Source organism: Ruegeria sp. YTSA219 (genome assembly GCF_059609985.1).
The window spans coordinates 164,760-221,695 of record NZ_JBXWMT010000003.1 but is presented as its reverse complement, the minus strand read 5'-3'; the positions used below and the strand labels follow the sequence as shown (position 1 = coordinate 221,695).

55 protein-coding genes (2 of these 55 cut by a window edge) are annotated in these 56,936 nt (G+C 58.0%); 31 read left to right on the top strand and 24 right to left on the bottom strand.

The genetic code is table 11. The features are described from left to right. From AC2FFB_RS06615 to AC2FFB_RS06605, 3 genes are all read right to left on the bottom strand, one after another. On the bottom strand, positions 1-1,165 hold the 5' portion of the coding sequence (locus AC2FFB_RS06615) for an NAD(P)/FAD-dependent oxidoreductase (RefSeq protein WP_281995372.1). It extends 164 nt beyond the left edge of the window; 1,165 of the gene's 1,329 nt are visible here — the first part of the coding sequence; the start codon lies at positions 1,163-1,165; its stop codon lies beyond the left edge, outside the window. 154 nt (positions 1,166-1,319) lie between these two features. After that, the gene (locus AC2FFB_RS06610; protein ID WP_281972510.1) at positions 1,320-1,571 is read right to left on the bottom strand and encodes a hypothetical protein; all 252 of its coding nucleotides are present in this window, start codon (positions 1,569-1,571) and stop codon (positions 1,320-1,322) included. 288 nt (positions 1,572-1,859) lie between these two features. Further along, complete coding sequence (locus tag AC2FFB_RS06605; protein ID WP_281995373.1) at positions 1,860-3,518, bottom strand: NAD+ synthase; 1,659 nt, start codon at positions 3,516-3,518, stop codon at positions 1,860-1,862. A gap of 146 nt (positions 3,519-3,664) precedes the next feature. Between AC2FFB_RS06605 and AC2FFB_RS06600 the strand changes: the two genes are divergently transcribed. Beyond that, a complete protein-coding gene (locus AC2FFB_RS06600) occupies positions 3,665-5,134 on the top strand; it encodes an MORN repeat-containing protein (RefSeq protein ID WP_142635608.1) in 1,470 nt (489 codons plus the stop codon). Between the two features lie 6 nt (positions 5,135-5,140). Here AC2FFB_RS06600 and AC2FFB_RS06595 read toward each other — a convergent pair whose 3' ends face one another. Then, entirely contained in the window at positions 5,141-5,806 is a 666-nt protein-coding gene (locus AC2FFB_RS06595) for an SDR family NAD(P)-dependent oxidoreductase (protein WP_142635605.1), read from the bottom strand. A 283-nt stretch (positions 5,807-6,089) separates the two neighbouring features. Between AC2FFB_RS06595 and AC2FFB_RS06590 the strand changes: the two genes are divergently transcribed. After that, positions 6,090-7,661, top strand: a complete 1,572-nt coding sequence (locus tag AC2FFB_RS06590; protein ID WP_496688927.1) for a 2-isopropylmalate synthase — start codon at positions 6,090-6,092, stop codon at positions 7,659-7,661. A gap of 187 nt (positions 7,662-7,848) precedes the next feature. On the opposite strand, the gene rlmJ is transcribed toward AC2FFB_RS06590, so the two are convergent. Next, positions 7,849-8,634: a 23S rRNA (adenine(2030)-N(6))-methyltransferase RlmJ gene (gene rlmJ / locus AC2FFB_RS06585; RefSeq protein ID WP_496688929.1), complete on the bottom strand. Its 786-nt coding sequence runs from the start codon at positions 8,632-8,634 to the stop codon at positions 7,849-7,851. Positions 8,635-8,788: 154 nt separating this feature from the next. Between rlmJ and AC2FFB_RS06580 the strand changes: the two genes are divergently transcribed. From AC2FFB_RS06580 to AC2FFB_RS06555, 6 genes are read left to right on the top strand one after another with little or no spacing between them, the layout of a single operon-like run. Next, positions 8,789-9,835, top strand: coding sequence for a rod shape-determining protein (locus AC2FFB_RS06580; RefSeq protein WP_142635599.1), 1,047 nt, complete (start codon positions 8,789-8,791; stop codon positions 9,833-9,835). A 55-nt stretch (positions 9,836-9,890) separates the two neighbouring features. After that, positions 9,891-10,793, top strand: coding sequence for a rod shape-determining protein MreC (gene mreC / locus AC2FFB_RS06575; protein WP_496688931.1), 903 nt, complete (start codon positions 9,891-9,893; stop codon positions 10,791-10,793). Continuing rightward, entirely contained in the window at positions 10,786-11,319 is a 534-nt protein-coding gene (locus tag AC2FFB_RS06570; RefSeq protein ID WP_496712119.1) for a rod shape-determining protein MreD, read from the top strand. Before mreC ends, AC2FFB_RS06570 begins: the two co-directional genes overlap by 8 nt. Next, positions 11,319-13,268, top strand: a complete 1,950-nt coding sequence (gene mrdA, locus AC2FFB_RS06565; protein ID WP_271948353.1) for a penicillin-binding protein 2 — start codon at positions 11,319-11,321, stop codon at positions 13,266-13,268. Before AC2FFB_RS06570 ends, mrdA begins: the two co-directional genes overlap by 1 nt. Continuing rightward, positions 13,265-14,404 (top strand): rod shape-determining protein RodA, encoded by a 1,140-nt coding sequence (gene rodA / locus AC2FFB_RS06560; RefSeq protein ID WP_142635590.1) that lies wholly within the window; start codon positions 13,265-13,267, stop codon positions 14,402-14,404. Before mrdA ends, rodA begins: the two co-directional genes overlap by 4 nt. Positions 14,405-14,419: 15 nt before the next feature. Then, complete coding sequence (locus AC2FFB_RS06555; protein WP_281995379.1) at positions 14,420-15,352, top strand: 2-hydroxyacid dehydrogenase; 933 nt, start codon at positions 14,420-14,422, stop codon at positions 15,350-15,352. On the opposite strand, the gene AC2FFB_RS06550 is transcribed toward AC2FFB_RS06555, so the two are convergent. From AC2FFB_RS06550 to AC2FFB_RS06525, 6 genes are all read right to left on the bottom strand, one after another. Next, the gene (locus tag AC2FFB_RS06550; RefSeq protein ID WP_496874679.1) at positions 15,349-17,364 is read right to left on the bottom strand and encodes a M3 family metallopeptidase; all 2,016 of its coding nucleotides are present in this window, start codon (positions 17,362-17,364) and stop codon (positions 15,349-15,351) included. The genes AC2FFB_RS06555 and AC2FFB_RS06550 overlap by 4 nt on opposite strands. Positions 17,365-17,423: 59 nt before the next feature. Next, entirely contained in the window at positions 17,424-18,467 is a 1,044-nt protein-coding gene (locus AC2FFB_RS06545) for a HesA/MoeB/ThiF family protein (RefSeq protein ID WP_281972520.1), read from the bottom strand. Continuing rightward, positions 18,467-18,922, bottom strand: coding sequence for a dUTP diphosphatase (dut, locus tag AC2FFB_RS06540; RefSeq protein ID WP_496688939.1), 456 nt, complete (start codon positions 18,920-18,922; stop codon positions 18,467-18,469). Before dut ends, AC2FFB_RS06545 begins: the two co-directional genes overlap by 1 nt. 15 nt (positions 18,923-18,937) lie before the next feature. Further along, positions 18,938-20,134, bottom strand: coding sequence for a bifunctional phosphopantothenoylcysteine decarboxylase/phosphopantothenate--cysteine ligase CoaBC (gene coaBC, locus AC2FFB_RS06535; protein WP_496688941.1), 1,197 nt, complete (start codon positions 20,132-20,134; stop codon positions 18,938-18,940). A gap of 63 nt (positions 20,135-20,197) precedes the next feature. Then, complete coding sequence (locus AC2FFB_RS06530; protein WP_496874678.1) at positions 20,198-21,013, bottom strand: ChaN family lipoprotein; 816 nt, start codon at positions 21,011-21,013, stop codon at positions 20,198-20,200. After that, entirely contained in the window at positions 21,010-21,888 is an 879-nt protein-coding gene (locus tag AC2FFB_RS06525; protein WP_496874677.1) for an RNA polymerase factor sigma-32, read from the bottom strand. Before AC2FFB_RS06525 ends, AC2FFB_RS06530 begins: the two co-directional genes overlap by 4 nt. 100 nt (positions 21,889-21,988) lie before the next feature. Between AC2FFB_RS06525 and cobU the strand changes: the two genes are divergently transcribed. The 4 genes from cobU to AC2FFB_RS06505 are packed head-to-tail and all read left to right on the top strand — an operon-like array spanning position 21,989 to position 25,585. After that, a complete protein-coding gene (gene cobU / locus AC2FFB_RS06520) occupies positions 21,989-22,510 on the top strand; it encodes a bifunctional adenosylcobinamide kinase/adenosylcobinamide-phosphate guanylyltransferase (protein ID WP_496688945.1) in 522 nt (173 codons plus the stop codon). Then, positions 22,507-23,085, top strand: a complete 579-nt coding sequence (locus AC2FFB_RS06515) for a histidine phosphatase family protein (protein ID WP_496688947.1) — start codon at positions 22,507-22,509, stop codon at positions 23,083-23,085. Before cobU ends, AC2FFB_RS06515 begins: the two co-directional genes overlap by 4 nt. A gap of 58 nt (positions 23,086-23,143) precedes the next feature. Beyond that, entirely contained in the window at positions 23,144-24,028 is an 885-nt protein-coding gene (locus AC2FFB_RS06510) for a glutathione S-transferase N-terminal domain-containing protein (RefSeq protein WP_496874676.1), read from the top strand. Positions 24,029-24,073: 45 nt separating this feature from the next. Further along, on the top strand, positions 24,074-25,585 hold the full coding sequence (locus AC2FFB_RS06505; RefSeq protein WP_282021625.1) for a YifB family Mg chelatase-like AAA ATPase: 1,512 nt from the start codon (positions 24,074-24,076) through the stop codon (positions 25,583-25,585). Here the strand turns inward: AC2FFB_RS06505 and gshB are convergent. The 3 genes from gshB to rsmI are packed head-to-tail and all read right to left on the bottom strand — an operon-like array spanning position 25,582 to position 27,808. Continuing rightward, positions 25,582-26,514: a glutathione synthase gene (gshB, locus tag AC2FFB_RS06500; protein WP_496874675.1), complete on the bottom strand. Its 933-nt coding sequence runs from the start codon at positions 26,512-26,514 to the stop codon at positions 25,582-25,584. The genes AC2FFB_RS06505 and gshB overlap by 4 nt on opposite strands. A gap of 60 nt (positions 26,515-26,574) precedes the next feature. Beyond that, on the bottom strand, positions 26,575-26,949 hold the full coding sequence (locus AC2FFB_RS06495; protein ID WP_142635564.1) for a YraN family protein: 375 nt from the start codon (positions 26,947-26,949) through the stop codon (positions 26,575-26,577). Position 26,950: 1 nt separating this feature from the next. After that, a complete protein-coding gene (rsmI, locus tag AC2FFB_RS06490) occupies positions 26,951-27,808 on the bottom strand; it encodes a 16S rRNA (cytidine(1402)-2'-O)-methyltransferase (RefSeq protein ID WP_496693592.1) in 858 nt (285 codons plus the stop codon). 87 nt (positions 27,809-27,895) lie between these two features. Between rsmI and AC2FFB_RS06485 the strand changes: the two genes are divergently transcribed. The 3 genes from AC2FFB_RS06485 to murJ are packed head-to-tail and all read left to right on the top strand — an operon-like array spanning position 27,896 to position 33,385. Continuing rightward, positions 27,896-29,068, top strand: a complete 1,173-nt coding sequence (locus tag AC2FFB_RS06485) for a penicillin-binding protein activator (RefSeq protein WP_142635560.1) — start codon at positions 27,896-27,898, stop codon at positions 29,066-29,068. Next, complete coding sequence (locus AC2FFB_RS06480; RefSeq protein WP_496874674.1) at positions 29,028-31,847, top strand: [protein-PII] uridylyltransferase; 2,820 nt, start codon at positions 29,028-29,030, stop codon at positions 31,845-31,847. Before AC2FFB_RS06485 ends, AC2FFB_RS06480 begins: the two co-directional genes overlap by 41 nt. Beyond that, the gene (gene murJ, locus AC2FFB_RS06475; protein ID WP_496874673.1) at positions 31,844-33,385 is read left to right on the top strand and encodes a murein biosynthesis integral membrane protein MurJ; all 1,542 of its coding nucleotides are present in this window, start codon (positions 31,844-31,846) and stop codon (positions 33,383-33,385) included. The genes AC2FFB_RS06480 and murJ overlap by 4 nt, the downstream gene beginning before the upstream one ends. Here murJ and AC2FFB_RS06470 read toward each other — a convergent pair whose 3' ends face one another. After that, the gene (locus tag AC2FFB_RS06470) at positions 33,386-34,072 is read right to left on the bottom strand and encodes a rhomboid family intramembrane serine protease (RefSeq protein ID WP_142635554.1); all 687 of its coding nucleotides are present in this window, start codon (positions 34,070-34,072) and stop codon (positions 33,386-33,388) included. Between the two features lie 86 nt (positions 34,073-34,158). Between AC2FFB_RS06470 and trpS the strand changes: the two genes are divergently transcribed. From trpS to AC2FFB_RS06405, 13 genes are all read left to right on the top strand, one after another. Further along, complete coding sequence (gene trpS / locus AC2FFB_RS06465) at positions 34,159-35,187, top strand: tryptophan--tRNA ligase (RefSeq protein WP_281995207.1); 1,029 nt, start codon at positions 34,159-34,161, stop codon at positions 35,185-35,187. A gap of 60 nt (positions 35,188-35,247) precedes the next feature. Further along, positions 35,248-36,111 (top strand): branched-chain amino acid aminotransferase, encoded by an 864-nt coding sequence (locus AC2FFB_RS06460; RefSeq protein WP_496693589.1) that lies wholly within the window; start codon positions 35,248-35,250, stop codon positions 36,109-36,111. Positions 36,112-36,171: 60 nt separating this feature from the next. Continuing rightward, positions 36,172-36,627, top strand: a complete 456-nt coding sequence (locus tag AC2FFB_RS06455) for a universal stress protein (RefSeq protein ID WP_142635548.1) — start codon at positions 36,172-36,174, stop codon at positions 36,625-36,627. Positions 36,628-36,637: 10 nt separating this feature from the next. Next, on the top strand, positions 36,638-37,225 hold the full coding sequence (locus AC2FFB_RS06450; protein WP_496688959.1) for a 2-hydroxychromene-2-carboxylate isomerase: 588 nt from the start codon (positions 36,638-36,640) through the stop codon (positions 37,223-37,225). A 75-nt stretch (positions 37,226-37,300) separates the two neighbouring features. Then, the gene (locus AC2FFB_RS06445) at positions 37,301-37,864 is read left to right on the top strand and encodes a NifU family protein (protein ID WP_496688961.1); all 564 of its coding nucleotides are present in this window, start codon (positions 37,301-37,303) and stop codon (positions 37,862-37,864) included. Further along, positions 37,854-38,441 carry a tRNA (adenosine(37)-N6)-threonylcarbamoyltransferase complex dimerization subunit type 1 TsaB gene (gene tsaB, locus AC2FFB_RS06440; RefSeq protein WP_496693588.1) on the top strand — a complete coding sequence of 196 codons (588 nt, stop codon included), beginning with the start codon at positions 37,854-37,856 and terminating at the stop codon, positions 38,439-38,441. The genes AC2FFB_RS06445 and tsaB overlap by 11 nt, the downstream gene beginning before the upstream one ends. Next, positions 38,438-38,851, top strand: coding sequence for a GNAT family N-acetyltransferase (locus tag AC2FFB_RS06435; protein ID WP_496688963.1), 414 nt, complete (start codon positions 38,438-38,440; stop codon positions 38,849-38,851). Before tsaB ends, AC2FFB_RS06435 begins: the two co-directional genes overlap by 4 nt. Before the next feature lie 158 nt (positions 38,852-39,009). Then, positions 39,010-40,008 (top strand): BMP family lipoprotein, encoded by a 999-nt coding sequence (locus AC2FFB_RS06430; protein WP_142635539.1) that lies wholly within the window; start codon positions 39,010-39,012, stop codon positions 40,006-40,008. 92 nt (positions 40,009-40,100) lie between these two features. Further along, positions 40,101-41,630, top strand: coding sequence for an ABC transporter ATP-binding protein (locus AC2FFB_RS06425; RefSeq protein WP_496688964.1), 1,530 nt, complete (start codon positions 40,101-40,103; stop codon positions 41,628-41,630). A 1-nt stretch (position 41,631) separates the two neighbouring features. Then, entirely contained in the window at positions 41,632-42,723 is a 1,092-nt protein-coding gene (locus tag AC2FFB_RS06420; RefSeq protein WP_142635535.1) for an ABC transporter permease, read from the top strand. A 3-nt stretch (positions 42,724-42,726) separates the two neighbouring features. After that, positions 42,727-43,695, top strand: a complete 969-nt coding sequence (locus tag AC2FFB_RS06415; RefSeq protein WP_142635533.1) for an ABC transporter permease — start codon at positions 42,727-42,729, stop codon at positions 43,693-43,695. 356 nt (positions 43,696-44,051) lie between these two features. After that, on the top strand, positions 44,052-44,972 hold the full coding sequence (locus tag AC2FFB_RS06410; protein ID WP_142635531.1) for a sulfite exporter TauE/SafE family protein: 921 nt from the start codon (positions 44,052-44,054) through the stop codon (positions 44,970-44,972). Positions 44,973-44,974: 2 nt separating this feature from the next. Next, positions 44,975-45,742, top strand: a complete 768-nt coding sequence (locus AC2FFB_RS06405; RefSeq protein WP_496712137.1) for a TIGR02186 family protein — start codon at positions 44,975-44,977, stop codon at positions 45,740-45,742. Between the two features lie 4 nt (positions 45,743-45,746). Here AC2FFB_RS06405 and AC2FFB_RS06400 read toward each other — a convergent pair whose 3' ends face one another. The 6 genes from AC2FFB_RS06400 to AC2FFB_RS06375 all read right to left on the bottom strand — a co-directional run bounded on the left by AC2FFB_RS06400 (position 45,747) and on the right by AC2FFB_RS06375 (position 52,657). Continuing rightward, positions 45,747-46,475 carry an SDR family oxidoreductase gene (locus AC2FFB_RS06400; RefSeq protein WP_496751735.1) on the bottom strand — a complete coding sequence of 243 codons (729 nt, stop codon included), beginning with the start codon at positions 46,473-46,475 and terminating at the stop codon, positions 45,747-45,749. Beyond that, complete coding sequence (locus tag AC2FFB_RS06395; protein ID WP_496712139.1) at positions 46,472-48,004, bottom strand: ATP-dependent DNA helicase; 1,533 nt, start codon at positions 48,002-48,004, stop codon at positions 46,472-46,474. The genes AC2FFB_RS06400 and AC2FFB_RS06395 overlap by 4 nt, the downstream gene beginning before the upstream one ends. 61 nt (positions 48,005-48,065) lie before the next feature. Continuing rightward, positions 48,066-48,704: an acyl-homoserine-lactone synthase gene (locus AC2FFB_RS06390; protein ID WP_142635523.1), complete on the bottom strand. Its 639-nt coding sequence runs from the start codon at positions 48,702-48,704 to the stop codon at positions 48,066-48,068. A gap of 82 nt (positions 48,705-48,786) precedes the next feature. After that, a complete protein-coding gene (locus AC2FFB_RS06385; protein ID WP_496874672.1) occupies positions 48,787-49,506 on the bottom strand; it encodes a helix-turn-helix transcriptional regulator in 720 nt (239 codons plus the stop codon). Between the two features lie 363 nt (positions 49,507-49,869). Continuing rightward, positions 49,870-51,156 (bottom strand): crotonyl-CoA carboxylase/reductase, encoded by a 1,287-nt coding sequence (gene ccrA / locus AC2FFB_RS06380; RefSeq protein ID WP_142635517.1) that lies wholly within the window; start codon positions 51,154-51,156, stop codon positions 49,870-49,872. Positions 51,157-51,271: 115 nt separating this feature from the next. Beyond that, positions 51,272-52,657, bottom strand: a complete 1,386-nt coding sequence (locus AC2FFB_RS06375; protein WP_142635515.1) for a 1-acyl-sn-glycerol-3-phosphate acyltransferase — start codon at positions 52,655-52,657, stop codon at positions 51,272-51,274. Positions 52,658-52,786: 129 nt separating this feature from the next. Between AC2FFB_RS06375 and AC2FFB_RS06370 the strand changes: the two genes are divergently transcribed. The 3 genes from AC2FFB_RS06370 (at position 52,787) to deoD (ending at position 55,940) form a co-directional block, all read left to right on the top strand. Beyond that, complete coding sequence (locus AC2FFB_RS06370) at positions 52,787-54,769, top strand: protein meaA (RefSeq protein WP_281995289.1); 1,983 nt, start codon at positions 52,787-52,789, stop codon at positions 54,767-54,769. A gap of 125 nt (positions 54,770-54,894) precedes the next feature. After that, the gene (locus AC2FFB_RS06365; protein ID WP_281995213.1) at positions 54,895-55,212 is read left to right on the top strand and encodes an H-NS histone family protein; all 318 of its coding nucleotides are present in this window, start codon (positions 54,895-54,897) and stop codon (positions 55,210-55,212) included. A 17-nt stretch (positions 55,213-55,229) separates the two neighbouring features. After that, the gene (gene deoD, locus AC2FFB_RS06360) at positions 55,230-55,940 is read left to right on the top strand and encodes a purine-nucleoside phosphorylase (RefSeq protein WP_496693583.1); all 711 of its coding nucleotides are present in this window, start codon (positions 55,230-55,232) and stop codon (positions 55,938-55,940) included. Between the two features lie 39 nt (positions 55,941-55,979). Here deoD and AC2FFB_RS06355 read toward each other — a convergent pair whose 3' ends face one another. The 3 genes from AC2FFB_RS06355 to AC2FFB_RS06345 all read right to left on the bottom strand — a co-directional run. Then, entirely contained in the window at positions 55,980-56,177 is a 198-nt protein-coding gene (locus AC2FFB_RS06355) for a hypothetical protein (RefSeq protein WP_496693582.1), read from the bottom strand. Positions 56,178-56,227: 50 nt separating this feature from the next. Beyond that, positions 56,228-56,368, bottom strand: coding sequence for a hypothetical protein (locus tag AC2FFB_RS06350; protein ID WP_496693581.1), 141 nt, complete (start codon positions 56,366-56,368; stop codon positions 56,228-56,230). Positions 56,369-56,504: 136 nt separating this feature from the next. Next, positions 56,505-56,936: the 3' portion of a succinate dehydrogenase iron-sulfur subunit gene (locus AC2FFB_RS06345; protein WP_496693580.1), read on the bottom strand. The gene runs 348 nt beyond the window's last position; only the last 432 of its 780 coding nucleotides appear in the window; its start codon lies beyond the right edge, outside the window; its stop codon occupies positions 56,505-56,507.

Below are 56,936 nucleotides of genomic sequence, written 5' to 3'. Positions count from 1 at the left end.
ACAAGCCGGGCCTGTGGTCCACGTGCGAGATGATCGGGATCGCATCCGGCGTTACATCAATCATCCCTGCCCAGCTTTGAACGATTTCAACCTGCTTTAGCGCGGGAATACCACTGATTGCGCTTTTCCAAGCCCGCCGCAACACCCGGAGCGATGGTTCGGGATCCAGAGTGCGGCAAAGTTCGAACGGTGTCACATCCGTGGGCAACCACCTCCGATCTTGTCGCGCCTCTTCGGCCCACCGCTTCGACACCCGAAACCGCAGCGACCGCCACTCCTGGCGAAACGCAGGAAGAAATTGCCACGCCAGACGAAGGCTATCCGGCACGATATCAACGGTGTTTTCGTGCCCGGACGCAATCGTATACCCTCCGTCGTCCCGCTTGCGTATTGCAAAATTGTCCGACCACAAGGCAGCCTCAGGACCGGAAACCGGAGAGGTTCGGAATACGGTATTCAGCACCTTCAGTTGTGGAAAATCAACTCCAGCATTCCCTGCAAACAAGCGCGACCACGCACCGCCCGCCAGTACGACATTGCCGCAGGCCACGCGACCGCGTTCTGTGAAGACACCGACGACACGGTCCGCCTCTGTATCCAGACAGCGCACTGCACAGTTGGTCATCAACAGGGCCCCCCGGTCACGCGCAGCTTCGGCGATTGCGGGTGCAGCCCATTGCGGTTCCGCCCTACCGTCTTGCGGCATAAACAATGCGCAATCCAACCCCGTCTGATGGTCTGGCATAAGTTCCGCCAACAGAGCCCCGGACACCATCCTTGCCCCAGTATTCAACCCCTCCACATGGCGAAGCCAGCGTTCAAGATTGCTCTGTTCCCGCTTGCCTGAGGCGCCGAACAGGATACCGGCCTGTGTGAAACCTGTCTTGCGCCCGGTGCGTTGATCGAGCTGCGCCCAGATACGCTGTGATTCCTGCATCAGCGGGATTTCCCGAGGATCGCGCATACCCAAACGCACCCATCCCCAGTTCCGTGAACTCTGCTCAGAGGCAATTTGTCCCTTTTCGCACAGAAGGACAGACATTCCCCGCTCTGACAGTTCGAGGGCGGTTGATGCCCCAATAATTCCTCCACCAATGACAACAACATCAACGGCTTTTGGCAGCTTTAGATCGGGTTCAACAGCATTAGGCTTGGGGCCAGGCATCAACCGCTCATAACTCATTGCACGGACCGCAATGAAGGCGCGGGATCAGGACAGACGCAACAGAAGAAACTTCGCTTCAATGACTATTGCTCAGGCCTGTGACCATTCGGCCAACGTGGCAAGCCAGCGCATCTAATTCAGGATTTTGAAAACTTCAGGCCGCGCCGCACAATTCAGCCAGTTTCTGACGCAAAGAGGTAGCGATACTGCCTTCCGGCACCTTGGCTTCTGTTTCCAGAAACTGCGCGCCGGGGCCCACCGTCGTGGATTCCTCTTTGGGCACCTCTTCATTCAACAAATTGGCAATGGCAGCATCTACCTTTGCCTCATCCAGAGACCGACCTTCGGATTGCATAGACCGCCATTTTGGCGGTGAATGAAGCGGTTTATCGTATTCATCGTACATAATGGCACCAAATCGTTAACTCAGACATCCAATTTCGGACGCGTCGCTAAAGACCGAAGGGAAAGCTCATAAACACCTATTTCCCACAATGCGTCGCATCCGCCCCACATAGGGCAACAATCAAGCTAAAATGTGGCAAAAAAAAGACCGAGCATCAAGTGGGGCTCGGATACGCCCAAGAAAATCTAAGCCGCTGCATTCAAAAACAAAAACAGTTCCAGAAGCAGGCGACTATTGCCCATAAATTGGAAACAGTTTTCGCGTCAGAATGGTGATTCCTGTAAGGCGTCAGGTCCTGTCGCGCCAACGATTCACGATAGGATACCTACGATCCAGCCAGAATGCCCGCTTGGTCAAACGTGTCCCCGGGGCGGACTGAAACCGTTTGTATTCGCTGATATAGACCAAATGTTCGATCCGGCGCGCAACGGCTTCTTCGAACCCGGCGGCTACGCAATCCGCGATCGACCCATCCTGATCAACCAATATATCCAGAATGGCGTCCAGAACCGGATAATCCGGCAGGCTGTCACTGTCCTTCTGGTCTTCGCGCAACTCGGCACTAGGAGGTTTGTCGATGACCGAGGGTCGGATGACTTCACCCTCAGGGCCTTTCATCCAGCCGCGATGATTGGCATTGCGCCAGCGGCAGGTCTCGAACACGCGGGTTTTGTACAGGTCTTTGATCGGATTATAACCACCGTTCATATCCCCATAGATCGTGGCATATCCAACGGCGACTTCGGATTTGTTGCCTGTGGTCAGCAGCATCTCGCCGAACTTGTTCGACAGGGCCATCAGCAACAGCCCCCGCAGGCGGGACTGGATGTTTTCTTCGGTCAGATCTTCGTCTCGCCCGGCAAACAATGGGGCAAGCGTATCCGTGATCGCCGCGCGCCCCTGTGCAATAGGGACGAAATCATAGTGAACACCCAACGACTTAGCCACCGCTTCGGCATCATCCAAAGAATCCTGGCTGGTATATTCCGACGGCAACATCACGCAGCGAACATTTTCAGCGCCAATCGCATCCACCGCTATTGCCGCGACAAGGGCTGAATCAACGCCGCCAGAGAGACCCAGAACACCCTTTTTGAACCCGGTTTTGGCCATGTAATCACGCAGAGACTGGACCATCGCGCGATAGTCCTGCTCCCACGCATCTGGCTGCGGCACAATCTCGTCCGGAATTATGCGCCAACCTGCATCGCCGCGTTCAAGATCCACATGCGCTATCGCTTCGTCGAACACAGGCATTCGGAATGCCAGTTCTCCGCCTGGATTCAACCCGAAGGTCGCCCCGTCAAAGACCTGATCGTCCTGCCCTCCGACCATGTTCAGGTAAATCAGCGGCAATCCGGTCTCAACCACGCGCGCCACCATATGGTTCAGGCGCACATCATATTTGTTTCGGAAATAAGGCGAGCCGTTGGGGATCAGCAGAAACTCGGCTCCTGTCTCCTCCAGCGTCTCGGCAACATCCGGATGCCAGCTGTCTTCGCAGATCGGGCTGCCGATCCGAGAGTTGCCAACCGAATAGGGACCGCCCAGCGGGCCGGAATCATATAGGCGCACTTCGTCAAAGACTGTCTCATTCGGCAGGTGATGTTTCAGCACTTTACTGCTGATCCTGCCGTTCTTGAGGATGAGATAGGCGTTATACAGCCGGTCATCTTCGAACCACGGCCCACCGATCGCAATCGCAGGTCCATCGGCGCAACGTTCCGCAAGCGCCTCAACAGCTTTCATTGCGGCTTTGTGGAACGCGGGCTTGATCACAAGGTCCTGCGTATTATAGCCGGTGATGAACATCTCGGGGAAAGCAACAAGTTGGGCACCGGCCTCGCGCGCCTGTTCCCACGCAGAAAAAGCCTTGGCCGCATTGCCTTCCAAATCCCCGACAATGGGATTGAGTTGCGCCAGAGTGATACGGAAACGGTCGGCCATACTGCCCTCTTGCCCTCGTCTGTCCTATTGCCATTTACCAGATCGCACCGCGAGTGAAAGACCAATAAGGCAAAAGCCGTTGCCCTGCCTGCGTCGGTATCCTAGTTTTGCGCAAAAGCACGATGCTCGCGCAGACAGGACCAAACATGAACGTTTTTCGCACTTCAATCGCCGCAGTTGCATTGACCCTGTCAGCGCTGACCGCCTTCGCGCAGAACGATCAGGTAGTCGTGGCCGATGACGAAGTGGGCGGCGTATACGAAGGCACGTTCCTAAATGGCCTGCGGCACGGAACCGGCACCTACCAGTTGCCGGATGGTTTCGAATACGAAGGCGAATGGATCGAAGGCGAAATTCAGGGTCAGGGTATCGCGCGCTATGCTAACGGGTCGATCTATCAGGGCGCCTTTGCCAACGGTCAACCCGAAGGGTTCGGAACGATCATCTATGCTGATGGTGGCAGCTATGAAGGGGAATGGGCCGATGGCTCGTTCAACGGCCAAGGAGTCGCCGTCTATGCCAACGGAGCGAAATACGAAGGTGGGTTCAAGAATGCCCGGCACCACGGCAAAGGCACTCTGACCGACCCGACCGGAGAGGTCTACGAGGGCGACTGGGTCGACGGGGTCAAGCAGGGCAAAGGCAAGATCACCTCAGCCAAAGGCAACGTGTATGAGGGCGACATCAAAGACGGCAAGCGTCATGGCACAGGTAGCCTGACACGGCCGGAAGGTATGAGTTATACGGGTGACTGGTCCGAAAATCGCATGACCGGAAAAGGCCGTCTACTGCAAGCCAATGGCGATTTGTATGAAGGCGACTTTTTTGATGGGCGCCGACAAGGCAAGGGCAAGGCAACCTATGCCAGTGGCGCCATTTACGAAGGTGACTATCACGATGATCGCCGCCACGGCAAAGGCCGTTTTCTGGGCACGGACGGGTTTGACTATACTGGTGAATGGAAAGACGGCCAGATTGAGGGCCTCGGAGAGCTGACCTATCCTGACGGTTCGACCTATGTCGGTGATTTCAGTGCAGACCTGCCCCATGGCAAAGGAATGCACACCTATCCTGATGGCCTGATTTACGACGGCGACTGGATCGCCGGCGTCTTCGAGGGTCAGGGCAAGGCCACTTACCCGAACGGCGCCATCTACGATGGGCAGTTCAAGAACGGTCTGAACCACGGCACCGGTGTTCTGACATTTGCAAACGGGTACAAATATGAAGGCGATTGGGTCGACGGTGCGCGCCAGGGCGAGGGCACAGCCAGCTTCCCGGACGGAACGACCTACAAGGGCGATTTCAAAGATGGGCAGCGCCACGGGCAAGGATCGATAACCACACCGCGCGGCTTCACCTATACAGGCGGTTGGGTCGAGGGGAAGATCAGCGGCACCGGAACCGCTACCTATGCGACTGGTGACGTGTACGAAGGTGGGTTTTTGGACAACAAACGCCACGGTGACGGCACGATGCGCTATGCAGACGGCAAAGAAGAAACCGGCGTCTGGGAAAACGGTGTTCTGCCGGGTGAAAACACCAGCGAGCCGCAGGAGAGTGCTCCGGCAGACGACAGCGCGACAACGGCAACCAGCCCTGCCTCTGACGGTTAGCGGGTCTCACCACGGCACAGGTTTTCCAGCCCAGTCGAAGAACCCGCCCGTGTCTGCGGGCACAAGCGCCTTGGCGACGCTCAGCAGGTTTCGCGCAGCTTCATCCGATTCAACGGCCGGGTGTCGCCCGACATATTTGCGCGTGAATTCTGTACGCACTGTGCCCGGATGCAGGGCCACACAGATCGCCTGTTTGTGGGTGCGGGCCAGCTCAATCGCGGATGTGCGCACAATCTGGTTGGCCGCAGCTTTTGAGGCCCGATAGCTGATCCATCCACCCAGCTGATTATCTCCGATTGATCCGACGCGGGCGGACAACACCGCCACGACAGATCGCCTGTCCCGTGGTAGCAGCCGCGCAGCGTGTGACAGCACAAGGGCCGGACCAACCGCATTCAGGGCAAACTGGTCCATCATTGCTTGCGCTGAAATTGATCTGATGGACTTCTCTGGCTGTGCACCATTGATTTCCAAAGCACCCGTCGCAATGAAGATCATGTCAAACGGGCATTGCAATGCTTCCAGAGCCGGGCCGACAGCTTCGACATTCGTGAGGTCGAAACCATCAGCAGAACGCGACAAGGTGGTTACGTCTACGGATTGCATGGTCAACAGCCTTTGCAGCGCGGCACCGATACCACCCGAGGCACCTATGATGAGAGCTTTTTCCATTCCGGATCAACTAGCGGTCTTCACTCGGCAATCAACCGTCACGGTTCGTGCAGGTTTTGACGTCTGCATGAAATTCCTACTTTTCATTCCCCGCATGCGCTGTATAAGCTCAACCCCATGATCAACCGCGCAGATATCCTTGTTGCCGACACCGCCCCCTGCGGTGCGTCTCTGCGTGGCCTACTGATCCTAATCCGCCTCTGAGCGTGCCACCCGGCGCGCCCGCTCAGAGGAGGACGCCCGCGCGCCATAGGCTTTAGGACAGAAGAAGAAAGAGAATCCCATGACCAATGTGACCGACCAAGACCGCGTCTTGATCTTTGACACCACTTTGCGCGACGGCGAGCAGAGCCCCGGCGCGACCATGACCCATGCCGAAAAGCTGGAAATCGCGGAACTGCTGGACGAGATGGGTGTTGACATCATCGAGGCCGGTTTCCCGATCGCATCAGAAGGCGACTTCAAAGCCGTCAGCGAGATTGCCGAGCGATCACAAAACAGCCGCATCTGTGGGTTGGCCCGTGCGAATTTCGCTGATATCGACCGCTGCTGGGAGGCGATCAAACACGCTGGCAAGAACCGCATCCACACTTTCATCGGCACCTCTCCACTGCACCGTGCCATTCCGAACCTGACCATGGACGAGATGGCCGACAAGATCCACGAAACCGTCAGCCACGCCCGCAACCTGTGCGAAAATGTACAGTGGTCGCCGATGGATGCGACCCGGACCGAGTGGGATTATCTGTGCCGTGTGATCGAGATCGCGATCAAGGCCGGTGCCACGACGATCAACATCCCCGACACTGTCGGTTACACGGCACCTGTCGAATCCGCTGACCTGATCAAGCGCCTGATCGAAACGGTTCCGGGCGCGGATGAGGTGGTGTTTGCCACCCATTGCCACAACGATCTTGGCATGGCGACGGCGAACTCACTGGCGGCTGTCGCTGGTGGTGCGCGTCAAATCGAGTGCACCATCAATGGCCTTGGCGAGCGTGCGGGCAATACTGCGCTGGAAGAAGTTGTGATGGCGCTGCGCACCCGCAATGACATCATGCCGTGGCATACCGGCATCGACACCACCAAGATCATGCATATCTCGCGCCGGGTTGCGACGGTTGCGGGCTTCCCGGTTCAGTTCAACAAAGCCATTGTCGGCAAGAATGCCTTTGCGCATGAAAGCGGAATCCATCAGGACGGCATGCTGAAGAACCGAGAGAATTTCGAGATCATGCGCCCTGAAGATATCGGCCTGTCGGGCACCTCTTTGCCGCTTGGCAAACACTCGGGCCGGGCTGCGTTGCGCGATAAGCTGGAAACGCTCGGCTTTGAGGTCGGTGACAATCAGCTCAAGGACATCTTCGTGCGGTTCAAGGATCTGGCCGACCGCAAGAAAGAGGTTTTTGACGACGACCTGATCGCGTTGATGAGCCAGGATGATGAGGCCGACGATCACCTGCAGTTGGTTTCGATGAAAGTCACCTGCGGCACCGGCGGTCAGGCGGAATCGACGGTCGAACTGGAAGTGGATGGCAAGGACATTGTCGCGACCGAACATGGCGACGGTCCAGTCGATGCCACCTTCAAAGCCGTTCGCCGAATCTATCCCAACACCGCCCGCCTGCAACTGTATCAGGTCCATGCTGTGACCGAGGGTACTGATGCGCAGGCAACCGTATCGGTTCGGCTGGAAGAGGACGGCATGATCGCCACCGGTCAGTCAGCGAATACCGATACGGTCGTGGCATCCGCCAAGGCCTATATCCACGCACTGAACCGCCTGATCATGCGCCGTGAAAAGGCCGGGCCAGGTGCAGACACGCGTGAAATCAGCTACAAGGACCTGACCTGACCTGACCGCCAGATGAAACTCCCAAGGGCTCCCGCACCTGCAGGTGCCCGGCTACGCCGGACGCCCTTGCGGCTTTGGGCCCGGCAGCGCGCCTGCGGCGCGCTGCCGGGCCCAACACGTTTGACGGCATCTTTAAGATGCTGGCAAATGGGGCGGGAGAACCCTATGGTCCGAAATCAGACTGGCGTCACAGCCCTTTGAACAGCTCTGACAGACGGTCCATTTCATCTTGGATGCCAAAGGGCGCGTTCAGCAGGAACATCCCTGATCCGACCATTCGGTGACCTTCCCGCGCAGGTGCAAACTGGACTTCATGACAGATCGCCTTGGGAAAGCCCTGCGCCTTCAACGCGGCAATCATCGGGGCCTGGCGTTGATCGGTCAGGATCGGATACCACAGCGCGATGACGCCCACATTCCATTTACGGTGCAGTTTTGAGATCACGCCCGGCAGCCGGTCATAATCCGCCTTCACCTCATAGCTGGGATCAATCATCAGCATCCCGCGCCGCGGCGTTGGCGGCAGCAACGACTGCGCCAGCTCAAACCCGTCCTGTTTGTACTCCTTTGCCCCAAAGGGGGACATGGTCATCGACAATGCCGCGTATTCCTGCGGGTGCAGCTCTGCGAAATGCAGGCTGTCCTGATCCCTCAGCAGGTTGGCCGCGATCAGCGGCGAACCGGCATAGCTGTTTTCTCCGTGCCGTTCATGAACCTTGGCCAGCGCCTGCGACAAAGGATGATCAGATGGAAACCACCCTTCGCGCTGCGCTCGCTTGATACCTACGGCGGCCTCGCCTGTGCGCACGGCTTCTGCTGCGTCTAACTGGTACAGGCCACGCCCGGAATGGGTTTCAAGATAGGTTATCGGCTTATCTTTTCGCGTCAGATAGTCCAGTACCCATGCCAAAAGAGCGTGCTTTTGAACATCAGCCAGATTCCCGGCGTGGTAAATGTGTTGATAAGAGAGCATGTTGCCTTCTAAAGTCCCTCTCAATAAGGCGGAAAGGTGCTGAGTTACGCGGAATCAGCCCTTTTACCGGGCGAGATGGCACCCTATAAGACATCCGTCCCGGAACCGTCGAGTCGCGGGCAGTAGAAATTCTGACGAACGGGATCAGTACAACATGGGCATCTTTGGCAATCTGGGCGGCTTGTTCTCAGCGGACATGGCGATCGACCTTGGAACAGCAAATACGCTTGTTTATGTCAAAGGGCGCGGTGTGATCCTGTCGGAACCTTCAGTTGTGGCTTACCACGTCAAGGATGGGGTTAAGAAAGTCCTCGCCGTCGGTGAGGATGCCAAGCTGATGCTGGGCCGAACCCCTGGTTCGATCGAAGCGATCCGCCCCATGCGCGAAGGCGTGATTGCGGATTTCGACACCGCTGAAGAAATGATCAAGCACTTTATTCGTAAGGTGCATAAACGCTCCACATTCTCAAAGCCCAAAATCATTGTCTGCGTCCCCCATGGTGCTACGCCTGTTGAAAAACGGGCCATTCGCCAATCGGTTATGTCCGCAGGCGCTCGCCGGGCGGGCCTGATCGCCGAACCCATCGCTGCGGCTATTGGTGCAGGAATGCCCATCACCGACCCGACCGGCAACATGGTTGTGGACATCGGCGGCGGTACCACCGAGGTTGCCGTTCTGTCGCTGGGCGACATTGTCTATGCCCGTTCGGTCCGCGTCGGCGGAGACCGGATGGATGAGGCGATTATCTCATACTTGCGCCGCCAGCAGAACCTGTTGGTGGGTGAATCCACCGCCGAGCGGATCAAGACCACCATCGGAACCGCCCGTATGCCTGATGACGGGCGCGGCCAGTCGATGCATATCCGTGGCCGCGATCTGTTGAATGGCGTGCCCAAAGAAATCGAAATCAGCCAGGCGCAGGTCGCCGAGGCCCTGTCGGAACCGGTTCAGGCAATCTGCGAAGCCGTTATGACCGCACTTGAAACCACGCCACCTGATCTGGCCGCAGATATCGTGGACCGCGGCGTCATGCTGACCGGTGGCGGTGCTTTGTTGGGCGATTTGGATTTGGCACTGCGGGAACAGACAGGTCTGGCCGTGTCAATTGCTGATGAAAGCCTGAACTGTGTGGCTTTGGGCACCGGCAAGGCACTGGAATACGAAAAACAGCTGCGCCACGCGATTGACTACGAAAGCTAAGGCGCGCACCCTCTAAAGGGTACATTCGGGCGCGAGCAGCACGGGAAGGAGTCCTGTGGCAAAGGACCGATCACAGCGCGATGAATACACCACCCCGCTCCGCCGTCTGCTGCTGGGGATCGTGGTTCTGTGCCTTCTGGGCATCTTTCTGGTCTGGCGCATTGACAGCCCTCGCGTCGAACGGTTTCGGGCGCAGGTTGTCGACAACGTGGTGCCCTCGATGGATTGGGCGATGGTTCCGGTTACCGCTGCGGTCAATCTGGCACGGGATTTTCAGAGCTATCAACGCCTGAGCGAGCAGAACCAGGAATTGCGCAGCGAGTTGCGTCTGATGCGCGCCTGGAAAGAGGCCGCACTGCAACTTGAGCAGGAAAATGCCCGGCTTCTGGATCTAAACAATGTGCGTCTCGATCCGCGCCTGACCTATATTACCGGGGTCGTCATGGCCGATAGCGGTTCTCCGTTCCGGCAGTCGGTTCTGTTGAACGTGGGCGAGCGTGACGGAATCATGGATGGATGGGCCACCATGGACGGGATTGGCGTTGTCGGCCGTATCTCGGGAGTTGGTCCAGATACCGCACGGGTGATCCTGATGACCGACGCAACCAGCGCGATACCTGCCACGATTCAACCGTCGGGGCAGACCGCTCTGATTGCCGGGGACAACACCGCCGCGCCTGTGGTTGAGTTTCTGGAGAATCGCGAACTGGTCCGCCCGGGCGACAGGGTTGTGACCTCGGGGGACGGCGGCGTTTTCCCTGGCGGCCTGCTGATCGGTCAGATTACCGCTGATCCGGGTGGCCGCCTGCGGGTGCGGCTGTCTGCAGATTTTGAACGGCTCAAATTTCTAAGAGTGCTGCGCTATCAGTCTGCGCCACTTATTCAGAACCCCGGAGGAATTGTCGGCCCACGCCAACCCGAGGCGGCACTGACACCGACGGAGACCGGCGATGGATAGTGCCGCGTCCGATCTGTGGCCCAAACGTGGCCTGTATCTGCTGTTGGCGCTGCTGGTCTTGTTCCTGCACCTGCTGCCACTGGACACGCAGCCGGATCGCTGGCCGTTTCCGGATTTCCTGATTGCGTTGACCTTTGCCTGGGTTCTGCGGCGCCCCGAATATGTGCCAACCCTGCTGGTCGCCCTGATCATGCTGGCAGCCGACCTTCTGTTTCAACGTCCCCCCGGGTTGCTGGCCGCGCTTGTTGTGTTGGGTACTGCCTATCTTCAGTCCGCAACTCCCGGGTTGCGCGACGCGGGCTTTTTGGGCGAATGGACCACCGTTGCCGTCGTGATCACAGCTGTTTTTTTCCTGAATCGCGTCATTCTTGCTATTCTGTCCGTGCAACAAGCGGCATTGGGGATGGTCGTGGTGCAAGTGGTTCTGACAATCGGGATCTACCCATTGATCGTTCTGCTCAGTCAGAACGGTTTTGGTGTGCGTCGTGCCGCACCTTCTGACCCTGGCCTGTCCGGAGGGCGGTAATGAAACAGCGCAAACCCAAGTCACAGGGCCTCGCCTATAAACGTTTGCCACGCCGTGCGTTGATCCTTGGAGGCCTGCAAGCCGCTTTTATCGGGGGTCTGGCCGCCCGGATGCGGTTTATGCAGGTAGATCAGGCTGACGAATACCGCCTGTTGGCCGAGGAAAACCGGATTAACATCCGACTGATCCCGCCCACACGTGGTCGAATATACGATCGCAACGGGCAGATCATCGGGCAAAACTCTCCGTCCTACCGTATCGTCATGGTGCGCGAAGATGCGGGCGATGTTGAAGCTGTCATCTCCAAGCTTTCTGAACTGATCCCACTGACCGAGGATGAGATCGAACGCGCCATGACCGAAATGCGCAGATCGGCCCCGTTCCTGCCGGTCACTCTGGCCGATCAAGTCACGTGGGAAGATATCTCGAAAGTTGCCGTCAACGCCCCCGCCCTGCCCGGTGTCACACCCGAGGTTGGGATGACCCGGCAATATCCCAGATATGAGGATTTCGCGCATATCGTCGGCTATGTCGGACCGGTCAGCGATTACGACCTCAGTCAGATAGAAGATCCGGAACCCGTTCTGCGCATTCCCCGTTTTCAGATTGGCAAGGTCGGGCTTGAGGCCAAACAGGAAATCAGCCTGCGCGGCAAAGCAGGCGCCAAACGCGTCGAAGTGAACGCCACCGGCCGCGTGATGCGTGAACTTGACCGTCAAGAAGGTTTGGCCGGAGCCGATTTGCAACTGTCGGTCGATGCCGATCTTCAACAATACGCTCAGGCCCGTTTGGCTGGTGAAAGCGCCGCAGCAGTGGTGATCGATTGTGAGACCGGTGATATCCGCGCCATCAGTTCCGCACCCAGCTTTGATCCCAACCTTTTTGTGCGCGGAATCTCGGTTGCCGATTACCGGGCTCTGACACAAGACAACTATCGCCCGTTGGCCAACAAGACAGTACAGGGCACTTATCCACCCGGCTCGACCTTTAAGATGATCACCGCCATGGCCGCGCTTGAGGCTGGGGTCATCGGTCCTGGAAACACTGTTTACTGCCCCGGCCACTTGAAAGTCGGCAGTCGCCGGTTCCATTGTTGGAAACGCGGCGGGCATGGTACAGTTGATCTTGGTCTGTCTCTGAAACGCAGCTGCGATGTGTATTATTACGACGTTGCCCTGCGCACAGGCATCGACAATATCTCCGACATGGCTCGTATCTTTGGGCTGGGCGTGAAGCACGATATCCCGATGTCCGCAGTGGCTGCAGGGCTTGCCCCCAATCAGGCTTGGAAAGAGCGTGTCCACGGCGAAGAATGGCTGGTAGGTGACACTGCCAATGCCTCAATCGGTCAGGGCTTTATGCTGGCCTCACCGCTGCAACTAGCCGTCATGACAGCCCGGATTGCAACTGGGCGTGCGGTCTCGCCACGCCTTGTGCGTTCGGTCAATGGGGTCGAACAACCCTCGGGCGCCGGGGAACCGCTGGCGGTCAATCGGACTAATCTGGAATATGTCCGCAAGGCGATGTTCTCGGTCTCGAACGACCGGCGCGGGACGGCCTATCGCAGCCGCATCATTTCGGATGAGTTCCGCATGGCGGGCAAGACAGGCACCAGCCAGGTCCGCAATATCACCAAGGCAGAGCGTGCGGCTGGCGTTATCCGCAACGAAGACCTGCCGTGGGAACGCCGTGACCACGCGCTGTTCGTCAGCTTTGCCCCCTATGACAACCCGAAATACGCCGTAGCCGTCGTGGTGGAACATGGCGGGGGGGGGTCGAAGGCCGCGGCACCAGTTGCACGGGATATCATGCTGCAGGCGCTGTACAACGGTACGCCACCACTCGAAGCCTATCCGGCCGCCGATCGTGAGCGTATCAAGGAACAGCAAAAACGGCTGGAGGGCGACCGCCGCCCCAAAGCGCGTCCGCCCCAGAAGGACCGCGCATGAGCTATCTTGAATATGCCGTCAAATCCACGCCATCGGGGTTCCGCAAGTTCCTGTATATGAACTGGCCCCTGACCCTGCTGCTGATCAGCGTGGCCAGCGCAGGGTTCCTGATGCTGTACTCGGTGGCGGGTGGATCATGGACCCCTTGGGCCGAACCTCAGATGGAACGCTTTGGGTTGGGCCTGACCGCGATGTTCATTGTGGCACTGGTCCCGATCTGGTTCTGGCGAAATATGTCGGTTCTGGCTTATCTGGCCTCGATCGCTCTACTTGTGGTGGTCGAGTTGTTCGGAACAGTTGGCATGGGCGCGCAACGCTGGATCGACCTGGGGTTCATGCGCCTGCAGCCATCAGAGGTGATGAAAGTAGCACTGGTGATGGTGCTTGCGGCCTATTACGACTGGCTCCCATCGCATAAAACGTCACACCCCCTTTGGGTTCTGATCCCTGTCATCCTGATCCTGATCCCAACCTTCATGGTGTTGCGCCAGCCGGATCTCGGCACCTCGATCCTGCTGCTGGCGGCGGGGGGAGGCCTGATGTTTCTGGCCGGCGTTCACTGGGCCTATTTCGCTGCGGTTATTGCCGCAGGTGTCGGTCTGATCGCCACGGTCTTCAACAGCCGCGGAACCGAGTGGCAGTTGCTCAAGGATTACCAGTTCCGCCGCATCGACACCTTCCTTGATCCCTCCACCGATCCGCTGGGCGCGGGGTATCACATCACCCAATCCAAGATCGCGCTGGGGTCCGGAGGCTGGAACGGGCGCGGGTTCATGCAGGGCACACAATCGCGCCTGAACTTCCTGCCCGAGAAACACACAGATTTCATCTTTACGACGCTGGCCGAAGAATTCGGATTTGTCGGCGGCATCACCCTGCTGGTTCTCTATGGGCTGATCCTGATCTTCTGCCTGGTTACGGCCCTGACAACCAAGGACAGGTTTTCCTCTTTGGTCACGCTGGGTATCGCACTGAACTTCTTCCTATTCTTTGCCGTGAACATGTCGATGGTCATGGGCTTGGCCCCAGTCGTAGGAGTTCCCCTGCCGATGGTCAGCTATGGCGGTTCGGCCATGCTGGTTTTGATGGCAGCTTTCGGCATCGTCCAAAGTGCCCATATTCACCGCCCCCGCTGATCCGAAAGGCCCGTTATGACTGCAAACATCCTGTTCTCGGCACGCCCCGAACTATGGCCCGTGTATCAACCCTTGATGACACAGTACCTGACTAATGCCGGGGTCGTGTTTCAGCTAGGCACCACGTTTGAACCAGATCAGGTGGATTACGTCGTCTATGCGCCCAATAGCGGCTTACGGGATTTTGCACCTTACACCCGCCTCAAGGCCGTGCTCAGCCTATGGGCTGGGATCGAAAGCATCGTCGAGAATGACACTCTGACTGTGCCGCTGGCGCGAATGGTGGACCACGGGTTGACGCAGGGAATGACCGAATGGGTCGTCGGTCACGTGCTGCGCTATCATCTGGGTATGGACCGGCACATCACGGTTCAGGATGGGGTTTGGGCCCCAGATCCACCACCGCTGGCCTCGGACAGAACCGTCTGCATCCTGGGCCTTGGCGCATTGGGAGAGGCCGCAGCCCGCGCGCTGTCGACACTGAATTTCAACGTTACCGGCTGGAGCCGCTCGGCCAAGGCCATCCCCGGGGTCACCTGCTTTCACGGTGAGGATGGGTTGCGTGCGGCACTGACACAGGCCGAGATCGCGGTTTTATTGCTGCCCGATACGCCTGCCACGGAAAACACACTGAACGCCGAAACCCTGTCGCTGATGCCTAAGGGTGCGCATATCATCAACCCGGGCCGAGGACCGCTGATCGACGATCACGCCTTGCTGGCAGCTCTGGATACGGGCCAGATCGGTCACGCAACGCTGGATGTTTTCCGGGTCGAGCCGCTGCCTGCGAGCCACCCGTATTGGACGCATCCAAACGTCACGGTGACGCCTCACATTGCCTCTGAAACCCGCCCCGTTACATCGGCGCAGGTGATCTGTGAAAATATTCGCAGAGGTGAGGCGGGCGAGCCTTTCCTGCACCTCGTTGACCGCGAATTGGGATATTAGGCTGCGATAAGGCCGCGCCCCTTCAGCAGGGCCTCAACCCCCGGCAAACGACCGCGGAAGGCCAGATATAGTTCTTCGGCTTCGCGGGAACCGCCGGTGGACAGGATATTTTCCTCAAGCGCTTTTGCGCGTTCGGAATCAAAGGCGCCCCCCGCCTCTTCGAACGCGGCGAAGGCGTCAGCATCCATGACCTCGGACCACATATAGCTGTAATAGCCAGCGCTATAGCCGTCACCAGCAAACACATGCGCAAAATGCGGCGTGGCATGGCGCATCCCGATTGCCGCGGGCATTCCCAGATCCGCCAGAACTTCTGTCTGTCTCGCCATCGGCTCGTCGGGCGCTGCGCCCTCATGAAAGGCCAGATCAACCAGCGCCGAGGCCACATATTCTACAGTCTGGAACCCCTGATCGAAATTGGCGGCCTTGAGCACTTTCTTTAGCATCTCCTGCGGCATCGGCGCGCCGGTTTCGGCATGAGTGGCGAATTCGGCCAGAACCTCTGGGACTTCAAGCCAGTGTTCGTATAGCTGGCTGGGCAGCTCGACAAAGTCGCGCGCAACGGAGGTGCCCGAGATGCTTTCATAGGTCACGTTCGACAGCATCTGGTGCAACGCATGGCCGAATTCATGGAACAAAGTCCGAGCGTCGTCATAAGACAGCAGCGCCGGATCACCCTTGGCGAAATTACAGACGTTGATCACGACCGGAGCCTGCACCTTGGGAAACTTTGCCTGCCCGCGCATCGCGCTGCACCAAGCGCCTGACCGTTTGGAGCCGCGTGCAAAGTAATCCCCAATGAACACCGCGATATGTTGCCCGTTCCGTGTCACCTCCCAGGCCCGGCAGTCCGGATGGTACAGCGGTATGTCCAACTGCTTGAATTCCAGCCCGAACAAACGGTTCGCGCAGGCAAAAGAGGCCTCGATCATGCGATCCAACTGCAGGTACGGTTTCAGCGCCGCCTCATCGAGATCGTGTTCAGCCTTGCGGCGTTTCTCGGCGTAGTAACGCCAGTCCCACGCTTCCAAGGGCCCATTGACCCCATCATTCTGCATCATCTGCGTCAGGATTTCGGCATCAGCATTGGCGCGCGTTTTGGCAGGCTCCCAAACCTGCATCAGCAGATCACGGACGCGGTCGGGCGTGCGGGCCATTTCGGTTTCCAGTTTGAAATCGGCAAAGCTTTCATAGCCCAGCAGCTTTGCACGTTCCTGACGCAACTGCAGGATTTCGGCGGCAATTTCCCGGTTGTCAGTCTCGCCGCCATTTGCCCCCCGGGCAGTCCATGCGCGATAGGCTTTCTGGCGCAAAGCCCGGCGCGGTGAAAACTGCAGAAACGGTACGATCAGTGACCGGGACAGGGTGACAACCGGTCCTTTTGCACCCTTTTCCTCACCCGCTGCCCGGGCAGAATTGACCACAAAATCAGGAAGCCCCTGTAGGTCATCTTCGGACAATTCCATGAACCAATCGCGCTCATCGGCAAGAAGGTTCTGGGTGAAGGACGTCCCCAGTGAGGCAAGCCGCGCTTTGATCTCTTGCATCCGCGTGTCTTCGTTTCCCTCAAGCGCCGCACCAGCGCGCACAAACCCGCGATGCGACAGCATCAGAACGCGTGCCTGCTCATCCGTCAGGCCCAGTTCATCCTTGCGCGCCCACAGGTCGGCGACCCGCTGAAACAACGCCTTGTTGGACGAAATCCCCGAGAAATGCGCGGCCAGCTTGGGTGAAAATTCGCGCTGCAACTCCTCACGCAAGGGATTGCTGTCTGCGCCCGCGACCGTGAAGAATACAGACAGAACCTTGTCCATCATCTCTCCTGCAGCTTCCAGCGCTTCGACCGTGTTGGCAAAAGTCGGGGCCTCCGGGTTAGAGGCAATCGCGCCAATCTCAGCGTTATGGGCCTGCATGGCCGCGTCCAGGGCCGGGGCGAAATCCGTGTCGGATATCGTGTCGAACGGTGCAATTTCGAACGCGCTGGTCCAGGCGGACAGAATCGGGTTGGTCATTGAAGTCTCCTTTGTCCCCTACCTAAGAACGACGGCGCGTTCGATCCAGAGCAGGGGGGTTATCCTTTGCCACAAACGGGGCAATCTGCACGGCGAGGCAGTGTAATCTTGCGGCTTTCGCCATAGAGAGCGTCGTAAATCAGCATCTCACCCCTCAGTGCCAGACCCGCCCCGGTGATCACCTTGATCGCCTCAACAGCCATCATCGAACCGACGACGCCAGGCAAGGGGCCGATCACCCCAGCCTCGGCGCAGGACGGGGCCAGACCTGGAGCCGGAGCCTCGGGGAAAATGCACTGATAACAAGGCGCATCGTTGGCCGGGTCGAAAACGCTGAGCTGGCCTTCCCATTGCGACAGAGCCCCCGAAATCAGCGGCTTGCCCAACGCGACCGCCGTGCGATTGGCCAAATAGCGCGTGTCGAAATTATCAGTTCCGTCCAGGATGACGTCAAAATCGGAAAATAGCTCGGTGGCGACCTCTTCGGTCAGTCGGCGGTGATAGGGCAGAACAACCACATTCGGGTTTTGCGCCAGCATGGCCTGCTGGGCCGAAAAAACCTTGGGCATGCCGATATCCGCATCCTGGTGGATCACCTGACGCTGAAGATTGGCGTTCTCAACCTCATCATCATCAATCACCCCGATCGTGCCGACCCCGGCCGCAGCCAGATACTGCAAAGCGGGCGCCCCAAGCCCCCCGGCGCCGATCACAAGCACGCGGGCCTGCTTCATCTTTTTCTGCCCTGGCCCACCAATTTCGCGCAACACGATATGGCGGGCATAGCGGTCAAGCTCGGTCTCGGAGAATTTGTCTGAGGGCATGGCTGGCTCCTTGTTCGAGGCCGGCGCCGCGCGTTTTCGCAGCGCTTTCAGTCCCTTTCCATAGATCAGAACCAGAACCGCCGTACCAACCAAAATCAACCAGGTCGCAGCAGAACCACCCGTGGCCTGACGCAGGGGGTTACCAAGGGGCAAAACCAGCTGTGCCGAGATTACCCCCAGCAACAACACCCCAACCGAAATCATCCGTGCATTGCGTGACACGCCGGCCAGATAGCCGAGCCCCCAAAGCGCTGCGGCGATGATCAGGACAAGTAACATCAGCCGCGCCCGGTCGAACCGAACCCGCCTGCACCGCGGTCAGTATCGCTGAGCGTATCCGTGGCCTCAAATGACGCCTGCACCACCGGGGCGACGACCAGTTGGGCGATACGTTCCCCATGTGTGATTTCAAAGCTCTCCTGCCCAGCGTTCAACAGGATCACCCCCAGAGGGCCGCGATAGTCGCTGTCGATCGTACCCGGCGTATTGGGCAGCGTGATCCCGTATTTCAGCGCAAGGCCCGAGCGGGGCCGGACCTGCACCTCATACCCATTTGGGATTTCAATCCGCAGTCCGGTGGGAACCAGAGCCCGTTGACCGGGCAGCAGCGTGACCGGCGTCTTGTCCGGCAAGTTTGCACGCACATCCGCACCTGCCGCTCCGGTGGTTTCATAAGATGGCAAGGGCACCGAAGGGTCGGCCCCGTCCTCACGGATCACACGAATTGCTACCATCGGATATCCTCTTGTCTAACCGGCCAACGCGTCGGAAATCTTGCGTGCCAGTTTTTCGGCCACTGCGTCTTTGCCCATGCGTGGCCATTCCTCGGCCCCATCGTCGGAAATCAGGATCACCGCGTTTTCGGCCCCCCCCATGATCCCGGTCCCCGGGCTGACATCATTCGCAATGATCCAGTCGCACCCTTTGCGGTCGCGTTTGGCGGTCGCATGTTCGATCACATTGTCCGTTTCCGCGGCAAAGCCAACAACTAGCGCGGGGCGTCCATCGTCCAGCTTGGCGACCCGCTTCAGAATGTCCGGGTTTTCAGCAAAATCCAGCGCCGGAAGACCGTCGCGTGTCTTTTTCAGCTTGCGGTCCGACGCGCTGGCCACCCGCCAATCCGCCACGGCGGCGGCAAATACCCCGGCATCGACAGGCAAGGCTGAATCCACCGCGTCTGACATCTGCTGGGCTGTTTCAACCCGCACAACCTCGACCCCATCGGGTGCAGGAACCTCGGCAGGTCCGGTTACAAACACAACCTCTGCACCCAACGCAGACAGAGCACGTGCAATCGCTGTGCCCTGCGCCCCGGATGAGCGGTTCGCGATATAGCGGACCGGGTCAATCGGCTCGTGCGTGGGACCCGAGGTCACAAGAATGCGTTTACCGCTGAGCGGTCCGCCGCCCAGCGATGCCTCAACCGCGGCGACGATCTCAAGCGGTTCCGACATGCGGCCCGGACCAAATTCGCCACAGGCCATGTCGCCTTCGTTCGGCCCGACAAAACGAATGCCGTCCGCCTGCAACTGTTCAAAATTACGACGCATCGCCGGGTGATCCCACATACGGACATTCATCGCAGGCGCACACAGAACCGGTGTGTCAGTCGCCATCAATAGGGTCGAGGCCAGATCATTCGCCAACCCACCTGCCATTTTGCCCATTAAATCCGCAGTCGCCGGAGCGACTACGACAAGATCCGCAGATCGGGACAGCTGGATATGCCCCATCTCGGCCTCATCGGTCAGATCGAACAGATCGCGATAGGCCTTCTCGCCGGCCAGCGCGGCAACAGACAGAGGTGTCACGAATTCTTCTGCTGCGCGGGTCAGGACCGGCGTAACGGCGGCGTCGCGTTCCTTCAGTCGCCGGATCAGATCCAGTGACTTATAGGCAGCAATACCGCCACCAATGATCAGCAGAATCCGTTTCGATGCCAGCATGTTGTGCCCTTCCCGTCTCGGTCGGCCCCGACATTAGGCAAGCGCGCCCGACAGTTCCAGCGGTTAATTCTGCGGTTGAAAGGCCAGGCAGGGGTCTTCTCGGTCCGCGGTCGGGCTGTCGATGACTGCATCATAGTCCCCTTGGATCGTACCGTCTTCAGACTGACCCAGGACATACACTTTAAGACCCGGACGCAGACGCGACAGGAATGTCGGAATACCGCGGTCCTTTCGTGCGTGGCCATTTCCGGTGATAACTGCAACCGGGCCACCGGTTTCGACAACGGCACGCAATATGGCCCGTGCCAGCACCGCATCGCGCAACCTTTGGATCGCAACCAGCTGCGGCAGAGCGCTTTCCGGCAGCGCATCGCAATGCGCCGCCATCTGGTCAGCCTCGCGCGCCGCCTGTTCCGCCTTTGACAGAGGTACGGTCAACCCAAATCGCGCTGCGTCAGCGCCTAGCGCAGTTGCAGCGCCACGTTCCATCGCTGTACGCGCTGCCTTACGCGGGACCATTGCGCCATAGACCGGCGCATCCGTGGCCTGAAAGATCGGGTAATACAGGCTGAGAGGGGGCCAGCCGGATTCCGCCCAACGCAGGATGCGTGACAGTTCTTCGGGATCGGACGCCGCTTTTTGCGCCAGGCGCTGCGCGCCTTCCTCGGTGACCATTTCCCAGACTACAGCGGAGGGGTCGATCAATGTAATCGCCTGTTCCTGAACCAGATGATGGTGGGGATTGTCATGGGTTTCGCCCAGCAAAACAACGTCTGCCATTCGCATCGCTGCCGCGACATCGTCAGGGATCAGGTCATCGGCATGACCGGACCCAGCCATAACCATCAGCGTACACATCAGAATCGCAATCTGTTTCATGCGATGAAGTGTTGCACCTCGCGCGATTGAGCTTCAAGGTTCTTACGCATTTTTACAAAAGCCGCGGCTTCAAGCTGACGCACCCTCTCTTTCGACAGGCCCAGTTCCTGACCCAGACTTTCCAGTGTGCGCACCGGTTCGCGCAGCTTGCGTTCACGCACGATGAAGCGCTCTCGGTCGTTGAGGGCCTGCATCGCCATCACCAACCATTCGCGCAACTGTTCGGTGTCGTGCTTGTTTTCAACGGTTTCAGCGGCCTGTGCCCGGTCATCCTCTAACGCGTCGATCCATTCGCGCCCGTCTTCATCCGTAGATTGCACAGCGTTCAACGAGAAATCCGACCCTGCCAGCCGGCCTTGCATCATCTCAACGTCGCGCAACGGAACACCGATCTCGGCTGCTATCATCTGGTGCAACTGGTGACGGTCCAGCGCCATTCCATCAGTGGCCGCTTCGCGTTCAAGCCGGGCCTGGACGCGACGCATGTTGAAAAACAGGGTTTTCTGGGCAGAGGTGGACCCGGTCCGAACCATTGACCAGTTTCGCATTACATAGTCCTGGATACTCGCCTTGATCCACCAGACGGCATAGGTCGAGAACCGAACCCCGCGATCCGGGTCAAATTTGTCAGCGGCCTTCATCAGACCCAATCCGGCCTCTTGGATCAGATCGTTCATCGGCGCGCCATAACGTTTGAACTTGGCCGCCATCGAAATTGCCAGTCGCATATAGGCAGTGATTAACCGGTGCAGCGCCTTTTCATCGCGCTGGTCGCGCCAGGCATAGGCCAGCTTCAACTCGGTTTCTGCATCCAGTAACTCGGCCTTCATCGCCCTGCGCGACATCGAGAAATCGTTTGCGCTGTCCAGTGCCATGGAAATCTCCCTTTTTCGCTGGCGCGGCCCGGGCTTGCCTTGCCGACCCATGGTCGATACGCAGAACAACACCAGGTGGATCACTTAAAAGGTAATGATCGTGGGTTCGGATTTAACCTTTGTGCTGGGCGGAGCAGCCTCAGGCAAGTCGGCATTCGCCGAGCAACTTGTTGTTTTATCACGGAAAAGCCGCGTTTATCTGGCTACATCACAAGTGTTTGATGATGAGATGCGCGATAAGGTTAAGCGCCATGTTTCACAGCGCGGCAGCGGTTGGGAAACGATCGAGACCCCCCTGGACCTTGGCGCAACGCTGGCCGAGCTGACCCCGGATCAGATCTGTCTGATAGATTGTGCTACCATGTGGCTAACCAATCACCTGCTGGCGGAACACGACCTGCAGCAGGCCCAGACAGCACTGATTGATGCGTTACGAGACTGTCCTGCCCCGGTCGTCATCGTCTCGAACGAGGTTGGCCACGGGATCGTCCCGGGCAACGCCCTGTCTCGCCAATTCCGCGAGGCGCAAGGCCGCCTGAACATCGCGCTCGCCGCGCAGGCTGATCTGGTGGTTCAGGTCACCGCCGGGCTTCCTGTGGTGTTGAAAGGGCAACTGCCATGACGCGTCTGCATCTAGTCAGGCACGGTCCGACCCATGCCAAAACCATGGTCGGCTGGTCCAATCTGCCTGCTGACCTAAGCGACCACGCCGCCATTGGCCGGCTAAAAAGCTACTTGCCGGCCAACGGGTTGTTGATCTCATCCGACCTGTGCCGTGCCGTTGACACGGCTTCGGCGGTACAGGGCACCCGGCACCGCCTGCCCCACCACCCCGACCTGCGAGAGATCAATTTTGGCAGTTGGGAATTGCGCGGGTTCGAGGAAATCGAGGCCGAAGACCCCGAACTAACCTTCGCCTACTGGGACAATCCCGGTGAAGTTCGCCCGCCAAACGGCGAAAGCTGGAATGAAGTCCGAGCCCGCGTCAACGCGGTTATTGACAGGTTGATTGGCGATCACACCGGCCAGGACCTGATCATTGTTGCCCATTTCGGCGTCATCCTGACACAGGTCCAGCGTGCCATGGATGTGGACGCGCAAGAGGCTTTCGGCCACCGGATCGACAATCTTTCCGTGACTGAGATTACTCATCACGGCGACGGTTGGTCGGTCGGTCGGATCAATCACTGCCCGTGATCAGGCCGCGCACAAATCTCTGTTTTACGGATTGAATAGCTTGAGTCATCCTAGACCCATGACCTATGATTTGTTTATCGGAGACCGCCTGTTTTCCAGTTGGTCCTTGCGTGGTTGGTTGATGCTGGAAAAGTTCGACCTGCCCTATCGAAACCACATGATCGGCCTTTATTCAGGCACTATGGCCGAGGATATTAAACCCCTGTTCCCGGCGCGTCTGGTGCCTGCTCTGCGCCTGCCAGACGGAACTGTGGTTGGTGAAAGCCTTGCCATGGCCGAGACCTTGGCTGAGCGCCACCCACAGGTCGGATTGTGGCCCTCTGACGCGGCTGCCCGCGCCACTGCACGGTGGCTTTGCACCGAGATGGTGGCCGGGTTTTCAGCCCTCCGCGGGGAATGCGCGATGCAGCTGCTTCATAGTTGGAAGGGTTTCGAACCGGCGGCCGAAACGCTTGCTGACCTGCGCCGGATCGAAACCCTTTGGGATCATGCGCGCCAAGTGTCTGGGGCGAACACCGGCCCTTTGTTCGGTACATATTCTTTGGTGGATGTGTTTTACACGCCCGTTGCCGCGCGGATCATCGGTTATGGGCTACCTGTTTCGGACGCCAACCGGGACTATTGCCTGACCCTCCTGTCGGATCCGGTTGTCAGGCAGTGGCGTGCGATGGGTCTGACAGTCCAGTACGACCCTTTCCCGTATTCGCTGGACCTTCAATCGGATCCCTGGCCAATCGGCGGGGCATCGTCTGCTGTGGCCGCCCAGAGCGGTCCCTCGGTCAACCAGACCTGCCCCTATTCCGGAGAGCCCGTCACAGATTTTCTGGACCTGGACGGTCAGCGCTGGGGATTCTGCAATCGGTTCTGCCGCGACAAAACCCTCGCCGATCCGGAGGCATGGCCGAAATTCACTCAGATGGTCAGCGCCGTTAACGATTCCTAAACCGGCGGCGTGCCAGTAACGACCTGTTAACCAAGCAGGTCGTTCATGGTCGCTCGTTCTCATACAGTCGCCTTTCAAGGTGTCGACGCCCGCCCGGTCGAGGTGCAATGCGCGGTTTCACCGGGGTTGCCTGCCTTTTCCATCGTCGGCCTGCCCGACAAAGCAGTTTCAGAGGCCCGCGATCGCGTCCGAAGCGCGCTAAGCTCGATGGCCATTGCCCTGCCGTCAAAGCGTATCACCATCAACCTATCCCCCGCTGACCTGCCCAAAGAAGGCAGCCATTTCGACCTGCCCATTGCGGTGGCTCTGCTGTCAGCCCTGGAAATCATTCCCAAGGACGCGGCTGAAGGGGCCGTTTCACTGGGGGAATTGTCACTGGACGGGTCTCTTGTGCCTGTTGTCGGGGCGCTTCCTGCCGCGATGACCGCCGCGGCCGAGGACCGAACCCTGCTGTGCCCTCGGGCCTCCAGCGCCGAGGCGGCTTGGGTTGACGCTACTCAGGTGATCGGCGCTGAATCTTTGGGCGATGTTGTCCGCCACTTCTCGGGCCAAGCCCCTTTGCCCGCTGCCCTGCCCGGCGAGGTCAACCTTTCCCCCAGCACCCGCGACCTGCGCGATGTCAAAGGGCAGGAGCGGGCGAAACGCGCGTTGGAGATTGCCGCCGCAGGGCGGCACCACCTGATGATGATCGGCACGCCGGGGTCCGGGAAATCCATGCTGGCCGCGCGCCTGCCGGGGATATTGCCGCCGCTGACACCGACCGAGGCGCTTGAAACCTCGATGATCCAATCCCTGTGCGGCCTGCTTGACGAAGGCGGCATCAGCCGCACCAGACCATTTCGCGAGCCGCATCATACGGCATCGATGGCGGCCATTGTTGGTGGAGGGAAAGGAGCCAAACCAGGAGAAATCTCATTGGCCCATAACGGGGTTTTGTTCATGGATGAATTTCCCGAATTCCCACGAACCGTTCTGGAAACCCTGCGCCAACCCATCGAAACCGGAGAAGTCATGATTGCACGTGCCAATGCGCATGTGAAATATCCCTGCCGCTTTATGCTGGTTGCCGCCGCCAACCCCTGCAAATGCGGCTACCTGACAGATCCGGCGCGGGCCTGCTCGCGTGCGCCGGTCTGCGGCGAGGATTATCTGGGGCGCATATCAGGCCCGCTGATAGATCGGTTCGACCTGAGGATCGAGGTGCCTCCGGTCGGGTTCACCGACCTTGACCTGCCTCCATCCGGGGACAGTTCGGCCACGGTTGCCGCGCGTGTCGAGCAGACGCGTGCGGTTCAAGCGCAAAGATACACTGGAACGTCCGCGCGCCAGAATGCGGATGTTGAGGGCAATGTGCTGGAAGAAATCGCCGCGCCGGATGCCGAAGGAAAAGAGCTGCTGTTGAAAGCGGCCGAGAAATTTGGTTTGTCAGCGCGCGCCTTTCACCGCATCTTGCGGGTCGCGCGCACCATCGCCGATCTGGACGGCGCATCAGATGTCCGAAGACCCCATGTGGCCGAGGCGCTGAGCTTTCGCATCAGCGCCAATATTGCATCTTAAAGCCTGGCTTCGATGGCCTGCCAAATCTTTTCTGCGATGTTCACGCCATCAAACCGTTCCAATTCCTGAATTCCGGTTGGCGAAGTCACGTTGATCTCGGTCAGGTAATCGCCGATTACATCGATACCAACAAAAACCTGCCCTTTTTCCTTCAACAAAGGTCCAATGGCTGCGCAAATCTCAAGATCGCGATCCGTCAGACCAACCTTTTCGGGCCGTCCCCCCACATGCATGTTGGATCGTGTTTCACCTTTGGCGGGAACACGGTTGATTGCACCCACAGCCTGACCGTCCACCAGAATGACCCGTTTGTCGCCATTGCTGACATCGGGCAGGAATTTCTGAACGATCAGAGGTTCGCGCGAAAACCCGGTGAACAATTCGTGCAAAGATGTCAGGTTCCGGTCGTTGCCATCCAACCGGAACACCCCCGCACCGCCATTTCCATAAAGCGGTTTCAGGATAATATCGCCGTGCTTTTCTTTGAACGCCTTAATCGTCTGCAGATCGCGGGCGATGGTTGTCGGTGGCGTCAGATCAGGGAAATCCAGCACCAGGAGTTTTTCGGGATAGTTCCGAACCCAGAATGGATCATTTACCACCAGCGCCTGTCCCTTAAGCCGGTCCAGCAGGTGGGTGGAAGTGATATAGTGCATGTCAAACGGGGGATCCTGACGCAGCCAGACCACGTCGAACTCGGTCAGATCAACCTCGCGCTCGGGCCCCAATTCTGCCGGGTTTCCAGCCACGCGCTGCACCGTCATATCGTGGCCGCGGGCCGTGATCCGGCCCTCCTGATAAGCCAGTTTGTCAGGGCTGTAGAAGAACAGCGTATGCCCGCGCGCCTGTGCCTCTTCGGCCAGACGGAATGAGCTGTCGGCATTGATATCCACGGCCCCGATCGGGTCCATCTGAAAGGCAATTTTCATGGCGTGTCCCTCAGTTTCACGCCAGATACATGGCCCAGCCAGGCCGGGGGTTCAATGGGGTCAGACCTGATCAAAGGCGTTTTCGATGATTTGCACCGCGCCGAACGCATCCACCAAAGCCGCATCAAACCGAACATTTGTCAGCTGGCCGTTGGGTTCCCCTTCCAGAAATTGGGCAGCCGAGGCACAGATACGGTCCATCTGGCGCCGTTTGATCCGGGCAGCAGCCATCTCAAAGCTTGTGCTTTTCTTGACCTCGACGAAAACCAATCCATCGCCGTTGCGGACGATCAGATCAATCTCGCCCCCTGCCCCGCGCCAACGGCGATGTGCTATGGAATATCCCCGCCGCTCGTAATCTGCCGCAACCTGCTGTTCCGCCGCCTGACCCGCATGATAAGAAACCGAACTTCGGACAGTGCTGCGTGAGGTCATCTTACCTTTTCCCGAGTTTCAGCGCCTTCTGATAGATCGGTCGACGCGGCAGTTTATACATCTGCGACACCAAATCCGCCGCATCGCGTACTGAATGAGTTTCCAGGGCGCGTATCAAAGCCTCTTCTATGTCTGAATCGTTAACAGTTTCCGAAGCGCCACGGTCTACCAGCAGAACAATTTCGCCTTTGACCGTCTGACTCGCCAATTCTTCTGCCAGCTCTGCCAGCGACCCGCGCCGAACTTCTTCGAATTTCTTGGTTAATTCGCGGCACATCGCGGCCTGCCTGTTTTCCCCTAGAACCTCGGCCAGATCCGACAGACAGGACGCCACACGTTTCGGAGATTCATAAAATACCAACGTCCCAGGCACATCTCGCAGCGTCTCGATCCGCGTCCGGCGCGCGCCTGAGGCATTGGGCAAAAACCCCGCAAAGAAAAAGGCATCCGTCGGTAAACCGGCCAGCGTCAGCGCCATCAGCGCGGCGGACGGCCCCGGCGCGCAGGTGACAGTATGCCCCGCCTCGGCCGCCTGTCGTCCCAGATCATATCCCGGGTCCGCGATCAGAGGCATTCCGGCCTCAGACGCATAGGCCACCGATTTCCCCTCAGCCAGCGCGTCCAGGATTTTGCCGCGGGCGCCTGCACCGCTGTGATCGTGATAGGCAAGAATGCGGCGCCCCTCGAGAGGAACGCCGTGAATCTCCATCAACCGGCGCAGGCTGCGCGTGTCTTCGGCGGCGATCATATCCGCCGACGCCAACACGTCTAGCGCCCTGAGTGTAATGTCGCGCGCCGCCCCGATCGGAGTGGCAACAAAATACAGGCCCGTGCCCAATTTGACTTTTTGAAAATTCAAAGCTGGACCCTCACAGCGTGACGTCTATTATCGCGGCGCAAATAATGGCAGCATCCCAAGCCGCCGGATCAGGGAGTTTTCATTTAGATGTTTACCGTTTGCAAGCCCGTTCGCAAGTTGGCGCGTGCAGCCGCCGTCTTGGCCACCGCGACCATTCTGACGGCGTGTGACGTCAGCAGTATCGGCGGAGGCCCGTCGATCAACACTTCAAAACCTGTACCGGTTGCTTTGCTGGTTCCGGCTGGATCTGGAAATTCCGGGGACGCTGAACTGGCGCGCAGCCTTGAAAACGCAGCCCGCCTGGCGATGTCCGATCTGCAGAATGTACAGATTGATTTGCGGGTCTACGACACCCGGGGCAATTCGGGTACCGCCGCAACAGTCGCGCAGCAAGCCGTGGCAGACGGTGCAAAGATAATCATCGGTCCGGTCTACGCCCAGGCGGCAAACTCAGCTGGTCTTGCGGTACTGAACAACAAGGTCAACCTGCTGTCGTTTTCGAACAATACCAGCATCGCAGGCGGCAATGTCTTCGTGCTCGGCCCCACTTTTGAAAACACCGCCAACCGGTTGGTCAACTATGCCGGTTCGCGCGGCAAGACCGGAACGGTCATCGTGCATAGCAACGATGCCGCAGGGCGGCTTGGACAATCGGCTATCGCAACCGCGCTGAGCAACAGCCGAGTGGGTAATGCAGGCACGGTCGGCTATGACCGCTCTCAGCAAGGGGTCATCAACTCGGTGCCGACAATCAAGGCTACTGTAGCGTCCTCGGGGGCGGATTCGATCTTTCTGACTTCGACCACAGCAGGGGCGTTGCCGCTGTATTCCCAGCTTCTACCAGAAGCAGGCGTTTCCCCGGCAACCACGCAATATATGGGCCTGACCCGCTGGGACATCCCGGCCCAGACACTGGAACTGCCAGGCGTTCAGGGTGGCTGGTTCGCATTGCCGGACCCATCCAAGGCACAGGCTTATCGTCAGCGGTACAACAACACCTATGGCGAGGCACCACATCCGATCAGTGGCCTAGCCTATGATGGCATAGCCGCGATTGCTGCCTTGGTCAGCCAGGGCAAATCCGACGCTCTGACCGCATCTGCCCTAACTCAGAACGCCGGTTTTCAGGGCGTTGGCGGTATCTTCCGTCTGCGACCCAACGGTACGAATGAACGTGGTCTGGCCATTGCCACGATCCAGAACAAACAGGTGGTTGTGATTGACCCTGCCCCCCAAAGCTTCTCTGGCGCCGGATTCTGATCGGCTGGCTCTGACACTCATCCCAAGGGGTGACCTGATTTGCCAGCCCGAAGAAATCTTTGACAGCGCAGCCGTTATGGCACAGCTGTCAGAGGCCTTCGACAAGACATCTGATAACGCCGAAAGGCGCGGCGAAACCGTGCGGATTTTGCGCAACGTCCAGAAATCCGGTCGTCAGGCAATCGCCGATGCCTTTGTCCGCGATCCATTTGACGCGCGGCGGCTGACCCATTCCTATACCTACCTGACCGACGGGCTGGTCTGCACCGCGATGCAAGTGGCCAGTCGCGAGCTTCACCCGCTGGCCACGCCGACACAGGGAGAAAAAATGGCCGTGCTGGCAGTGGGCGGCTATGGGCGCGGGGAAATGGCCCCGTCCTCGGATGTCGATCTGCTGTTTCTGACCCCCTACAAAATCACTGCCTGGGCAGAGAGTGTGATCGAATCCATGTTGTATATCCTGTGGGATCTGCGGCTGAAGGTCGGGCATTCTTCGCGCACCATCAAGGATTGCCTGCGCCTGGGATCCGAGGATTTCACCATTCGCACCGCGATGTTGGAACAGCGCTATTTGGCTGGCGACGCCGATCTGGCAAATGAGTTGGAAACGCGCCTGAAAGACGATCTGTTCAAAGGCACTGAGCGCCAGTTCATCGAGGCCAAGCTGCAGGAACGCGACGCGCGCCATCTGAAACAGGGCGAGCGGTATATGGTCGAGCCCAACGTAAAAGAGGGCAAAGGCGGATTGCGCGACCTGCAATCGCTCTACTGGATTGCCAAATATATTTACGGCGTTCAGGACGTGGCCGAGTTGGTACCGCTGGGTCTGTTCACCCCCGAGGAATTCAGCACTTTTGTGGAAGCCGAGGATTTCCTGTGGGCCGTTCGCTCGCATTTGCATCTGGTGACCGGGCGCGCAACCGAACAACTGTCCTTTGACATGCAGGTCGAGGTTGCTTCCCGTATGGGATACGAAGACCGGGCCGGTCGTCGGGCGGTCGAAGTGTTTATGCAGCGCTATTTCCGCGAGGCCACGAAGGTTGGCGAGCTGACGCGCATCTTCCTGACCAAACTCGAGGCGACGCATATGAAAGGCGCGCCTCTGCTAGAGCGTATTTTCCGCCGCCGCCCCAGGATCAAAGCCGGATATAAAGTCGTCCATGGACGTCTGGATGTAGCCGACCCGAACAAGTTTCTGGCGGACAAGCTGAACCTTCTGCGCCTGTTCGAGGAAGGTCTGCGCACCGGCATGCTGATCCACCCGGACGCGATGCGGCTGGTCAGCGCCAACCTGAACCTGATTGATGACGACATGCGCGAAGACAAAGAGGCGCGGCGCATCTTTCTCGACCTGATGCTGAAACACGGCAACCCGGAACGCGCCCTGCGCCGCATGAACGAACTGGGGGTGCTGTCGGCCTTTCTGCCCGAGTTCGAACACATCGTGGCGATGATGCAGTTCAACATGTACCACAGCTATACGGTGGATGAGCACACCATTCAGTGCATCGTCAATCTGGCCCAGATTGAACGCGGAGAGTTGGGGGAATCCCTGCCGCTGGCGTCTTCAATCCTGGAGGGCGGGGTCAATCGCAAGGTTCTGTATGTTGCCCTGCTGATCCATGACATTGCTAAGGGGCGACCCGAGGATCATTCGATTTTGGGCGCACAGATGGCCCGAAAGATTGCACCTCGGCTGGGTCTGAACAAATCGGATTCAGAAACCGTGGAATGGTTGGTGCGGTATCACTTGTTGATGTCGGACATGGCGCAGAAACGCGATATTTCCGACCCGCGCACGGTGCGCGACTTTGCCAAGGCCGTGAAAACGGTCAAAAGGTTGGACCTACTGACCGTGTTGACCGTCTGCGACATTCGCGGCGTTGGACCCAACACCTGGAACAACTGGAAAGCCACCCTGCTACGCGCGCTGCATGCAGAAACCAAGCGCGCGCTTGAGACCGGGATGGAAGACCTCAACCGTGCCAATCGCGGTGCCGGTGCCAAAAAGGCGTTGCGGGCCGAGCTGGCGGAATGGACCAAAGCCGCCCTCAAAACCGAGACGGGTCGGCACTATGACCCCTATTGGCAGGGCCTGAACCTTTCGACCCATGTAGAATTTGCCGAGATGCTGAAAGAGCTGGACCGCAGCGGTGATGCTGGCGCGATGGAAATCCGTCTGCACCCGGATGAAGACCGCGATGCGACGCGGGCCTGCTTTGCCATGGGTGATCACCCCGGCATTTTTGCCCGTATCGCAGGCGCTTTGGCGCTGGTCGGGGCTAATGTGGTTGATGCGCGCAGTTACACCACCAAAGACGGCTATGTCACCGATGCGTTCTGGATTCAGGACGCCGATGGCCACCCGTTCGAGGCCAGCCGCTTGCCGCGCCTGACACAGATGATCCACAAGACCCTGAAAGGCGAGGTCGTGGCGCGGGATGCCCTTAAATCACGCGACAAGATCAAGAAACGCGAACGGGCCTTTAACGTGCCGACCCATATCATCTTCGACAATGACGGGTCCGAGATCTACACGATCATCGAGGTCGATACCCGGGACAGGCCCGGCCTGCTTTATGATCTGACACGAACGCTTGCTGCCGCCAATGTCTATATCGCCAATGCGGTGATCGCGACTTATGGCGAACAAGTGGTGGACACCTTTTACGTCAAGGATATGTTTGGGTTGAAATATCACTCGGAAAGCAAGCAGCGCGGGCTTGAGGCCAAGCTGCGCAAGGCCATCTCCGAAGGCGCCGAGCGCGCGGTCTCATGAAGCAGATCCGGCTGTTTTCAGGCCTGTTCACTGTCGGGTTCTGGACCCTGGCCAGCCGTATTCTGGGCTTTCTGCGGGAAATCCTGCTGACCGCCTACATCGGGCCCGGGCCAGTAATGGATGCATTCGTCGCCGCCTTTCGCCTGCCCAACATGTTCCGCCGCTTCTTTGCCGAAGGTGCGTTTAACGCAGCCTTTGTGCCGATGTTTTCCAAACGGCTGGAAGGCGGGGAAAACGCGCAAGGCTTTGCACAGGACGCGTTCAACCTGCTGGCCGTGGCGGTGCTGGCGCTGGTCGGGCTGGCGATGGTTTTCATGCCTGGTCTGGTCTGGCTGACGGCTGAGGGCTTTTACGGTGACGACCGCTTCGACCTTGCCGTTGATTATGGATATGTGGTCTTTCCCTACATCTTTTTCATGTCGCTTGCGGCGCTGTTCTCGGGCGTGCTGAACGCAACCGGCCGTTTCGCGGCTGCCGCCGCCGCGCCGATTTTACTGAACATCTTTGCCTGCATAGCACTGATCGCCGGCGCTATATCAGGCGGAGAGGTCATCCGTTGGCTGATCGCCGTCATCCCCATCGCTGGTGTTGCGCAGCTAGCGCTGGTCTGGGTTACAACCGAACGTGCGGGCATCCGTATCCGCCCGGGCCTGCCGAAACTCAGCCCTGAAATGCGCAACATGGTCCGCATTGCGGTTCCGGCCGCCTTGGCCATGGGGGTTACACAGGTCAATCTGGTGGTGGGCCAGCTGGTTGCTTCGAAAACCGAAAAGGCCGTCAGCTGGTTGTTTGCAGCGGATCGCTTGTACCAGTTGCCATTGGGCGTCGTGGGCATCGCCGTCGGCATCGTCCTGTTACCCGATCTATCTCGCCGCCTGCGCGCTGGGGACAAATCGGGCGCCCGCGATGCGTTTTCTCGCGCAGGTGAGTTTACGTTGCTGTTGACCATCCCGTCGACCGTTGCCTTTGTGCTCATCCCCACCCAGCTGGTCTCGGTTCTGTTCGAGCGCGGACAGTTCACCCCCGAAGACACCGCCGCCACCGCACTTGCCGTGGCGATCTATGGCATCGGCCTGCCCGCGTTCATGCTGCAGAAATTGTTGCAGCCTTTGTATTTCGCGCGTGAAGATACACGCTCGCCCTTTCACTATGCAGTGTTTGCGATGGTCGTGAACGCTGCACTGGCTTTCGGGCTGTATCCGTTGGTGGGATGGTTCGCACCTGCGATTGCCGCCTCGGTGGCCGGATGGGCCATGGTTGGACTGCTGGCCTTGGGCGCGCGAAAAATGGGGGAAGAAGCGCAGTTTGACGACCGGTTCAAGAACAGGGCATGGCGGATCATTGCGGCGTCCCTGGGGATGGGAGCTGTCCTGTATGCCGCTATTGAGCTGTTTGGCTGGGCCTTTGCCCTGGAAGGCTGGCGTTACCTGGCACTGCTCGGTTTGATCATCGTTGCTGCAGTCACGTATTTCCTACTCGGCCACCTGATTGGTGCATTCAAACTTTCCGAGTTCAGAAAGGCTCTGCGTCGATCCTGATCAGTCGCGTCGGATGCGCCCGACAATCCGCGCCCACCCCCCCGGAGCAACCAGGAACGACAGGGCAAAACCAGTGGCAAAACCGCCCAGATCAGCCACCCAGTCCAGCGTTCCGCCAAACAGCAGGCCGAACAACAACTGAATGCCCATCAAAACGGCGATCAGGCTGAAGGCGCGGGATTGGTTTGCGCCCACCAGCGACAGCTTGCGCCATAATATCCACGTAAACGCTCCGATCAGCCCATAGACCGGAGGGAACCCACCCACCAGCGGAAAGCGCGGATCCAGCAACAGTGCATAAGCCAGCGCACCACCCACGCCCGACAGCACAAAGATCACCAGCATCTGAACGCTGCCAAAAACCTCGGCCACCATTTTACCCATGGCCAGCACAAAGACGCAGACAAAGATGGCCTGTGTGAACGTACCGGATACAAACGGATAGGTGACAAAGCGGATCAGATGCTCGAACGGCCAGCGCCCGTTTTCCACCATCCAGTCGAAGATATCCGGCGAAAACGAATAGTGCTGCAAAGCGTCCAGGCGCCAGCCTACAGCAGTTGGCCCCCCAATGATCCCGCGCGTACCTAGAGTAAATGCCAGTTCAACCCCCATGATGAACACACACAAAGCCACCACCACGGGCGGCAGAGGGTTCACGGCGGGTGTATAATGCTCACTGCTCATTGGGCGGGCCTTTCGCGGCTGTTGACGTCCCTTTGCCTCATGGGTAAGCGACGGGGGCTGATTTTTCCAGACGGGAGTTCCCTTCGATGACCGATTCCAAGTTCACGCCGCGCGTGTTTTCCGGTGCACAGCCATCCGGTAACCTGCACCTTGGCAACTATTTGGGCGCATTGCGGAACTGGGTTCGGATGCAAGGGTCCGACTATCAGACAATCTACTGTATGGTCGATTTGCACGCGATCACCGTTTGGCAGGACCCCAAAGAGTTGCAGCACGCAACGCGTGAGCTGTGCGCGGGGTATATCGCATCAGGATTAGATCCCGAAAAATCGATCCTGTTTAACCAAAGCCAGGTTCCTGAGCACGCGCAACTAGCATGGATTTTTAACTGCGTTGCCCGGCTTGGCTGGATGCAGCGCATGACACAGTTCAAAGATAAGGCTGGCAAGAACGCACAGAATGCATCGTTGGGCCTATTCGCCTATCCGGCGCTTATGGCCGCAGATATCCTTGTATATCACGCGACACATGTACCCGTCGGAGATGATCAAAAGCAACACCTGGAACTAACCCGAGATATCGCAACTAAGTTCAATCATGACTATGGCGTCGATTTTTTTCCGTTGACCGAACCCGTCATCAAAGGTGCGGCAACTCGGGTCATGAGCTTGCGCGATGGGTCAAAAAAGATGTCCAAATCCGACCCCTCTGACATGACCCGGATCAACATGACCGATGATGCCGAGACGATCGCCAAGAAAATCCGAAAGGCCAAGACCGACCCGGACGCTCTGCCTTCGGAAGTCGATGGCTTGGACAACCGCCCCGAGGCCCGCAATCTGGTGAATATCTACGCCGCCCTCAGCGATCAGACGGCGGATCAGGTTCTGGCCGACGTTGGCGGCAAGCAATTTGGCGAGTTCAAACCGATGCTGGCCGATCTGGCGGTTGCCAAACTGTCTCCGATCTCGACCGAAATGGCCCGCCTGATGGGTGAAGAGGCCGAGATTGATCGCATTCTGGCCAATGGCGCAGAAAAGGCGCGGGCGATTGCAGCCCCGATCCTGCAGCAGACCTATGACATCGTCGGCATGGTTGGTGCGAAACGGGGCTGATTGGCTCTGGACGTTGCCTTAACGCCTTCCTAGGTTTGCCTCAAAGCTTGGGAGGGCGTCATGGCAGTCGGCAAGAACATCCGCACCTATTTCAACGGGCAATGGCATGATGGGGATGCACCGATCATGCGCGCTGCGGATCATGGTGCGTGGCTGGGATCATCCGTCTTTGACGGCGCGCGGTTCTTCAACGGGCTGACCCCGGATCTGGAGGCCCATTGCGCCCGCGTGAACCGCTCTGCCGAGGCGCTGATGCTGACCCCGACCGTCACCAAAGACCAGATGGTCGAGATCGTGCTGGAAGGGCTTGAAGCCTATGCGCCCGACGCGGCCGTGTATATCCGCCCGATGTATTGGGGCATCGACGGAGATGCGACAGCGATCGTACCGCAGGAAAACAGCACCGGGTTTGCTGTCTGCCTGGAAGAGATTCCGATGGCGCCTGAGACCGCCTCGGACACGCTGGGACTGACCCGATTCCGCCGTCCGGTACTGGAATCAGCAGTGGTGAATGCCAAGGCCGGGTGCCTGTATCCCAACAACGCACGGATGCTGAACGAGGTACGTGCGAACGGGTTTTCGAATGCTTTGGTGGCTGACGCATTGGGCAACGTAGCCGAAACCGCAACCGCCAATATCTTTATGGTCCGCGACGGCGAGGTCTTTACCCCCGTCCCCAACGGCACCTTCCTTGCCGGCATCACCCGTGCACGACATATCAAAAACCTGCGGGCCGACGGCGTGGCTGTGCATGAGGCGGTTCTGAGTTTCGAGGATTTCTACGGGGCCGACGAGGTATTCATGACTGGCAACATGAGCAAGATCACCCCGGTGACCGCGCTGGAGGACACCCGGTTTCAGGTCGGGCCCGTCGCCCGGCGTGCACGCGACCTGTATTGGGACTGGGCCGCCAGTGGGCGTTAGGCTCTGGTTGCCAGCACGCACCTAGTCGGGCATGATCCCCGGAAATGAATGAGGACACCCATGCGCAAGTTCCTAGTGGTTCTGGATGACAGTCGCGAATGCCTGAATGCGATGCGATTCGCGGCTATGCGCGCGGCCCATACCGGCGGCGGCGTAACAATCCTGTCGGTAATCCCACCGGACGAATTCAACCATTGGATCGGCGTTGCCACCGTCATGCGTGAAGAAGCGCGCGAGCGTATCCATGCGCATTTTGAAGTTTTCGCAAAATGGATGCGCGACAAGCAAGACGTTGATCCTGAACTGGCCATCCGCGAAGGCGAGCCCGTTGCCCAGATCATCGAGCATGTGCAATCCGATCCTGATATCGGCGTTCTGGTTCTGGGTGCAGGCACTGACAAAAAGGGACCTGGCCCATTGGTGACTCAACTGACCAAAAACTCAGGCAGCCTGCCGATCCCAATCACTATTGTTCCTGGTGATCTGAGCAAAGAAAAACTCGAAGCGATTACCTGAGGCCACACCGATGCAACGCAGCATTCAATTCTGGTTCGAATTCGCCTCGACCTATTCCTATCTCAGCGCGATGCGTATCGAAGAGGTCGCCGCACGCCAGGGCGTGTCGGTTGAATGGCAGCCTTTTCTGCTGGGGCCGATCTTTGCCGCCCAAGGGTGGGATAATTCTCCGTTCAATCTGTATCCGGCGAAAGGCCGGTACATGTGGCGCGATATGGAACGCCTGACCGCCCAGCGCGGCTTGCCATTTGTCCGGCCCGATCCTTTTCCGCAGAACGGCCTGAAAGCGGCCAGGTTAACACTGGCGATTGACGACCAGATGCAAAAAGCTGCCTTTGTGCGCGCCGTCTATTCCGCCGAATTTGCCGAAGGGCAGAACATCGCAGATGATACTGTTCTGGCCGGATGCCTGAACTCAGCCGGGCTTGCCACAGATTTGCTGTCCCAGACCCAGAATCCGGCGATCAAAGCAGCGCTTATCTCGCAGACAGAAACCGCTCAGGCCAAAGGGCTTTTTGGCGCGCCCAGCTTTCTGGTCGGGGATGAGCTGTTCTGGGGCGATGATCGGTTGGACGACGCGATAAGCTTGGCTGCATAAATTTAGAATCGTTCCAATTCTTGACTTCCAGTGCGCGGACCCGCATATCAGAGACAACAGATACGGAGCCGCGCCATGTTCATCCAGACCGAATCCACACCGAACCCTGCAACCCTGAAATTCCTGCCCGGCCAGACCGTGCTGGAAGCGGGCACTGCAGATTTCCCATCGGCTGAGGCTGCGGAAAAGTCGCCGCTGGCCAACCGCATTTTCGCTGTGAGTGGCGTGACCGGAGTCTTTTTCGGCAATGACTTCGTGACCGTGACCAAAGCGGACGACGTTCAGTGGGACCACATCAAACCCGCCATTCTGGGCGCGGTGATGGAGCATTATCAATCCGGCCAGCCGATCATGGGAGCGGATGCCAATACGGCCTCGGGCCATGCTGAACACAGCGGCGAAGACGCCGAGGTGGTCAACCAGATCAAAGACCTGCTGGACAGCCGTGTGCGCCCGGCAGTCGCGCAGGACGGGGGCGACATCACGTTTCACGGTTTTGACCGCGGCATTGTCTACCTGCATATGCAAGGGGCCTGCGCAGGCTGCCCATCCTCGACGCTGACGTTGAAGATGGGAATCGAAAACCTGCTGCGTCACTACATTCCCGAAGTGACCGAGGTTCGCCCTGTTGCCGTCTGAACCACTCATTCTGGCGTTTGACACATCGGCCGCGCATTGCGCGGCCGCTTTGTTGCGCGGTGACCGGATTGTGGCGTCTTGTGTCGAGCCCATGTCGCGGGGACAAGCCGAACGTCTGATGCCGCTGCTCGAAGAGGTGCTGTCATCAGAACAATGCTCATGGCGCGACCTGTCAGCGATCGGCGTTGGAATAGGCCCAGGCAATTTCACAGGCATCCGCATCTCGGTCTCGGCCGCGCGGGGTCTGGCCTTAGGTCTGGGGATACCGGCCATCGGTGTGTCGGGCTTTGACGCGCTTGCCACCCTGGACAGCGATGCGTTGCCCGCGATTCGCGCGCCCAGAGATCAGGTCTATGTTTCTCAGCCTGATATGGAACCGGCACTGATCCAGCTTGATCAGGCAAAATCGCTGGGCACACTGATGTTCAACGACAACCCCAAGGCTCAGGTCTGCGCTATTGCCCGCGTGGCAGCGCAAAGATGGCAGACTACGACCGAGGCACCGGCCCCCCTATACATACGCCCCGCAGACGCGGCGCCCTCCAAGGATCAACCGCCGATGTTGCTGGACGGATGACCCCGGAAGACCTGGCCGATACCCATGCGGCGGCTTTTACGCAAGCGCGCCCCTGGACCGCCACAGAGTTTGCAGAGCTGCTGCAGAATCGCTTTACCCATATCGTCGGCGACACCCAGTCCTTTGCCCTTTTTCAGGCAATCGCTGACGATGCCGAACTGCTGACGATTGCCACCCATCCCACAGTTCAGCGTCAGGGACTGGCTAGGAAGCGTATGGTCGAATGGCACGCGGCTGCCAAAAAACTGGGCGCTATCCGGGCGATTCTGGATGTTTCCATCGCCAACCAGCCCGCGATTACACTTTACAAGCATTGCGGGTATCGTGTGTGCGGCACGCGCAAGAATTACTATACGGTTGAAAATAATCAGAAAATTGATGCCATCGTCATGGAATGCAATTTAACCTGAGACAGGTCGCGAATTTTCTTGGACCAAATGGTCAAAAATCTGTTGACCGCGGCGGTTGCAAACGGCCTTAATTCCCGCCATCACAACGGTTATGCTCGCTAACAGTGGGTAAACGGGGCTATCTTGGCTCCGACCGAAAAAACAAACGGGAGTAACAAATGACCCTGATGAAATCCTTGATGGGCGCCGCAGCGGCGGTTGCACTGACAGCGGGTGCCGCACTGGCCGAACCGGCACTGATCTTTGATCTGGGCGGCAAGTTCGACAAATCGTTCAACGAAGCCGCGCATAACGGCGCCTCACGCTGGGCGGAAGAAACGGGCGGCACATACCGCGAGATCGAAATGCAGTCCGAAGCGCAACGCGAACAGGCCCTGCGCCGCTTTGCCGAAGCAGGCTCGAACCCGATCATCACCATGGGTTTCGGTATGGCTGACCCGCTCAGCGCGGTTGTTGCCGACTATCCGGACACGAAATTTGTCGTTGTCGATGTAACCTGGCTGGACGCGCCTAACCTGCGTCAGGTTGGATTCGCTGAACACGAAGGGTCTTACCTCGTTGGTATGATGGCGGCGATGGCATCCGAATCCGGGACTGTTGGCTTCATCGGCGGCATGGATGTTCCGCTGATCCGTCACTTTGGCTGCGGCTATGCTCAGGGTGCCAAGGCGGTGAACCCCGATATCAACGTGGTTGCCAACATGACCGGCACAACGCCTGCGGCATGGAACGACCCGGTTAAGGGCTCGGAACTGACAAAGGCACAAATCAGCCAGGGTGCCGACGTGGTCTATGCCGCAGCTGGCGGCACCGGTGTTGGTGTTCTGCAAACCGCTGCTGACGAAGGCATCCTGTCAATCGGTGTCGACAGCAACCAGAACCACCTGCACCCGGGCAAAGTTCTGACCTCGATGCTGAAGCGCGTGGACGTCGCTGTTTACGAGGCGATGAGCGCAGGCGAGAACGTTGAGACCGGCGTATATATCATGGGTCTGGCCGAAGACGGCGTTGGCTATGCGATCGACGACAACAACGCTCCGCTGGTTTCGGATGATATGAAAGCAGCAGTCGACAAAGCCCGTCAGGACATCATCGACGGCAATGTTTCAGTTGTCAGCTATTACGAGAACGACAGCTGCCCAGCACTGCAGTTCTGATATCGCGCGGGTCGGGGGTGATGCTCCCGGCCCGATTCCACTTTGCTGCACCGGGATGACCGGGCAGTCCTTTCGGCAACTGAGGACAAGACATGACCGTCCCCGCCATTGAGCTCAAAGGGATATCCAAATCCTTTGGGCCGGTTCAGGCCAACAAAGACATTTCCATCAGCGTCGCCCCCGGTACGATCCATGGGATCATCGGTGAAAACGGTGCGGGCAAATCCACGCTGATGAGCATTCTCTACGGCTTTTACAAAGCCGACAAAGGTGAAATCTGGATCAATGGTCAAAAGACCGAAATCCCTGACAGCCAGGCCGCGATCGCCTCGGGCATCGGGATGGTGTTTCAGCATTTCAAACTGGTCGAGAATTTTACCGTTCTGGAAAACATCGTGCTGGGCGCCGAGGATGGAAGGCTGTTGGCCCCGTCCCTGAATAAAGCCCGCAAAGAGTTGAAAGAGCTGGAAGAAGAATACGAACTGTTCGTTGACCCCGACAAGCGTATCGACGAAATCGGTGTGGGGATGCAGCAAAGGGTTGAGATTCTTAAGGCGCTGTATCGCAAGGCCGAGATCCTGATTCTGGACGAACCAACCGGCGTGCTGACCCCATCCGAGGCGGATCAGCTGTTCCGCATCCTCGACCGGCTGCGGGCCGAGGGGAAGACGATCATCGTGATCACCCACAAACTGCGCGAGATCATGGAAAACACCGACACCGTGTCGGTCATGCGCCGCGGGCAAATGACGGCCACCGTGAAAACCGCCGAGACCAGCCCCGAAGAACTGGCCGAGCTGATGGTGGGCCGCAAGGTTCTGCTGCAGGTCGACAAGGTTCCGGCACAGCCCGGTAAGCCCATCCTCGAGATTGAAAACCTGCGTGTTTTCGACAGCGCGGGCGTCGAGCGTGTCAAAGGCATCGACTTGACCGTGCGCGCTGGTGAGATCGTGGGCATCGCAGGCGTCGCCGGCAATGGCCAATCCGAACTGCTAGAGGTTCTGGGCGGGATGCGCCCGGGCCAGGGCCAGATCAAACTGAACGGCACGCCGCTTGCGCTCAGCGGGGCGGGGTCAGATGGCCAGGCGCGGCGCGCGCAGCACATTGCGCATGTGCCCGAAGACCGCCAGCGCGAAGGCCTGATCATGGATTTCCACGCCTGGGAGAACGTGGCCTTCGGCTATCACCGAGACCCGGCCTATAAGCGTGGCCTCTTCATGGATAACGCCGCCCTGCGCGCCGATACCGAAGCCAAGATCGAAAAATTCGATGTGCGCCCGCCGAACCCCTGGCTGTCGGCTAAAAGCTTTTCGGGCGGCAATCAGCAGAAGATCGTCGTCGCGCGTGAAATCGAACGTAACCCGGACCTGCTGTTGGTCGGTCAGCCGACCCGAGGCGTGGATATCGGGGCGATCGAATTCATTCACAAACAGATCGTCGATCTGCGCGACCAGGGCAAGGCGATCCTGCTGGTCTCGGTCGAGCTGGAAGAGATTTTCTCGCTGTCGGATCGAATCGCGGTCATGTTTGACGGACATATCATGGGCGAACGCCTGCCCCATGAAACTGATGAAAAAGAACTTGGCCTGTTGATGGCCGGTGTTGCGGGAGAGGCAGCGTAACATGGAAAAAATGCCCAAATGGGCCGATGTCGTTCTGATCCCGGTGATCAGTCTGCTTCTGGCTGCAATCCTGTCGGCGCTGGTGATCCTCGCCATTGGCGAAAACCCGATCGAAGCGGTGAACCTGATGGTCACCGGCGCGCTGGGATCGACCTATGGCTGGGGCTATACGCTGTATTACGCCACGAATTTCATGTTCACCGGACTCGCTGTGGCGGTCGCCTTTCACGCACGGCTGTTCAATATCGGTGGCGAAGGTCAGGCGATGCTGGGCGGGCTTGGCGTGGCCGTGGTGTGCCTTTACATCGACTGGCCGCATTGGAGCATCGCCTTGCTGGCCGCCTGTGCCGCATCGATGGTGTTTGGGGCCGCTTGGGCGGCCATTCCGGCCTATCTGCAGGCCAAACGCGGCAGCCATATCGTGATCACCACGATCATGTTCAACTTCATCGCTGCTGCCTTGCTGAACTATATGCTGGTCAACGTCATGCGCCCGCAGGGCTCGCAAGACCCGGCAACTGCACGCTTCCCCGAGGCGGTGCATCTGCCGACGTTCCAGTCGATGTTCTCGACCGCTGAAAACGTCGTATTCCGTGGCGCACCTGCCAATATCTCATTCTTTGTTGCAGTCCTGGCCTGTGTGATCGTTTGGGCGCTGATCTGGCGCACCCGGCTGGGCTATGAGATCCGCGCCTATGGGCATTCGGAAACCGGTGCCGTCTATGCCGGTATTTCTCCGGTTCGGATCACCATCATCGCCATGCTGATCTCGGGCGCGCTGGCTGGTCTGATGGCCACGAACAACGTGATGGGTGAGGCAGAGCGGCTGGTTCTGAACTCGACCGAGGGCGCTGGCTTTATCGGTATCGCCGTGGCGCTGATGGGTCGATCCCATCCGTTTGGGGTGTTTCTGGCGGCGCTGCTGTTTGGTTTCCTCTATCAAGGCGGGGCCGAGCTGGCGCTATGGACGTCTATCCCGCGCGAGCTGATCGTAGTCATTCAGGCCCTGGTGATCCTGTTCACCGGCGCGCTTGACAACATGGTCCGCATGCCGCTTGAGAAACTGTTCCTTGCCATGCGGAAGGAGGGTTAAGCGATGGATACTTTCGTTACCCTCATCCAGGTCCTCGATTCGACCGTCCGCCTGGCCACGCCGCTGTTGCTGGCATGTCTGGCCGGTCTGTATTCCGAACGCGCCGGTATTTTCGACATCGGGCTTGAGGGCAAGATGCTGATCGCGGCCTTCTTTTCTGCCGCCGTCGCCGCCGTGACCGGATCGGTCTGGCTGGGATTGCTGGCCGGGATCGCGGCCTCTCTTGTTCTGTCCGCCCTGCATGGGGTGGCCTCGATCACCTTTCGGGGCAACCAGCTGATTTCAGGCGTCGCCATCAACTTTCTGGCCTCTGGGCTGACGGTCCTGATCGCGCAAAGCTGGTTCAAACAGGGCGGGCGTACCCCCTCGCTGTTCGGCGGAGGGCGCTTTGAACCGATCACCTTCCCTTTTGCGGATGCCGTGAGTGATGTCCCATTTCTTGGGCCAATCTATTCCGAGCTGCTGTCCGGCCATTCGATCCTGGTCTATGTGTCTTTCCTTCTGGTCCCGACAACTTGGTGGGTTTTGTACCGCACCCGCTTTGGCCTGCGCCTGCGCGCGGTGGGTGAAAACCCAGCCGCGGTGGATACGGCCGGGGTTTCTGTCGTTGGGCTGCGTTTTGCGGCCGTCGCGATCTGTGGCGTGCTTTGCGGCATTGCCGGTGCCTATCTGGCCACGGCCCTGCAAGCTGGATTCGTCAAGGAAATGACTGCCGGTCGCGGGTTCATCGCGCTGGCGGCACTGATCTTTGCAAAATGGCGGCCATGGCACGCGATGTGGGCTTGCCTGCTGTTCGGACTGTTGCAAGCCGTTGCGTTGCGGTTCCAAAATATTGACCTGGGTGGCGTGGTGATTCCTGTGCAGGTCATGGATGCGCTGCCATATATCCTGACCGTCGTCATTTTGGCCGGCTTTGTCGGCAAGGCCGTTCCACCGAAAGCCGGTGGCGAACCCTATGTAAAAGAGCGGTAATAGGTCCAGTTTGAAACACACGTCAGTCCTGTTCGCTGCGTGGCGGCATGTAGAGTTGATTTTACATGCCGCAACGGCTCTAAAGGGGCATGGATGTGTTTCCAGTGACAGCTGATTTGAGAGAGTTTCTCGCCGGGGTGCCGGATGCTAGGTCTTGCGCTTGGTCTAAGGGGATACTCCCTGTCAAAACGCCTTTTGCGGATGCACAGTTTCAGACTGGTCCAAGCCGCCAGCCCTGCTTTACCCTGCCTCGCCAAGGGCGTGATTCTGCGCGTCAGATACGAACCCTTTCACAAATTCCAGAAGTCGAATGTGTCACATTGCGCGACGCAGCTGGCCCTAATTACTAGTACCTCATGCAAATTTACCTTCCTATCGCTGAAGTTTCCGTAAACGCCTTTCTGCTGCTGGGGTTGGGCGGCATGGTCGGCATCCTGTCAGGGATGTTCGGGGTCGGCGGCGGGTTTCTGATGACCCCGCTGTTGTTTTTCATTGGCATCCCACCAGCAGTTGCCGTAGCCACCGAAGCGAACCAGATTGTCGCCTCGTCATTTTCTGGTGTTCTGGCCCATTTCCGCCGAAAGACGGTCGACCTGAAGATGGGCACGGTATTGCTGGTCGGGGGACTGATCGGAGCTGCGTTCGGGGTGGTGATCTTCAACTATCTCAAAAGCCTCGGACAAGTCGATTTGCTCGTAACCCTGTGTTACGTGGTCTTTCTGGGCGTCGTCGGCAGCTTGATGTTCATCGAAAGCTTGAACGCGCTGCGTAAATCCAAAAAGGGCACCGCCGCCCCTGTTGCACGTCGTCAGCGCGGCTGGATTCACGCGATGCCGTTCAAAATGCGGTTCCGTACATCGGGCCTCTATATCTCGGTCATCCCCCCCGTCCTGGTCGGGCTTAGCGTAGGTATCCTTTCTGCGATCATGGGTGTCGGAGGCGGCTTTATCATGGTTCCTGCCATGATTTACCTGCTGGGAATGCCCACCAAAGTCGTTGTCGGCACCTCCCTATTCCAGATTATTTTCGTAACAGCGTTCACCACGATGCTGCACGCGACAACCAACTACACAGTCGACATTGTTCTGGCTGTGTTGTTGCTGGTCGGCGGCGTGATCGGGGCGCAGATCGGAACGGTGATCGGCGCACGAATGCCTGCCGAGCAGCTGCGCGTATTGCTGGCTGCACTGGTCTTGGTGGTTTGTGGCAAACTGGCGCTGGATCTGCTTCTGGAACCCTCCGAGCTCTATTCGCTCGGCGTTGCAGGGGGGCACTGATCATGCTGAGACGGTTGATCCTGCTACTCGCCCTCTGTGTCACCCCGGCCATCGCCGAGGAGGAACAGGTCGTGCTTGGCCTAAGCCAAGACCGGGTTGCCATCACGGCGAATTTCGATGGCTCGGAAATTCTTATTTTCGGTGCCGTGAAACGTGAAACGCCGATCCCTTCCGGCCCACCGCTTCAAGTAATCGTAGCCGTTGCAGGCCCCTCGAGCCCAGTGACGGTCCGGCGAAAAGAACGCAGGCTGGGTATCTGGGTCAACACCGACAGCGTCTTGGTCGACCTTGCGCCCAGTTTTTATGCGGTTGCCACCAGCGCTCCGCTTACAGAAATCCTGTCAGATACAGAAGACCTGCGGTACAGGATCTCGATTGAACGGGCCATTCGATCAGTGGGTGCCGCGATGAATATCCGGGGCGCGCAGAATTTTGCCGAGGCCGTCGTTCGCATCCGTGAGGATGAGGGCCTGTATTCTATCCGCGAAAAAACGGTTGCGGTGGACGAGCAGACATTGTTCCGAACATCAATCGACATGCCAGCCGATTTGACCGAAGGCGCCTATTTCGCGCGCATATACCTGACCCGCGGCCGAGAAGTTGTTTCCCAGTTCGAGACCACAATCGACGTGCGGAAGGTCGGGCTGGAACGGTTCCTCTACAACATGTCCCGTCAGCAGCCGGTCTGGTACGGCCTGATGTCTTTGGTCATCGCCATCGCGGCGGGTTGGGGAGCGTCCACAGCCTTCCGACTATTGCGCGAGAACTAAAGCCCTATCCACGCCCGATATAGGGCATCGTAGTGGCCATGACAGTCATGAACTGGACGTTTGCCTCTGCAGGCAAAGACGCCATGTGCAGTACAGAACGTGCGGCATCGTCAACAGCCATCGTCGGGTCGGGCTGCTGCCCTCCCGCGATGGCGTTTTCAACCAGGTTTTGCACCATCTGTGTTCGCGCGTTGCCAATATCGATTTGACCACATGCGATACCAAAGGCGCGCCCGTCCAGTGATAGGCTGCGTGTCAGGCCTGTTATCGCGTGTTTCGTAGCGGTGTAATGGACCGAATTCGGACGCGGTACATGCGCGGCGATCGAACCGTTATTGATGATCCTTCCCCCTTGCGGGGCCTGATGCCGCATGATGCGAAAGGCTTCGCGCGCGCTCAGGAACATCCCGTTCAGGTTCACGCTGACGCTCTGGTACCAATCCTCCAACTGGATTTCGTCTATCGTGCCTCCGGGGGCAAAGATTCCGGCATTATTGAATAATACGTCAAGACGTCCCGCCTCATTCTGGAATGTCTCGAAAGCACCCGAAACAGCGGTGGGGTCGGTAACATCGGTCACCAAGGGGATCGCATTCTTGTGCCTTTCAGCCAATTTGCTCAGCACATCCGCGCTGCGCGCCAGCAGCCCAACCGCCCAGCCCTCGGCCAAAAACAGCTCGGCAGTTGCCCGTCCGATGCCTGAACTGGCGCCTGTGATGATGATGGATTTCATATCTCTTCGGCCTCCAGGGTCAGCGTCGCCGCCGGAGCCGCGCGCAAATCATCCACGCGCAGCGGATAAGTGGGCTTGGCCAGCCTGTTGCGCACCACCCAAATCAACCTTTCTTGCGCCCGCGTGATCGCAACATAAGCCAGACGTTTCCACAAAGGTTGCCCAGCCTCGGTTCGCCCCATCCGAGCAGCCGCATATACATCCGGAGCAAACACCTGTACCGTGTCCCACTGCGACCCCTGCGCCTTGTGAATGGTCACTGCTGCGCCATGCAAAAAGGTAGCCCCCATTCGCGCAGCAAATGGAATAAACGGTTCTTCCTCATCAGGCATTTCGATTTTGACAATCGACGCTGCGCTGACCTGCGGATCCTCGGCCCCCATCACATGCAGGCGCGAAAACCCCGGTTTTCGTCCTGGCCCCAGATAGATGACCTGAGCACCCTTGATTAGCCCGCGCGCCTCAAGATCCAGCCTTTTCTTGCGGTGCTTCAGCGGCAGTTCGATTCCATCGCAAATCAACGGCTCTCCCGCCAGAAGCTCGGTGTCGGGTGCAGCGTGAACATTGCGGAAGGCTTGAATCAAGCGAATTCGGGTGGCATTTCGCCAGACCAGAACCGGGCTGCGGGCCATCAGGTCAACTTCAACACGCTGCCCCCAAACAACTCGGTCATCCTGTCGGGCGGTCTGTTCGACGAGCCGTTCAAAATCCTCAAACCCCATCTGAGGGTCGGCCAGCGCATGCGCGAGGTCCAGGATCGGGTTGTCTGCCGTCTGCCGATGGACCCTGTGCAATACCTGCTTTCGCGGCTCGGGCAGCGTCTCGAATACCATGCTGCCGGACTGATTGACCGGGGCGAGCTGCGCCGGATCGCCAAAAAGCAACAGGGTCGGAAATATCTCTTTCAGGTCTTCGAACTGCCGGTCATCCAGCATTGAGGCCTCATCTACAAAGCCTATGTCCAGCGGCTCCTCCCGACGCTTCCAGCCGGTGATAAAGTCGGACCCACGAAGGCCTGCAGCGGCCAGCGCGCCGGGGATCGACTTGTTGTTCTGATAAAAAGCAGCGGCCCGGTCCAGGGCTTCGTCAGTCAACCCTTCAACCTCGGGGCGTTCATCGTTGCCCGCCAGCCATTCGGCAATGCGTTCATATTCCGGGTCATATACCGGCGTATAGAGGATGCGGTGGATCGTGGTCGCAGGCACACCCCGCAGGCGCAAAACACTGGCGGCCTTGTTCGTTGGCGCAAGAATGGCCAAGCTGCGTTTCTCGCGCGCTTTGCGGCTTTCGAAATCACCGGAAACAATCTGAAGACCCGCGTCAGCCAATGCTTTGTAAAGCTCTGCCAGCAGTAGCGTTTTCCCTGAACCCGCCTTGCCGATCACGGCCATCACCCCGGATTCGCCATTGCCGGGCATTTTCAGCAGGGCATCATCATCCAGGTCCACACCAGCAGATTTCAGCATCTCGGAAATGCTGTCATAGGCGGCGGCTTGATCGTCAGAAAAGGTTACTGTGGGTATAGACATGGCGCGACCCTACAGGGCCACGCCAGCTATCGCCAGATATGGAATTGGCTTTCAGACCCCGTCAGGCGGACAGGGCAAACCGGTGTTGCCGGACAGTGCCAAACGCGGCTTTGAACCACATCCTGGACAGCTCACGTGGGATGCCCGCCCGTTCAGCCACCCGATTGCAATCCTCGGGCGAATAGGGCCAGAGCCCAACCGAAATCTGATCACGCCCTTTCCCTTGTGACCCCAGAACGACTGGAGACGATCCGATCAGACGGTAGATCCGAATCATGCGCGCATCAAAGACGCCAGCAATATGGGTCAGCCCGAACCCTTCCATGATTTCGCCGCCACTCAGCATGATGGCACCGGCAGTATGGGCACTGGCCGTTCGGGACAGGCAGAACCGCGTCACCTCCCAGATCAGCGGGCTGTGGACAGGCTTACCTCCTGTCAGATGCCCAAACACCTCATTCACCATGACAGGTCCTGTCGTCGGCAAAACCCGCATCGACCCCCCATGACTGCCATCCTCTTCTTCCCAGATGACATAGAGCGGATTCAGGTCATCATACTGATCCCGCTCTTCTCCTTTTTCGTCCACGTGAACATCCCAGCCCAGCCGCGTTTTGAACTGATCCGCTCGATCCCGGAACATCCCTTGGGCCAAATTCGGAAACTTATGTAGTTCGTCGGCAAACAAATAGCGCAACATGACTTTTCCCCTTGTCGTCCCGTGCAGGAACGAAGGGGGTACAAAGTCGTGGTTAATTTCCCGTTTTTGGCGCGCACGCTTGTTAAACCACTATTAATCCACGGCTGAGTGCTGTTGCGATGGCATGGGTTGTGTTTTGCGCCCCAAGCTTGGCACGCGCACTTTCAATATAGACACGCAGCGTATGTTCCGAGATTGACAGTGAGTGCGCGACTTGAGCCCGGCTGTATCCAAGCGCCAGCAAGGTCATGGCATCCGTCTCACGAGGCGACAGGCCCCGGGTCGTATCCGGCTGCCTGTCGGTTTCGAACTCCAGAGCCTTTCGGTTAAAGTAATGCGCGATCAAAATCAGCTCGCGGCCATGGGCCTCGATGAAGGACTTCCATTTCTCATCATCACATGAGTGATTCACTGTGAATAAGGCAAACTGGCCGTTCGGCCCCCGGATGGGGATCGAATAACCCTGATTGCCAACTCCATGTTCAAGGGCATCTTGCAAAAAGGCTTTCGCCACTTTTCCAGACCAGTCCAGCAATTTCCAGTCAACCGGGTGGAACCGTTGGAAACACCCCAGGATCACCGGATCTATGCGGTGATAATTCCGCTCACGGTATCGCTCGGCCCAAGCGTCCGGGTAAGTTGTATAGCCGTATTGATCCCCGGCACCATCAACCCAATGATAGATAAGATGTTCAACCTGCAGCCGGTCGCGCAATCGAACGGCTACACCGCCCAACTCGTCAAGCGTGTTGGTGCTTTCCAAGTCCTCTAGGACCTGACTCATGTCGAGTTGTGTTCCCATTCGCGAGCGCCTGTGCCTTATCCTGCATGGACGCAATCTCGGCCGCTGCGATCAACTTGGTATCATCAAGCTGCTCGGCAAGTGCGGTCAAACCGTTTTCAACAGCGAAGGCGTTGAGGTCCGACAAAACGTCCAGTATCCACTCATTATGCGCCATCTAAAGTCTCTCCGAAACGGTTAACGAAGGGTTAACACAACCATAACATGTGAGATGATTTTAAGCCTATTCACTGGTTTCTACTCCCCAAAACTAGCGGGTCACGATTCTGTAACCCACTGTAATTATTTCCTTATGCCTCGAAATAGATACACCCGCGCTCGCTCGATGCGATTCGCGGGTGCTAATATTCTTTTTTTGGGGGCTCAGCCTTTTGCGTCTAGAACCTCTTCAAGCGTGCGCAAGCCCGTCTGCGGCGCCTGAACCAGAACCGACATGTTGCCTGGTTTATGCTCATTCCGCATCATCTTCATATGCGCGTCGGGCAATTCACCCCAGGCGAACACTTCGGACATGCAGGGATCCAGACGGCGTTCGACCATCAGTTGGTTCGCGGCAGCAGCCTGCTTGAGATGCGCAAAATGCGAACCTTGCAGGCGTTTCTGATGCATCCACATATAGCGAACGTCGAAAGTCAGGTTATAGCCTGTGGTACCGGCGCAGATCACAACCATACCACCTTTTTTCACGACAAAGGTCGACACCGGAAATGTGCTTTCGCCGGGATGTTCAAACACCATGTCGACATTCTTGCCTTTGCCGGTGATTTCCCAGATCGCCTTGCCGAATTTGCGCGCTTCTTTGAACCAGTCCGCATATTCCGGTGTGTTTACTGTGGGCAACTGACCCCAGCAGTTAAAGTCTTTGCGATTCAGCACGCCCTTGGCGCCCAGCCCCATAACAAAGTCACGCTTGCTTTCGTCCGAGATCACGCCGATTGCGTTGGCGCCTGCGGTATTGATCAGCTGGATCGCATAAGAGCCCAGACCGCCCGAGGCACCCCAGACCAGAACGTTCTGGCCCGGCTTCAGATCATGCGGCTCGTGCCCGAACAGCATCCGATACGCGGTCGCCAGCGTCAGAGTATAGCAAGCGCTTTCTTCCCAGGTCAGGTGCTTGGGGCGCGGCATCAACTGCTGGGCTTGAACATTGGTGAACTGTGCAAAAGACCCATCCGGCGTTTCATAACCCCAGATTCGCTGGCTGTCCGAATACATCGGATCGCCACCATTACAATGTTCGTCGTCGCCATCGTCCTGGTTGCAGTGAATGACAACCTCGTCGCCCACTTTCCAGCGCGTTACTTTCGAACCCACGGCCCATACGATCCCCGAAGCGTCAGAACCGGCGATATGATACGGGGCTTTGTGGCCGTCAAAGGGCGAGATCGGCTTGCCCAGGGATGCCCAGACGCCGTTATAGTTAACGCCCGCCGCCATCACCAGAACCAACACCTCGTGGCTGTCCAGCTCTGGTACGTCCACGACTTCCTGGACCATCGCAGTATCCGGTTCCCCGTGGCGTTCCTTACGGATTGCCCATGCATACATTTTCTTAGGCACAAACCCCATCGGAGGGATTTCACCCATTTCATAGAGGTCTTTTTCCGGCGCGTCGTAAGTTGCGATACCGCTGTCGGTGTCCAGAGCCATGTTGGCCTCCTTATTTCTCATTCCTGTTTGCCGCGATGCAGAAGCGCTTGCGTTGGATGATGAGATATTGGCCTGAAGGAAATAATGCAATAGATTTTGCATCATTTTTGTAATTTTATGACCCAGCGCCTGCAGAAACTTCTTTCGCTGCCGCAGCATCAGGCCAGCCGTCGCCAATCGGGGCTGAGGCTGCATAGTAGTCGAGCAGATCAACCCTTTGCCCGGATTGAGATATTTTCCCACCTTCTCGTTTCAGAATTCTGCGTTCGACCAGCTGATCCAAGGCAGCTGAAACCGCGGACTCATCCTGATCACCCAAAGTTCCGTCACGTTGCAAAAATCCGGTGATCAAGCTTTTAAGCTCGTCTTCGGGCATTTCTCCTTTGGTGCGAACCAGCCAGCACGCTGCAGGAACAGGCGCCTGCGGAATCGCTTCTTTGATCCGTTGCATGAGTTCGCGCGCGAGATCAGTCATCACATCGTCATGGGCGGTGCGGAATTCCTTCAATGAGATAGGGTGACCATATCGCACTCCAGCAAATCCAAACCGCTGGTAGCGACCGGTCAGACGCCTGCCTATCTGTTTCAACATCCACCCAGTTATAACCCCGATTCGGGCACGAAATTGCCTTTGATTGCCAAGTGCGGCCTTGGTCAGGATCGTATCTTCAAGAACCCGGTCATAGTTTAGCGCAACGGGAACAAACACCACATCCGCCCCATCCACCCTGGCACCATCGATTATGTATTTCAAAAGCCCCAGCTTGGGGCGTGCCATGGCCCCCGTCAGGCTCAGCCCGCCTTCAGGGAACATGGCCTGTGTAACACCGGCATCGGTGGCATGCCGGACATAGCAGGCCAATACCTGACGATAGAGTTCGCTGCCGGACTTGCGGCGAATAAAATAGGCCCCCATCGCACGAATCAACCGACTGAGCGGCCAAACACGCGCCCATTCGCCAACAGCATAAGACAAAGCCGATTGCTGGGCCGCCAGATAGGTGACCAGCACATAATCCATGTTGCTGCGGTGGTTCATCACAAAAACAACTGTCGCATTTGGATCAATATCTTTCAGGGCATCTTCATCCTGATAACTAAGCCGTACATCATAAAAGGCGTTGCTCAGAATCCGCGCCAACCGGATGGCGATACTGAAATAGGCAACGGCGGAAAAAGAAGGCACGATCTCGCGCGCATACCGCTGGGCCTGCTCAAAGGCGACCGCTTCGGGAATGCCTTCTTCACGTGCGTGCTGCTGCACGGCCTGCCCTACCTGAGGATCATAGATCAGACGTTGAATCATATCGTGGCGTCGGGCCAGCTTGAACGGCTGTATCGGGCGCTGCAGGCGCGTGTTCAGGCGTTTGACCGCGCGCTCCAACCTACGGCGAAAAAACCACCGCACTGACGGAAACAGAAAATGCGAGGCCAGTGTGACCGCGGCGAATACCAGGATCAACAAAAACAGCCAAAGCGGAAGTTCCACGGTCTGTGTCATAAATGCACCCTGCCACCAATCGCTGCATCCCACAATCGGCACAACCGGAAATGCCGCGGCGCAGCGAATTGACATGTCCCGAAAATTGCGCTTTAGAACCCATGAACGTAATTTTCTTGCCCACCCGCAATACGAGGCCCAGTTATGACGCAGACGCAGAAAGATCGCCCCTGGCTCATCCGAACCTATGCCGGTCATTCCACCGCCAAAGCGTCCAACGCGCTGTATCGCGGGAATCTGGCCAAGGGTCAGACGGGTCTGTCAGTGGCCTTCGATCTGCCGACGCAAACCGGCTATGACAGCGATCACACGCTGGCACGCGGCGAGGTTGGTAAAGTGGGTGTGCCGATCAGCCATCTGGGCGACATGCGGGTTTTGTTCGACCAGATCCCGTTGGAACAGATGAACACGTCGATGACGATAAACGCCACGGCTCCTTGGTTGCTGGCGCTCTATATTGCGGTTGCCGAGGAACAGGGCGCTGATGTCTCTAAACTGCAGGGCACGGTTCAGAACGATCTGATTAAGGAATACCTGAGCCGCGGAACGTATGTCTGCCCGCCGAAACCGTCGCTGAAGATGATCGCCGACGTGGCCGAGTATTGCTATACCAACGTGCCAAAATGGAACCCGATGAACGTCTGTTCCTATCACCTGCAAGAGGCTGGCGCGACGCCCGAGCAGGAACTGTCCTACGCCTTGGCAACAGCGATTGCAGTTCTGGATGAGTTGCGCCCACGGGTACCGGCCGAGGATTTTCCGGCGCTGTGTGGCCGGATTTCGTTCTTTGTGAACGCCGGCATACGGTTTGTTACCGAAATGTGCAAAATGCGGGCTTTTGTCGACCTTTGGGATGAGATTTTGCAACAACGCTATGGCGTTGAGGATCCCAAATTCCGCCGCTTTCGCTATGGCGTTCAGGTAAACTCGCTGGGTCTGACCGAGCAGCAGCCTGAAAACAATGTCTACCGCATCCTGATTGAGATGCTGGCCGTAACACTGTCGAAAAGGGCCCGCGCCCGTGCGGTGCAATTGCCCGCCTGGAACGAGGCGCTGGGATTGCCGCGGCCCTGGGATCAGCAATGGTCGATGCGGATGCAGCAGATTCTGGCCTATGAGACCGACCTGTTGGAATATGGCGATCTGTTTGATGGCAACCCGGCTGTTGATGCCAAGGTTGAAGAGTTGAAAGAAGGCGCGCGTGCGGAGCTGGCAAACCTGGATTCGATGGGCGGCGCTGTCGCTTCGATCGAATACATGAAGTCACGCCTGGTGGATTCGAACGCAGAGCGCCTCAACCGGATCGAGCGCAACGAGACCATTGTGGTCGGCGTGAACAAATGGACCGAGGGCGAGCCCTCACCCCTGGAAACCGAAGACGGCGGCATCATGGTCGTTGATCCGGCAGTAGAGCAGGAACAGATCAACCGCCTGAACGAATGGCGCACCGAACGGGATGGCGCGGCAGTTGCAGCAGCGCTGGCCGCTTTGCGTGAGGCCGCACAATCCGGTGCGAATGTAATGGAGCCGTCAATCGTCGCCGCCAAGGCTGGCGTCACCACCGGCGAATGGGCCGAAGAGATGCGCAAAGTCTATGGCACATATCGCGGCCCGACCGGCGTTTCCGGCTCGGTCTCAAACAAAACCGAAGGGCTGGAGGACTTGCGCTCGGCCGTTGACGCGGTCAGCGACAAGCTTGGACGTCGCCTGAAATTCCTGGTCGGGAAACCCGGTCTGGACGGCCATTCAAATGGCGCTGAACAGATCGCCTTCCGCGCCCGCGATTGCGGCATGGACATCAGCTATGACGGCATCCGTCTGACACCCGAGGAAATTGTGGCCGCCGCAATCGAGGACAAAGCCCATGTGATCGGCCTGTCAATTCTGTCCGGCAGTCACATTCCGTTGGTTCAGGACGTTCTGAACCGTCTGCGCGAGGCGGGCCTGAACGATGTTCCTGTTGTTGTCGGTGGCATTATCCCAGATGACGATGCTGAAAAACTCAAAGCGATGGGTGTGGCCAAAATCTACACGCCAAAAAACTTCGAGTTGAATGCAATCATGGGCGACATAGTTTCCTTGGTTGATCCGCAAAACCTGGCCGCTGAATAACCGCCGATTTGCCACCCATTTTCCCCGTATCTATCGCCTTCGCAAAAGGGATAGATAATGGATACTTTTAGAACTACGGTGACTCTTCGGGGACATTGTAATTCGGTAACATCAGGGGAATGTAAATGGGAATGAATCTCGAAAAGATGACGCGCAATGAACTGTTGGAATTGCGTGCCAATGTAGATGTGGCGCTGAAAGCAGCCGAAAGACGTGATAGGAAAGAGGCTTTGAAAGCTGCTCAGAAAGCCGCAGCGGAATTTGGGTTTTCCCTTTCCGAACTTTCTGATGGGTCCTCGAAATCTCTTAAGATTTCGAAAACAAAAGCAAAATACCGAAATCCATCCAACCACGATCAAACCTGGTCGGGGCGCGGTCGCAAGCCGCATTGGGTACACGAAGCTTTGAAAGCCGGAGCGGATATTTCGGATATGGAAATCTGAATGGAATTGATAACGAAATGACGATTCATATAGGCGCCGAAAAAGGCGAAATCGCTGAAACAGTTCTTTTACCCGGTGATCCTTACCGGGCAAAATGGGCGGCAGAAACTTTTCTGGATAACGCCAAACTGGTGAATGACGTGCGTGGCATGTTGGGCTTCACCGGAACCTGGAAAGGTAATCCGGTCACGATTCAAGGCAGCGGTATGGGAATGCCCTCGCTGTCAATTTACGTGAATGAATTGATCCGCGATTTTGGCGCCAGAACTTTGATCCGTATTGGGTCATGTGGCGGGATGCAGGACAGTTTGAACATTCGTGATGTCATTTTGGCGATGACTTCGACCACGCTCAGCACGCCGTCTCGGGGGATCATGAAAGAGCTCAACTTTGCACCTTGCGCGGATTGGAGCCTGTTGCAGGCCGCCTTTGAGGCTGCGGCAAACAAAGGAACACCAACTCATGTTGGCGGGATTTATTCCTCGGATGTGTTCTACGATGAACGTCCCGATCTGAACGAACAGATGGTGCGTCACGGCATTCTGGGCGTCGAAATGGAAGCCGCCGAACTTTACATCCTGGCCGCGCGCCACAAGTGCCGGGCCCTTGCCGTGCTGACTGTTTCCGACCACTTGCTGACAGGAGAAGCTCTGCCATCGTCCGAACGTGAAAGCAGCTTTGGCGACATGGTTGAGATCGCACTTCAGGCGGCGTTTCCAAAGGCTTAGCAAACGGGTTGGGGCAGGGTCGACCCTGTCCCGCATCGGCTATCCACCGGTCGATCCCTTTAAACACTGCTTGGGACTTTCCGCCCCATCGGTCTGAGCACCGCAAAACGAGCAGACCCATTGCCCTTCTTTTCGGTGCTGGCGCCAGCGGCATTCACGTGTCAGTGACGAAGTGCGGGCGCGCCACAGAAAATAGGCGAATACGGCGGCAGCAAGAAGCAGAAGAATAACAGGCATTCTCCTGCTTTGCTGATCAGTCGGTTGTTTTCAAGCCCTGCAATCGCAGATCAGGCAGCATTTGCGTATTCGAACAGCTCTGGCATCCGCTCTGAAGTGGGGATTACCGTTTCTGGCGTATAATAGGCCCATGCCTGTTCCAGAAATTCCAGGGCTTCGGCGGCATCAGCGGAATTGGTTTTGGTTCTCATCGGAGTGATCCCATTGTGACATAATCACTCCTCCCTGAGCCGAACATAGGACAGGCTGCAGGCGTTCACACCACATATTCTTGCAAATGGGAATTGCACCTGCCGCAACACAGCAGGCACATGGATCAAGTCCGCCTCACACCGTGCGTTCGACCATCAACTTTTTGATCTCGGCGATTGCCTTTGCGGGGTTCAGACCCTTCGGGCAGGTTTTGGCGCAGTTCATGATCGTGTGGCAACGATACAGCTTGAACGGATCTTCCAACTCATCCAGGCGCTCACCCGTTGCCTCATCTCGACTGTCAATGATCCAACGATATGCATGCAGCAGAGCCGCCGGGCCAAGATAGCGGTCGCCATTCCACCAATAACTTGGGCACGAGGTCGAGCAGCTGGCACACATCACACATTCATAAAGACCATCCAGCTTTTTGCGGTCTTCAATGGATTGCTTCCACTCTTTCGCAGGCCGGTTGGTCTTGGTTTCTAGCCAGGGCATGATGCTTGCGTGCTGGGCATAGAAATGGGTCAGGTCCGGAATCAGGTCCTTGACCACAGGCATATGGGG

Coding starts and splice junctions, on each gene's coding strand:
- AC2FFB_RS06610 (WP_281972510.1), bottom strand. CDS start 1,571: ATGTACGATGAATACGATAAACCGCTTCATTCACCGCCAAAATGGCGG.
- AC2FFB_RS06605 (WP_281995373.1), bottom strand. CDS start 3,518: ATGGCCGACCGTTTCCGTATCACTCTGGCGCAACTCAATCCCATTGTC.
- AC2FFB_RS06600 (WP_142635608.1), top strand. CDS start 3,665: ATGAACGTTTTTCGCACTTCAATCGCCGCAGTTGCATTGACCCTGTCA.
- AC2FFB_RS06595 (WP_142635605.1), bottom strand. CDS start 5,806: ATGGAAAAAGCTCTCATCATAGGTGCCTCGGGTGGTATCGGTGCCGCG.
- AC2FFB_RS06590 (WP_496688927.1), top strand. CDS start 6,090: ATGACCAATGTGACCGACCAAGACCGCGTCTTGATCTTTGACACCACT.
- rlmJ (WP_496688929.1), bottom strand. CDS start 8,634: ATGCTCTCTTATCAACACATTTACCACGCCGGGAATCTGGCTGATGTT.
- AC2FFB_RS06580 (WP_142635599.1), top strand. CDS start 8,789: ATGGGCATCTTTGGCAATCTGGGCGGCTTGTTCTCAGCGGACATGGCG.
- AC2FFB_RS06570 (WP_496712119.1), top strand. CDS start 10,786: ATGGATAGTGCCGCGTCCGATCTGTGGCCCAAACGTGGCCTGTATCTG.
- mrdA (WP_271948353.1), top strand. CDS start 11,319: ATGAAACAGCGCAAACCCAAGTCACAGGGCCTCGCCTATAAACGTTTG.
- rodA (WP_142635590.1), top strand. CDS start 13,265: ATGAGCTATCTTGAATATGCCGTCAAATCCACGCCATCGGGGTTCCGC.
- AC2FFB_RS06555 (WP_281995379.1), top strand. CDS start 14,420: ATGACTGCAAACATCCTGTTCTCGGCACGCCCCGAACTATGGCCCGTG.
- AC2FFB_RS06550 (WP_496874679.1), bottom strand. CDS start 17,364: ATGACCAACCCGATTCTGTCCGCCTGGACCAGCGCGTTCGAAATTGCA.
- AC2FFB_RS06545 (WP_281972520.1), bottom strand. CDS start 18,467: ATGTTACTTGTCCTGATCATCGCCGCAGCGCTTTGGGGGCTCGGCTAT.
- dut (WP_496688939.1), bottom strand. CDS start 18,922: ATGGTAGCAATTCGTGTGATCCGTGAGGACGGGGCCGACCCTTCGGTG.
- coaBC (WP_496688941.1), bottom strand. CDS start 20,134: ATGCTGGCATCGAAACGGATTCTGCTGATCATTGGTGGCGGTATTGCT.
- AC2FFB_RS06530 (WP_496874678.1), bottom strand. CDS start 21,013: ATGAAACAGATTGCGATTCTGATGTGTACGCTGATGGTTATGGCTGGG.
- AC2FFB_RS06525 (WP_496874677.1), bottom strand. CDS start 21,888: ATGGCACTGGACAGCGCAAACGATTTCTCGATGTCGCGCAGGGCGATG.
- AC2FFB_RS06515 (WP_496688947.1), top strand. CDS start 22,507: ATGACGCGTCTGCATCTAGTCAGGCACGGTCCGACCCATGCCAAAACC.
- AC2FFB_RS06510 (WP_496874676.1), top strand. CDS start 23,144: ATGACCTATGATTTGTTTATCGGAGACCGCCTGTTTTCCAGTTGGTCC.
- AC2FFB_RS06505 (WP_282021625.1), top strand. CDS start 24,074: ATGGTCGCTCGTTCTCATACAGTCGCCTTTCAAGGTGTCGACGCCCGC.
- gshB (WP_496874675.1), bottom strand. CDS start 26,514: ATGAAAATTGCCTTTCAGATGGACCCGATCGGGGCCGTGGATATCAAT.
- AC2FFB_RS06495 (WP_142635564.1), bottom strand. CDS start 26,949: ATGACCTCACGCAGCACTGTCCGAAGTTCGGTTTCTTATCATGCGGGT.
- AC2FFB_RS06485 (WP_142635560.1), top strand. CDS start 27,896: ATGTTTACCGTTTGCAAGCCCGTTCGCAAGTTGGCGCGTGCAGCCGCC.
- murJ (WP_496874673.1), top strand. CDS start 31,844: ATGAAGCAGATCCGGCTGTTTTCAGGCCTGTTCACTGTCGGGTTCTGG.
- AC2FFB_RS06470 (WP_142635554.1), bottom strand. CDS start 34,072: ATGAGCAGTGAGCATTATACACCCGCCGTGAACCCTCTGCCGCCCGTG.
- trpS (WP_281995207.1), top strand. CDS start 34,159: ATGACCGATTCCAAGTTCACGCCGCGCGTGTTTTCCGGTGCACAGCCA.
- AC2FFB_RS06460 (WP_496693589.1), top strand. CDS start 35,248: ATGGCAGTCGGCAAGAACATCCGCACCTATTTCAACGGGCAATGGCAT.
- AC2FFB_RS06455 (WP_142635548.1), top strand. CDS start 36,172: ATGCGCAAGTTCCTAGTGGTTCTGGATGACAGTCGCGAATGCCTGAAT.
- AC2FFB_RS06450 (WP_496688959.1), top strand. CDS start 36,638: ATGCAACGCAGCATTCAATTCTGGTTCGAATTCGCCTCGACCTATTCC.
- AC2FFB_RS06445 (WP_496688961.1), top strand. CDS start 37,301: ATGTTCATCCAGACCGAATCCACACCGAACCCTGCAACCCTGAAATTC.
- AC2FFB_RS06435 (WP_496688963.1), top strand. CDS start 38,438: ATGACCCCGGAAGACCTGGCCGATACCCATGCGGCGGCTTTTACGCAA.
- AC2FFB_RS06430 (WP_142635539.1), top strand. CDS start 39,010: ATGACCCTGATGAAATCCTTGATGGGCGCCGCAGCGGCGGTTGCACTG.
- AC2FFB_RS06425 (WP_496688964.1), top strand. CDS start 40,101: ATGACCGTCCCCGCCATTGAGCTCAAAGGGATATCCAAATCCTTTGGG.
- AC2FFB_RS06420 (WP_142635535.1), top strand. CDS start 41,632: ATGGAAAAAATGCCCAAATGGGCCGATGTCGTTCTGATCCCGGTGATC.
- AC2FFB_RS06415 (WP_142635533.1), top strand. CDS start 42,727: ATGGATACTTTCGTTACCCTCATCCAGGTCCTCGATTCGACCGTCCGC.
- AC2FFB_RS06410 (WP_142635531.1), top strand. CDS start 44,052: ATGCAAATTTACCTTCCTATCGCTGAAGTTTCCGTAAACGCCTTTCTG.
- AC2FFB_RS06405 (WP_496712137.1), top strand. CDS start 44,975: ATGCTGAGACGGTTGATCCTGCTACTCGCCCTCTGTGTCACCCCGGCC.
- AC2FFB_RS06400 (WP_496751735.1), bottom strand. CDS start 46,475: ATGAAATCCATCATCATCACAGGCGCCAGTTCAGGCATCGGACGGGCA.
- AC2FFB_RS06395 (WP_496712139.1), bottom strand. CDS start 48,004: ATGTCTATACCCACAGTAACCTTTTCTGACGATCAAGCCGCCGCCTAT.
- AC2FFB_RS06390 (WP_142635523.1), bottom strand. CDS start 48,704: ATGTTGCGCTATTTGTTTGCCGACGAACTACATAAGTTTCCGAATTTG.
- AC2FFB_RS06385 (WP_496874672.1), bottom strand. CDS start 49,506: ATGGGAACACAACTCGACATGAGTCAGGTCCTAGAGGACTTGGAAAGC.
- ccrA (WP_142635517.1), bottom strand. CDS start 51,156: ATGGCTCTGGACACCGACAGCGGTATCGCAACTTACGACGCGCCGGAA.
- AC2FFB_RS06375 (WP_142635515.1), bottom strand. CDS start 52,657: ATGACACAGACCGTGGAACTTCCGCTTTGGCTGTTTTTGTTGATCCTG.
- AC2FFB_RS06365 (WP_281995213.1), top strand. CDS start 54,895: ATGGGAATGAATCTCGAAAAGATGACGCGCAATGAACTGTTGGAATTG.
- deoD (WP_496693583.1), top strand. CDS start 55,230: ATGACGATTCATATAGGCGCCGAAAAAGGCGAAATCGCTGAAACAGTT.
- AC2FFB_RS06355 (WP_496693582.1), bottom strand. CDS start 56,177: ATGCCTGTTATTCTTCTGCTTCTTGCTGCCGCCGTATTCGCCTATTTT.
- AC2FFB_RS06350 (WP_496693581.1), bottom strand. CDS start 56,368: ATGAGAACCAAAACCAATTCCGCTGATGCCGCCGAAGCCCTGGAATTT.